45 protein-coding genes and 1 tRNA gene (2 of these 46 cut by a window edge) are annotated in these 57671 nt (G+C 66.9%); 34 read left to right on the plus strand and 12 right to left on the minus strand.

Annotated features, from left to right (window positions below):
* The 3 genes from ASC91_RS28730 to ASC91_RS29250 form a co-directional block, all read left to right on the plus strand.
* Positions 1–394 carry the final stretch of a GspE/PulE family protein gene (locus ASC91_RS28730; RefSeq protein WP_082532443.1) on the plus strand. 1238 nt of this gene lie to the left of the window's left edge, so only the last 394 of its 1632 coding nucleotides appear in the window; its start codon lies off the left edge, out of view; it ends in the stop codon at positions 392–394.
* 67 nt (positions 395–461) lie between these two features.
* The gene (locus tag ASC91_RS05115) at positions 462–1085 is read left to right on the plus strand and encodes a hypothetical protein (protein ID WP_162247740.1); all 624 of its coding nucleotides are present in this window, start codon (positions 462–464) and stop codon (positions 1083–1085) included.
* Complete coding sequence (locus ASC91_RS29250; protein ID WP_157281185.1) at positions 1082–1603, plus strand: hypothetical protein; 522 nt, start codon at positions 1082–1084, stop codon at positions 1601–1603. The genes ASC91_RS05115 and ASC91_RS29250 overlap by 4 nt, the downstream gene beginning before the upstream one ends.
* A gap of 55 nt (positions 1604–1658) precedes the next feature.
* On the opposite strand, the gene ASC91_RS05125 is transcribed toward ASC91_RS29250, so the two are convergent.
* Positions 1659–2963, minus strand: a complete 1305-nt coding sequence (locus ASC91_RS05125; RefSeq protein ID WP_056193280.1) for an MFS transporter — start codon at positions 2961–2963, stop codon at positions 1659–1661.
* Positions 2964–3000: 37 nt separating this feature from the next.
* Entirely contained in the window at positions 3001–4020 is a 1020-nt protein-coding gene (locus tag ASC91_RS05130) for a LacI family DNA-binding transcriptional regulator (RefSeq protein WP_082532445.1), read from the minus strand.
* 212 nt (positions 4021–4232) lie between these two features.
* Here ASC91_RS05130 and ASC91_RS05135 point away from each other — a divergent pair, with 212 nt between their 5' ends.
* The 13 genes from ASC91_RS05135 (at position 4233) to ASC91_RS05195 (ending at position 27331) form a co-directional block, all read left to right on the plus strand.
* Complete coding sequence (locus ASC91_RS05135; protein WP_056193477.1) at positions 4233–5372, plus strand: glycoside hydrolase family 88 protein; 1140 nt, start codon at positions 4233–4235, stop codon at positions 5370–5372.
* Positions 5373–5392: 20 nt separating this feature from the next.
* Positions 5393–6664: a DUF2264 domain-containing protein gene (locus ASC91_RS05140; protein ID WP_056193284.1), complete on the plus strand. Its 1272-nt coding sequence runs from the start codon at positions 5393–5395 to the stop codon at positions 6662–6664.
* Complete coding sequence (locus ASC91_RS05145) at positions 6664–7866, plus strand: DUF4861 family protein (protein ID WP_056193287.1); 1203 nt, start codon at positions 6664–6666, stop codon at positions 7864–7866. Before ASC91_RS05140 ends, ASC91_RS05145 begins: the two co-directional genes overlap by 1 nt.
* 462 nt (positions 7867–8328) lie before the next feature.
* Entirely contained in the window at positions 8329–11205 is a 2877-nt protein-coding gene (locus ASC91_RS05150; protein ID WP_056193291.1) for a TonB-dependent receptor, read from the plus strand.
* 113 nt (positions 11206–11318) lie between these two features.
* A complete protein-coding gene (locus ASC91_RS05155) occupies positions 11319–12680 on the plus strand; it encodes a BNR repeat-containing protein (protein ID WP_235531845.1) in 1362 nt (453 codons plus the stop codon).
* 244 nt (positions 12681–12924) lie between these two features.
* Complete coding sequence (locus ASC91_RS05160) at positions 12925–15675, plus strand: TonB-dependent receptor (protein ID WP_056193296.1); 2751 nt, start codon at positions 12925–12927, stop codon at positions 15673–15675.
* Positions 15676–15783: 108 nt separating this feature from the next.
* Positions 15784–18144 carry a beta-galactosidase gene (locus ASC91_RS05165; protein ID WP_056193299.1) on the plus strand — a complete coding sequence of 787 codons (2361 nt, stop codon included), beginning with the start codon at positions 15784–15786 and terminating at the stop codon, positions 18142–18144.
* 14 nt (positions 18145–18158) lie between these two features.
* Positions 18159–19502, plus strand: coding sequence for an MFS transporter (locus tag ASC91_RS05170; protein WP_056193300.1), 1344 nt, complete (start codon positions 18159–18161; stop codon positions 19500–19502).
* 14 nt (positions 19503–19516) lie between these two features.
* Positions 19517–22744 (plus strand): glycoside hydrolase family 2 TIM barrel-domain containing protein, encoded by a 3228-nt coding sequence (locus tag ASC91_RS05175; protein WP_056193304.1) that lies wholly within the window; start codon positions 19517–19519, stop codon positions 22742–22744.
* Positions 22745–22865: 121 nt separating this feature from the next.
* A complete protein-coding gene (gene rhaS / locus ASC91_RS05180; RefSeq protein WP_056193306.1) occupies positions 22866–23867 on the plus strand; it encodes a rhamnose ABC transporter substrate-binding protein in 1002 nt (333 codons plus the stop codon).
* Between the two features lie 67 nt (positions 23868–23934).
* A complete protein-coding gene (locus ASC91_RS05185; RefSeq protein ID WP_235531846.1) occupies positions 23935–25401 on the plus strand; it encodes a sugar ABC transporter ATP-binding protein in 1467 nt (488 codons plus the stop codon).
* On the plus strand, positions 25398–26372 hold the full coding sequence (locus tag ASC91_RS05190; RefSeq protein ID WP_056193312.1) for an ABC transporter permease: 975 nt from the start codon (positions 25398–25400) through the stop codon (positions 26370–26372). The genes ASC91_RS05185 and ASC91_RS05190 overlap by 4 nt, the downstream gene beginning before the upstream one ends.
* A complete protein-coding gene (locus ASC91_RS05195) occupies positions 26369–27331 on the plus strand; it encodes an ABC transporter permease (RefSeq protein ID WP_056193315.1) in 963 nt (320 codons plus the stop codon). The genes ASC91_RS05190 and ASC91_RS05195 overlap by 4 nt, the downstream gene beginning before the upstream one ends.
* Here the strand turns inward: ASC91_RS05195 and sctR are convergent.
* Together sctR and sctQ are read right to left on the minus strand one after the other, a co-directional pair.
* Positions 27304–27966, minus strand: a complete 663-nt coding sequence (sctR, locus tag ASC91_RS05200) for a type III secretion system export apparatus subunit SctR (RefSeq protein WP_056193318.1) — start codon at positions 27964–27966, stop codon at positions 27304–27306. The genes ASC91_RS05195 and sctR overlap by 28 nt on opposite strands.
* A gap of 2 nt (positions 27967–27968) precedes the next feature.
* Positions 27969–29048 (minus strand): type III secretion system cytoplasmic ring protein SctQ, encoded by a 1080-nt coding sequence (gene sctQ, locus ASC91_RS05205; RefSeq protein ID WP_056193480.1) that lies wholly within the window; start codon positions 29046–29048, stop codon positions 27969–27971.
* A gap of 131 nt (positions 29049–29179) precedes the next feature.
* Here sctQ and sctV point away from each other — a divergent pair, with 131 nt between their 5' ends.
* The 14 genes from sctV to ASC91_RS05275 all read left to right on the plus strand — a co-directional run bounded on the left by sctV (position 29180) and on the right by ASC91_RS05275 (position 46132).
* Entirely contained in the window at positions 29180–31294 is a 2115-nt protein-coding gene (gene sctV / locus ASC91_RS05210; protein ID WP_056193319.1) for a type III secretion system export apparatus subunit SctV, read from the plus strand.
* Positions 31291–31557: a type III secretion system export apparatus subunit SctS gene (gene sctS, locus ASC91_RS05215; protein ID WP_056193323.1), complete on the plus strand. Its 267-nt coding sequence runs from the start codon at positions 31291–31293 to the stop codon at positions 31555–31557. The genes sctV and sctS overlap by 4 nt, the downstream gene beginning before the upstream one ends.
* Positions 31557–33287, plus strand: coding sequence for a type III secretion system outer membrane ring subunit SctC (gene sctC, locus ASC91_RS05220; protein WP_056193326.1), 1731 nt, complete (start codon positions 31557–31559; stop codon positions 33285–33287). Before sctS ends, sctC begins: the two co-directional genes overlap by 1 nt.
* The gene (locus ASC91_RS05225; protein WP_056193329.1) at positions 33284–34414 is read left to right on the plus strand and encodes an FHA domain-containing protein; all 1131 of its coding nucleotides are present in this window, start codon (positions 33284–33286) and stop codon (positions 34412–34414) included. The genes sctC and ASC91_RS05225 overlap by 4 nt, the downstream gene beginning before the upstream one ends.
* 111 nt (positions 34415–34525) lie before the next feature.
* Positions 34526–34720, plus strand: a complete 195-nt coding sequence (locus ASC91_RS05230; RefSeq protein ID WP_056193332.1) for a hypothetical protein — start codon at positions 34526–34528, stop codon at positions 34718–34720.
* A gap of 72 nt (positions 34721–34792) precedes the next feature.
* Positions 34793–35182: a hypothetical protein gene (locus tag ASC91_RS05235; RefSeq protein ID WP_056193334.1), complete on the plus strand. Its 390-nt coding sequence runs from the start codon at positions 34793–34795 to the stop codon at positions 35180–35182.
* On the plus strand, positions 35175–35945 hold the full coding sequence (gene sctJ, locus ASC91_RS05240) for a type III secretion system inner membrane ring lipoprotein SctJ (protein WP_056193337.1): 771 nt from the start codon (positions 35175–35177) through the stop codon (positions 35943–35945). The genes ASC91_RS05235 and sctJ overlap by 8 nt, the downstream gene beginning before the upstream one ends.
* Positions 35945–36646 carry a SctK family type III secretion system sorting platform protein gene (locus tag ASC91_RS05245; RefSeq protein ID WP_056193340.1) on the plus strand — a complete coding sequence of 234 codons (702 nt, stop codon included), beginning with the start codon at positions 35945–35947 and terminating at the stop codon, positions 36644–36646. Before sctJ ends, ASC91_RS05245 begins: the two co-directional genes overlap by 1 nt.
* Entirely contained in the window at positions 36628–37263 is a 636-nt protein-coding gene (gene sctL / locus ASC91_RS05250; protein ID WP_056193343.1) for a type III secretion system stator protein SctL, read from the plus strand. Before ASC91_RS05245 ends, sctL begins: the two co-directional genes overlap by 19 nt.
* Positions 37263–38591 (plus strand): type III secretion system ATPase SctN, encoded by a 1329-nt coding sequence (sctN, locus tag ASC91_RS05255; protein WP_056193347.1) that lies wholly within the window; start codon positions 37263–37265, stop codon positions 38589–38591. The genes sctL and sctN overlap by 1 nt, the downstream gene beginning before the upstream one ends.
* Position 38592: 1 nt before the next feature.
* Positions 38593–39078 carry a hypothetical protein gene (locus ASC91_RS05260; protein ID WP_056193350.1) on the plus strand — a complete coding sequence of 162 codons (486 nt, stop codon included), beginning with the start codon at positions 38593–38595 and terminating at the stop codon, positions 39076–39078.
* Positions 39078–39872, plus strand: a complete 795-nt coding sequence (gene sctT, locus ASC91_RS05265) for a type III secretion system export apparatus subunit SctT (RefSeq protein WP_056193482.1) — start codon at positions 39078–39080, stop codon at positions 39870–39872. Before ASC91_RS05260 ends, sctT begins: the two co-directional genes overlap by 1 nt.
* Complete coding sequence (locus ASC91_RS05270) at positions 39865–40896, plus strand: EscU/YscU/HrcU family type III secretion system export apparatus switch protein (protein ID WP_056193353.1); 1032 nt, start codon at positions 39865–39867, stop codon at positions 40894–40896. Before sctT ends, ASC91_RS05270 begins: the two co-directional genes overlap by 8 nt.
* 271 nt (positions 40897–41167) lie before the next feature.
* On the plus strand, positions 41168–46132 hold the full coding sequence (locus ASC91_RS05275) for a hypothetical protein (protein ID WP_056193356.1): 4965 nt from the start codon (positions 41168–41170) through the stop codon (positions 46130–46132).
* Positions 46133–46217: 85 nt separating this feature from the next.
* On the opposite strand, the gene ASC91_RS05280 is transcribed toward ASC91_RS05275, so the two are convergent.
* From ASC91_RS05280 to ASC91_RS05295, 4 genes are all read right to left on the minus strand, one after another.
* Positions 46218–47093, minus strand: a complete 876-nt coding sequence (locus tag ASC91_RS05280) for a LuxR family transcriptional regulator (protein ID WP_162247741.1) — start codon at positions 47091–47093, stop codon at positions 46218–46220.
* A 103-nt stretch (positions 47094–47196) separates the two neighbouring features.
* A complete protein-coding gene (locus ASC91_RS05285) occupies positions 47197–49716 on the minus strand; it encodes a serine/threonine-protein kinase (RefSeq protein ID WP_157281187.1) in 2520 nt (839 codons plus the stop codon).
* Between the two features lie 31 nt (positions 49717–49747).
* Positions 49748–50383 (minus strand): sigma-70 family RNA polymerase sigma factor, encoded by a 636-nt coding sequence (locus ASC91_RS05290; RefSeq protein ID WP_056193365.1) that lies wholly within the window; start codon positions 50381–50383, stop codon positions 49748–49750.
* 718 nt (positions 50384–51101) lie between these two features.
* A tRNA-Ala gene (locus tag ASC91_RS05295) sits at positions 51102–51177 on the minus strand.
* Positions 51178–51228: 51 nt separating this feature from the next.
* Between ASC91_RS05295 and ASC91_RS05300 the strand changes: the two genes are divergently transcribed.
* The 4 genes from ASC91_RS05300 (at position 51229) to ASC91_RS05315 (ending at position 54601) form a co-directional block, all read left to right on the plus strand.
* Positions 51229–52119 carry an alpha/beta hydrolase gene (locus tag ASC91_RS05300; protein ID WP_056193368.1) on the plus strand — a complete coding sequence of 297 codons (891 nt, stop codon included), beginning with the start codon at positions 51229–51231 and terminating at the stop codon, positions 52117–52119.
* Positions 52120–52200: 81 nt separating this feature from the next.
* Complete coding sequence (locus ASC91_RS05305) at positions 52201–52620, plus strand: rubrerythrin family protein (RefSeq protein WP_056193371.1); 420 nt, start codon at positions 52201–52203, stop codon at positions 52618–52620.
* A gap of 59 nt (positions 52621–52679) precedes the next feature.
* On the plus strand, positions 52680–54029 hold the full coding sequence (locus ASC91_RS05310) for a heterodisulfide reductase-related iron-sulfur binding cluster (protein WP_056193374.1): 1350 nt from the start codon (positions 52680–52682) through the stop codon (positions 54027–54029).
* A complete protein-coding gene (locus tag ASC91_RS05315; protein WP_056193377.1) occupies positions 54026–54601 on the plus strand; it encodes a DUF3501 family protein in 576 nt (191 codons plus the stop codon). Before ASC91_RS05310 ends, ASC91_RS05315 begins: the two co-directional genes overlap by 4 nt.
* Before the next feature lie 3 nt (positions 54602–54604).
* Here ASC91_RS05315 and ASC91_RS05320 read toward each other — a convergent pair whose 3' ends face one another.
* The 4 genes from ASC91_RS05320 to ASC91_RS05335 all read right to left on the minus strand — a co-directional run.
* Positions 54605–55225: a YitT family protein gene (locus ASC91_RS05320; protein WP_056193380.1), complete on the minus strand. Its 621-nt coding sequence runs from the start codon at positions 55223–55225 to the stop codon at positions 54605–54607.
* On the minus strand, positions 55222–55440 hold the full coding sequence (locus tag ASC91_RS05325) for a DUF2788 domain-containing protein (RefSeq protein WP_056193383.1): 219 nt from the start codon (positions 55438–55440) through the stop codon (positions 55222–55224). Before ASC91_RS05325 ends, ASC91_RS05320 begins: the two co-directional genes overlap by 4 nt.
* A gap of 3 nt (positions 55441–55443) precedes the next feature.
* Positions 55444–56235 (minus strand): DUF2189 domain-containing protein, encoded by a 792-nt coding sequence (locus ASC91_RS05330; RefSeq protein ID WP_056193386.1) that lies wholly within the window; start codon positions 56233–56235, stop codon positions 55444–55446.
* Positions 56236–56338: 103 nt separating this feature from the next.
* A protein-coding gene (locus ASC91_RS05335; RefSeq protein WP_056193389.1) for a [protein-PII] uridylyltransferase crosses the window boundary here: on the minus strand, positions 56339–57671 show its 3' portion. 1256 nt of this gene lie beyond the right edge of the window; only the last 1333 of its 2589 coding nucleotides appear in the window; its start codon lies off the right edge, out of view; the stop codon is at positions 56339–56341.

The raw sequence follows: 57671 nt of genomic DNA on the forward strand, positions 1-57671 counted from the left end.
TCTTGATATGTTTGGATTCATGGCGGCCTTGAACGGTGTGATCGTCCAGCGCCTCGTGCGATGCTTGTGTCGGCATTGCTTGACGACCCGACCAACCACGCCGCGAGAGGCGCAGTGGTTTGCCAGTCTCGATCTTCCCGTGCCGGAGGCAATGCCTCATCCAGCAGGCTGCCCGCACTGCGACCGTGTGGGCTATAGCGGCAGACGCGTCATCGCGGAAGTGCATGCGATTGACGATGGCTTTCGCGATCTGGTCACGACTGGTGCGCCGGTGTCGGCGCTGCGCGATCATGTCTATCGACAAGGCGCCACGACGCTGTCCCGCTTGAGCGCCGACCTCGTGAATCGCCATGAAACGAGTGCTGAGGAGATCAAGCGTGTGGTGGGCTGGTAAGCGGTCACGACGAACGGCGCTGGCCTACGTGGGAGCGCACGTCGTGAGGTTGGCGCAAGGTGAGACCTTGGTATACGCGGCGACGGCGACGGATCCGGAGGACGCGATTCGAGGACTTGCCGATGCGATCACTTTGCTGCCGCGTGGCACTCGTCTGCAGGTCTTCGTCAGTGGCGCGATCTGCCGCCCGTTTTTGATTCCGGCGGTAGAGGGCGCGCGCGATGCGATGGACTGGGCTGCGATTGCCGCGACGTTGGTAGAAGGGGCGACAGGCTTGCCGTCGGATAGCTTGGTCTGGATGGACGACGGCCAATCCTCTCCGCGATTCGCGGTGGCGATGCACCCGACATGGCAGGGGCACATGCAGCGCGCATGCGGTTCGATGGTTGAGAACCTGAAGCCTTGGTGGGTGCTTGCGGTTGACCAGGTCCGAAGTAGCGGCGACTCCAGGCATGGGCTGGCCGTTTTCGACAGCGACGCGCTCGTGCTGTTGGTCGCTGAGGGCGGCACTTACTTGGAAGCTCAGGCCTATCCACTCCTTGATGAGGACCCCGACGCATTGCTACGCCGAGCGTTGATCACGCACGACTTGTCGCCCGACGCATTGGACGTGGTGCGCTTCCATCATGACGAGGTGGCCGGCGTTCCGGTGAATGCCGCGTTGCCGTTCAGTACGGGAGAAGCCGCATGAGACGCTTGCAAGTTGAATTCGCGCCTCCACGGCGTCCCGTTGCGGCGCTCGTCGCGCTCGGCGTGGCGTCTGCTGTGATCACCGTGGCGTGTGGTATCGGCGCATTCCAAGCTTGGGAGCGGCGACAGGGCCTCATGGCGCAACTAGATAGGGAGACGCTCGAAGCGAATCGACTGAAAGCTGCTTTGAATGCACAGGCTCAGCATGCCGCAGCAGAGGCGAAGGATGCGCCTTTTGCCCAGGATGCACGGGCTATCGTCCAACTTGCAGCATTCCCCATTCAGCGAGCGCTTCGTGCATTGGAGGCGGTGGCAGTAGATGGCATTCGGCTCAACGCCATCGACGCAAACGCGGTTCGCGGTACCGTCGACGTGCAATTGGAATTCGATGACTACAAGAGTTTGATTGCTTACCTGGAGCGACTCAATGACGGCGAGCCAACCCAACGCTGGAGTCTCGTGACTGCCGAGGCAAGCGGCCAGCGGAAGCAGGCGGCAATCCGCTCCAACTGGCGCTGAGCGCACAACCCCGCCGATGGATTTTTGATGACTACCGCAGCGTTTGCTGCACCAGTCATTGCGAGGAAATCCTGGGGGGCAACGGCACCGAAGATCGCTGAAGGCGCAACAGGCACACAACGCACAGCAGAGAGAAAACCGTTCCTGCAAGCAACGTGTAGCGATAGTCGTGTTCGGACAGGTCGAGCATCGGCCCTTGGACGCTGCTGACCAGGATCGTGCCGAAGATCACCATCAGATCTTTGGTCGAGTTGAACTGCACGAATCTTTCGCGCGGGAAAAGCGCCATCGGCATTGATGCGGCAGCCGTGAACCAGGCGCCGGAAATCACCACGTGGGCGAAGTAGAAGACGCGGAAGCTGGCGGCGTCCGACACCAAGGCGAAGCCGGCCGCCGAGATGGCGCAATACACCGTCATGATGGCTACCGAGACCCGCACCGCACCCAAGCGATCAGCCATCGATCCAATGGCAAAGGCCGACACGATGGACACCGCATAGCCGGCTGCCGTCAATGCGCCCAGCGTGGCCTTCTGGATGCCGGCTGCGTGCGCGTAGTGCAGATAGAAGGTGTTGAAGGGGCTGAAGGTGACGCTCGCCAGCACGAAGGCGGCGACGGCCCACCCGTAGGAGCGATGGCGAAAGCAGGCCAGCACGTGGTCGAGGGGAAATCTCAGCCGGCGCTCCGTCTTGTCAGCGGGCGCGGTGTCGGGTGGCAAGGGTGTCTCCTTCAGCATCAACGCCATCGCCAGGATAGGCAGGCAGAAGAAGAGGCCGACGCCCATCAAAACCTCGCGCAGATGGTGGTCCGTGAGCGCGAAGATCCAGTTGTGATACGCGATGCCGATCGTCAGGCTGACGATTCGGAACACCGCGAAGAAGCGACCGAGCAGGCCCGCGGGCACGAGGTCATTGACGAGGCCGTTGAACAGCGAGAAAGCGCTGATGGCCGCGCAGTCGAATGCGGCCCAGAACAGGCTGAACAACGCGAGTCGGCAGTTGTGCAGGCCAGGTGACCAGCTGCCCATTGCCGCATCGAGCGAGCCCGCCAGCGTGGGTGAAGCGGCCAGGCCCACCATGGCCAGCAGGCCGGTGGGCGCTGCAATCATCAAAAAGGGCTTGCGCCTGCCAAGGCGGCTGCGGCAGCGGTCCGAGTGATAGCCGGCCAGGGGGACCAACAGCAGGCTCAAGGCGGCGGGCACCGTGGACAGCAGCAGCGAGATCGTCGTATCAGATGCCGCGTGCCGGCGCAGCAGCTCCAGTGCGCTGGGCACGGCAGCGCGCTCGCGTATCGAAACGCCGAAGTCGCCGCACAGCAGCCAGAGCAGCAGGGCGCCCAGCCCGACAAGGCTGAGCGGCACAGCCGCTCCAGCTCTCGCAGCCAGTGCGCGATTCATGTCAGCCGCGCAGAGCCACGGGGCCGGTCGACTTGCGGACGACGAGTTCAAGCGGGAGGGCGATCTTCCTCGCCCCGACGCCCTGGCCCTCGATCAGCGCCACGAGCTCTCGTACCGCGCACGCGCTGAGTTCCACCAGCGGCTGGCGCATCGTCGTCAGGGGTGGGTGGATGTGGCTGGAGATGGCGATGTCGTCGAAACCCACGACCGAGATGTCTTCGGGGACGCGCAGGCCTTTGCTGTGGATGGCGTCGATGGCGCCGAACGCCATCTCGTCGTTGGCCGCGAAGATGGCGGTGGGCGGCTCCGGCAGGTCCAGCAGCTGCACGGTGGCCGCGTAGCCGCCGGTCTGGACGAAACGACCCGGAACGATCAGCGCCGGGTCTGCGGCGATGCCGGCTTCGTTCAGGGCTTCGACATAGGCGGCCTGCCGCTCGGTGCTCTGGCCCGTGTAGTGGGAGCCGGCAATGAACGCGATGCGACGGTGCCCCAGCGACAGCAGGTGCTCGACTGCCGTGCGGGCGCCCTTGCGGTTCTCGACGACGACGACGGGCAGCCCCATGGCGCGCGCATCGAAGTTGACGAACACACAGGGCAACTGGCGGTGTTCAAGGTCGCCGAGGTAGGCATCCTCGACGTTCGGCATGGGCAGGATCAGGCCGGCGCACAGGTTGGCGAGCATGTCCCGAGTGTCTGCGCGGCCTGGGGCGTCGAAACGGTCGGCGTTGAACAGCAGGATGTCGTAGCCGCGGGCACGCGCTTCGTTGCTGATCTCCTTCGTGATCTCGTGCAGCACCAGTGAGCCGAAGTTGTTCACGAAGATACCGATGAGCCGGCTTTTCTCGCCGCGCATGCGTCGCGCCACCATGTCGGGCGAGTAGTTCAGCTTGGCCGCAGCCTCCATGACGCGTGCGCGTGCATCTTCCGAGACGTAGCCCGTGCCGCGGATTGCACGCGATGCGGTGATGGGCGCGACACCGGCCAACTTCGCTACTTCACTGAGCCTGCTGGGTTTTGGCATAGATCGACGCTGAGATGGAATACCAGAATGTGGTGACGATACCACATTCGTTGGCGCGGCCGGCAAAGCGTGCCGGTCGCGCAAATTTCTTTGTGATTTCGATTTGATATGCTAACGTAACCATACTCTATGGCCGCAGCAGCCAACCGGCGGGCTGCGCCGACCAAGCCGACGCATTGGAATTGCTCCGTGCGTTCAACGGATCGATGCTGATGAAACTGAAGAATTGCGTGAGCGGCTTGTTATTGACGCTGGGCATTGCTCTGGGTGGATGTGCGGGCGCGCCCGCTCAGAATGGCAGCAATCGCGGCGAAGTGATTGCGGCGATCAACAAGGTCAATTCCTACTGGCAGGCGCGCGCACCCGCTCAGGACAGCCCGTTCTGGAATGTGGCGGCCTATCACACCGGCAATATGGAAGCCTACCGGGTGACCGGCAATGAAAGTTATCGGCGCTATACCGAGACCTGGGCCGAATACAACCAATGGGCGGGCGCGCGGTCCAAGGATAAATCGGCCTGGAAATACACCTACGGCGAAACGCCGGAGCACGTGCTATTCGGTGATTGGCAGATCTGCTTTCAGGTTTACGCGGATCTTTATCAACTGGAGAAGGATCCGCGCAAGATTGCCCGCGCCCGCGAGGTGATGGAATATCAGATGAGCACCCCCGACAAGGACTATTGGTGGTGGGTGGATGGGTTGTATATGGCCATGCCGGTCATGACAAAGATGTACGAGGCCACCGGCAATCGCCAGTATCTCGACAAGATGTACGAGTATTACAGCCACGCCAACAGCATCATGTACGACGCGCAGGAGAAGCTCTATTACCGGGACGCGAGATACGTGTTCCCGCAGCACAAGAGCGTCAACGGCAAGAAGGACTTCTGGTCCCGCGGCGATGGGTGGGCATTTGCGGCGCTTGCCAGGGTCCTGTCGGAATTGCCGCAGGACGATCCGCACCGCGGTGAGTACGTGCAGCGCCTCCAGGACATGGCTGCGGCGCTGCTGCCGCTGCAGCAACCCGAGGGTTACTGGACGCGCAGCCTCATGGACCCGGCCCATGCGCCGGGCCCCGAGACCAGCGGGACGGCCTTCTTCACCTACGGGCTGCTGTGGGGCATCAACAATGGCCTGCTGCCGCGTGACCGGTATCTGCCTGCGGCGCAGCGCGGCTGGCATTACCTGACAACCGTGGCCCTGCAGCCCGACGGCAAGCTGGGCTATGTGCAGCCGATCGGCGACCGCGCGATTCCGGGGCAGGTGGTAGACCAGAATTCCACGTCGCACTTCGGCGTCGGCGCCTTCCTGCTGGCGGGGGCTGAAATGGTCCGTCTGCTCGACAAATAACGGCGCAGCCAGGAGACAAAGTGCAACGTCGAAATTTCATGCGCGCTGCGGCCTTGGGGCCGACCGTGCCGGCCCTGTTGGCCACCAGCGAGGCGGCAGCTGCGGCGACTGCTGCGACTGCCGCTGCGCCTGGACAGGAGCGTGCCTACATGCTCAACCTGCTGCGCCAGATGGCGGAGCCGGTGCTGGGCCTGATGTCCAAAGGCGAGCTGAAAAAGAAGTTCGCGCTCGAACTGAGCCCCACCTGGGATGGCCGCGACCCTTCCGTCGCCTATCTTGAATGTTTCGGCCGCCTGATTTCGGGCATCTCGCCGTGGCTCGCGCTGCCGGCGGATGACACTGCCGAGGGCAAGCTGCGCCAGCGCCTGCAACAACAGGCGCTGCAGAGCTACGCCAACGCGGTCGACCCCAAGAGCCCCGACTACCTGACCTGGAAGGGACATGGCCAGGCGCTGGTGGATTCCGCCTATTTCACCAACGCGCTGATGCGCGCACCCAAGGTGTTGTGGGAGCCGCTGGACGCGGCCACGAAAGGCCGCATCGTCGCCGAGATCAAGGGCCTGCGCCGCATCGAGGTGCCCTACATCAACTGGCTGCTGTTCGCGGCGATGAACGAGGCTTGGCTGCTGTCCATCGGTGAGGAATCCGACCCGATGCGCATGAACGGGGCCATCCGCAAGATCAACGAGTGGTATGTCGGCGACGGCTGGATCAAGGACGGCCAGGACTTCCATTTCGACTACTACTGCTCCTACGTCATGTACCCCATGCTGCTCGAGATCCTCGAGGTGCTGGTGGCCAGGAAGGGGCCGTTCTGGAACGCCAAGCCCGAGGACCTGCTCGCGCAGGCCACCAAGCGTGCGCAGCGCTATTGCGAGCATCTGGAGCGCTTCGTCGGCCCGCAGGGCAGCTACCCGCCGATCGGCCGCTCGCTGACCTACCGCACCGCGGTGTTCCAGCCGCTGGCCTTGCTGGCCTGGCGCAAGCAGCTGCCGGCATCGTTGCCCGAGGGGCAGGTGCGCTCGGCCTTGCACGCCGCGCACGTGGCGATCTGGGACGGCCCCGGAAACTTCACGAAGGACGGTTTCCTGACCATCGGCTTTCGCGGCCATCAGCCCGAACTGGGGGACTGGTACTCCAACAACGGCAGCATGTACATCGCCGCGGCGGGCCTGCTCGCGCTGGGCCTGCCCGCGACCGACTCCTACTGGACGGCGCCGGCGCAGGACTGGACGCAGAAGAAGGCGTTCAGCAGCAACCGCTTTCCCAAAGACTACGCCGTGGGCTACTGATGAAGCGGGCGTTCCTCGCCGTTTGGCTGGCCTTGAACGCGCTCGGCGCCAGCGCGGCGGAGCGCCTGGTCGTCACTGTCCGGCACGAGCTGAAGGCCGCGCGGCCGGCCGAGACGATCGCGGTCCCCTGGTCCGAAGTGGCCCGGCGCCTGCCCGGGGCGTTGCTGCATCAGCTCGCCGTGCGCGATGCCAGCGGCAACTTGGTGCCCTACCAGGTCACCAACGTGGCGCCGTTGGCGAAAGACCCGAAGAACGAAGGCATCGCCTACGGGGAGCTGATCTTCCAGCATGACTTCGCCATGGACGAGCAGAGCGCACGCTTCACCGTCGAGAAGGCAACGACGGTCGCGCCGCCGTTTCCCGTCAAGGCCTTTGCCCGCTATGTCCCCGAGCGCCTCGACGACTTCGCTTGGGAGAACGACAAGATCGGGCACCGCACCTACGGCCAGGCGCTGGCCGCGCCGGCGCCGCCCGGGAGCGACAAGGAAGTCCTCGTCACCAGCGGTGTCGACATCTGGTTCAAGCGGCCGTCCTATCTCATCGTCGACCGTTGGTACAACAAGGGCCACGACCACTATCACAAGGACGAGGGCGAAGGGCTCGACATGTACGCCGTCGGCCGCACCCGCGGCGCGGGCGGCACGGGCATCTGGAATGGCAGCCGGCTGTTCGTCAGCCGCAACTATTCGGCGTGGCGCGTCGTCACGAACGGGCCCGTCCGTGCCGTTTTCGAGTTGACCTACGACAAGTGGGACGCGGGCGGTGTGGCGGTCAGCGAAGTGAAGCGGTTCACGGTCGACGCGGGCCATCTTTTCGACACGGTCGAAAGCACTTTCAGCACTGCCACGCCGCAGACGCTCACGGTCGCGCTGGGTCTCAACAAGAAGCCGGCCTATCCCGAGCAGGCGCCGACGGTCGCTGCTTACCGTGCCCCGGACACGCTGATGCAATGGGTGCGCCAGCGCAGTGCGGGTGACTTTGGTGTCGCCATCCTGCTGCCGGGTGCAGACGGCTACGCGGCCGATCCCGACAACGAACTGATCCTCGTCAAGGCCAAGACCGGCCAGCCGCTGCGCTACTACCTTGGCGCCGCGGTCGACTGGTCTGGTGAGATCCCCACGGCGCAAGCCTGGCAGGGCTATGTGGAGGCCTACCGCAAGCGCGTCGCATCGCCGATCCGGGTCGAATTCGGCGCGGAGTAGCCATGTTTTCCCGGTGGCATCCTGCGATGCGCTTTGACTCTGAAATTTTGTATATCTCGCGGCGCCTTATTCATAGCTCCTTTCGCGCCGTGGAGACTAAGCTGAACGGGGCGAGGCCGTGACACCCCTAGTTTGATAGTCACCAGGATTGCCAAGCATCCCTGACTGTCTTCGAGAACATTGGTGATGATCCTGCAATGTCGCACCAAAGCAACTTTCAAGATCGATGAGGCAACGTTACCATACCGTAACCAAGGGCCGAAGAAGCGTGATCACATGCTGCGCTGTAGGCGCCGTGGAGGGTTTCATGAGCCTATTTTTTTGGGGCTCGCATGGTAACGTTGTCACATATTGCTGTTATCGAAATGAATCTGCGATGAGCAAGCTGATCCAGCCATCGCAGATATAAAAACAACTTGTAGTCACATTGATGACAAAAGCCCTTGAGGCATGGAGAGAGACATGAAACAAACCCTGATTTGCTCGGCCGTGTCGATGGCGCTTGCCGCCGCCTACGGCCACGCCGCGGCTCAGGCTGCGGCGCCCGCCCAAGCGGCCGAAAAAGCGCCCGACGCCGCAGACGCCGCCGCCAAGCCCGACGGCCAGAAACTCGAGACCGTGGTCGTGACCGGTTTCCGCGCCAGTCTCGAGAAGTCGATGGCGTTGAAGCAGCAGGCCATCGGCGTGCGCGATTCCATCGTGGCCGAGGACATCGGCAAGTTCCCCGAGGCCAACGTGGCCGAATCGCTGCAGCGCGTGCCGGGCATCATCCTGAACCGTGACGAGAGTTCGGGTGAGGGGCAGCGCATCTCCATCCGCGGCCTGCCGACCGAGTACACCGTCACCACGCTGAATGGCGCGCTCGTCAATACCGTGTCCACTTCCACCATCGGCTCGGCGGTGCGCGGTTTCAACTACGACGTGTTCGCGTCCGAACTGTTCGGCCGTGTGGACTTCTACAAGTCGCCGCTGGCAGAGCTGAACGAAGGCGGCATGGGCGGCGTGGTGGACCTGCAGACGCCGCGCCCCTTCGACAACCCCAAGCGCACCATCCGCTATGGCGTGACGGCGTCGTACAACACCACGTCCGGCAAGACGGACCCGATGGGCTTCGCGCTGTACTCCAACACCTGGGGCGACTGGGGCGCGCTGATTGGCGTGTCGCACGCCGCCGCCGTGAACAACCGCTCCGGCTTTGAGGCGACCGGTGGCTACAACAGCTCGGCCCGCGCCAGCCAGAGTCCCGTGAAGGGCAACTTCGCCTTCGCGCTGGACTACGACAGCCCGCGCGCCAACCTCGGCAGCTACACCCGCGCCCAGGTCGACAACGCACTGCTGCCCCGCATCTACCGCTTCTACGGTTCGGCCAATGACCGGACCCGCGACGGCCTGGTGGGCTCGCTGCAGTTCAAGACCCCGACGCTGAACTTCAGCCTGGACACGCTCTATTCCAAGCTGAAGAACACCCGCGACGAGATCTACTTCGGCCTGCTGATCCGCAACAGCCGTACCACCGACCGCACCAAGCCGGCGGGCCAGAGCGGCAACAACGGCTTCATTCCGCTGAACGTCAAGATCGACCCCGCGTCCAACCTGCTGACCGGCACCTTCGGCAATACGTCCTACAGCAGCGGAGCGACCTACAGCGAAGACGAAACCAAGTTCGGCTACGTGGCCGCCAATGCCCGCTGGAGCGTCAGCGACAAACTGGTGCTGACTGGCCAGCTGAGCACCAACAACAGCAAGGCGCTGAGCTACCAGGACACCCTGTCCGGCCAGATCTTCGGTGTCGACTCCACCATCGACTACGGCAGCGACCACGTCTACCCGTCGCTGTCCTCGCCGACCAGCTACACCGACCCCGCCAACTTCCAGGGTTTCGGCATCGGTACCGGCTGGACTCGTGAGACAGACAAGAGCAACCAGGGCCGCGTCGTCGCCGACTGGGACTACGCCCTCGCCGGCGACTGGACCGGCCACCTGAAGGCCGGCCTGGCCTATTCCGAGACCTCCAAGGAGATCAACAAGCGCAACGGCACATCCGCCGCGACCGCCAAGCTCAACACGCTGGGCACGGCAGGCCTGCGTTCGGGCATGACCTCCGTGCTGCCGATCGGCAACCTTGACATGGGTGCCGGCTGGCCGCACGCCTGGGGCACTTTCACTCGCGCCTACACCTACTCGACCTTCGACCCGCTGGCCCTCAACTCGGAGGCGACCTTCACGCCGGCGCAGAGCTTCAAGGCGCAGGAGAACGTGTCCACGGCTTTCGTGCAGTCCGACTTCCGGGGCCAGGTGTTCGACCGGGAACTGCGCCTGAATGCCGGCGTGCGCTTCGCGCGCACCGAGACGCTGATCGACAACTTCAAGCAGCAGGGTGCCAGCCTCACGTATGCACCGAACCAGGAGAAGGGCTCCTACACCAGCGTGCTGCCGGCCTTCAGCTCGGCCCTGGACCTGACCGACAACCTGACCTGGCGCGCCTCCTGGGGCAAGACGCTGAGCCGCCAGGCGCTGTCCATCATCGCGGCGCAGACGGTCATCCCCAACCCGTTCGACAACACCGCAACGGCCGGCAATCCCAGCCTGCGTCCGCAAAAGTCCAAGAACTTCGACACCAGCCTGGAGTGGTATTTCCAGAAGGGCAGCATGCTGTCGGCGGCCCTGTTCCGGAAGGAACTGACCGACGCCACCACGAGCAACAGCGTGCAAACCACCTTCGGCGCGCTGGGCCTGCCTGACACGGCGCTGGGCGCCATCTTCCAGGACGCCAACGGCAAGGTGGATCCCAAGCTGCCGATGACGCTGAAGACCTACAGCAACGCCGGCAAGCAGACGCTCAAGGGCTTCGAGCTGGCCTACCAGCAGGCCTTCACCTTCCTGCCCGAACCCTTCAAGGGCCTGGGCGCGCTGGCCAGCTACACGCACATCAACCCGTTCAACAGCGCGGTGTGGACGACCAATGGGGGCAGCGTCATCGACGTGAACTCCGTGCCCAAGTACGCATACAGCACCACGCTGTACTACGAGAACGGCCCGTTCGCATTCCGCACGTCCTACAACTACAAGGGCCGCTCGCTGCACAGCGACAACCCGAAGAACAACGGCGACGACCTGATCCGCTGGCGCGCCGGCCGCGGCTACCTGGACGCCAACGTCAGCTACAAGATCAACGACTCGCTGGAGATCCGCGTGGAGGGGTTGAACCTGTCCAACACGCTGGCCTACGACTACTTCGAAGATGCCACCGGCCAGTACGGCCTGGGCAACAAGACCCGCATGGACTATGCGAAGTACGACGGTCGCACCTTCAAGATCGGCCTGCGCGGCAGGTTCTGATGCCCCTCGTCCGGTCTCGCGCCGCTGAACGCGGGCGTGCCCAACCGGTCCCCCGTGGGGACGGCGATGCTTGCGGCGTTGAGCCGCAAGCACATCGCCCCAGGCGGGCCGACTTGGGAGCGGCCCGGCGCTCGGCCCGCAAGTTCGACGCGCTGTCCGTTCTCATGGCCGCGGCGTGTGCCGTAAGCTGCGCCGCGCCACCACCGCGCGCCGCTGATATCCACGCCGGCGATGTGCGTGTGGTCGACGTCGGTGAGGGTTGGGCGCGCAACTCCGTCAACGCCGTGGTGTTCCGCAAGAACTCCCTCGTTACCCACGGCGACATGCAGTACATCGCCTTCTACGACCCGCAGGCCCGGGTGGTGCTGGGCAAGCGCCGGCTCGGCAGCGGCGCCTGGGAGCTGAAGGCCACGCCCTACCAGGGCAACGCGCTGGATGCCCACAACAGCATCAGCATCATGGTCGATGGCGCGGGCTATCTGCACCTGGCCTGGGACCACCACAACAGTGCACTGCGCTACGCGCGCAGCCTGCGGCCCGGTGCGCTGGAAATGACGGCCGAAATGCCGATGACGGGGCAGGACGAGGCCTCGGTGTCCTATCCCGAGTTCCATCGCCAGCCGGACGGCAATCTGCTGTTCTTCTACCGGGACGGCGGTTCGGGCCGGGGCAACCTGGTTCTCAACCGCTACGAAGTCGCCACGCAAAAGTGGACACGGCTGCACGCCAACCTGATCAGCGGGGAAGGCAAGCGCAACGCCTACTGGCAAGCCTTCCTCGACCACCGCGGCACCCTGCATCTGTCCTGGGTCTGGCGCGAATCGCCGGACGTCGCCAGCAACCACGACCTGGCCTACGCCCGCTCGCGCGACGGTGGCCGCAGCTGGGAGACCTCCGACGGCCGCCCCTGCGCGCTGCCCATCACGCTGTCCAGCGCCGAGGTCGCCGCGCACATCCCGCAGAACAGCGAGTTGATCAACCAGACCTCGATGTCGGCCGACCAGGACGGCAACCCCTACATCGCCAGCTACTGGCGCCGCGCTGGCCGCACGGTGCCGCAATACCAGGTGGTCTACCGCCGCGGCGGTGCCTGGCGGGAACTGGAGCTGGACTTTCGGCGCACGCCGTTCTCGCTCAGCGGCGTGGGGACCAAGGCGATCCCCGTGTCACGCCCGCAAATCATGGTGGGCCTGGGAGGCGGTGAGCCCAAGGCGCTGCTGGTGTTTCGCGACGAGGAGCGGGGCAGCAAGGTATCGGTCGCCCGTATTGAGGATTTCAGCAGCGGGCGCTGGATCGTGCACGACCTGACGGCGGATTCCGCCGGCGCGTGGGAACCCAGCTTCGACACGGAGTTATGGCGCGAGCGAGGCAAATTGAACCTGTTCCTGCAAACCGTGCAGCAGGTGGACGGGGAGGGCACCGCTGACGTTCCGACCAGCAAGGTGCGAGTGCTGCAGTGGCGTCCGAAACCCTGAGCGACGGGAAAGCCTGTGCCCTAAAGCGCCACTCCGTAACTATATGTTTATTGCCAGCTATACGAACTTTGAATGGGGCAAAGGCGAAACAGCATACGAATTGAATATTCAACGGTGCTAGCCTTTCGACATTACCTGTTCAGGTGTAATCCACTGCGAGCGGTGTAATGATTGGTATCAATAAATCGGCAGACGAACGCATTTTGTTTCGCCTGCCAAACATACCCACCTCACGGAGACAACCATGCGGTCAAAGAATTTCGCAAAAACCGTCATTGCCGGTTTGATCAGCCAGTTTTGGCTGGCCTCCCCGCTGTATGCGCAAGAAGCGGCGAAGCAGGACCTCGAACGGGTCGTCGTCACTGGTATTCGGGCCTCGCTGGAATCGTCAGTCGCGACCAAGCGCATGCAGGACGGCGTCGTCGACGCGGTGTCCGCGGAAGACGCCGGTAAATTCCCCGACACGAATATCGCCGAATCGCTGCAGCGCGTCACTGGCGTGCAGATCCAGCGCAACAACGGCGAGGGCCGGTATATTTCCGTTCGCGGGTTGGGGCCGGAGTTCAACAATGTGCTCGTCAACGGCCGAACCATGACCAGCGATACCGGTGGCCGTGAGTTCTCGTTCGACCTGCTGTCGCCCGATCTCATCTCGAAGGCGCTGGTTTACAAGACGGCGCAGCCCTTCCTGCCCGAGGGCGGCATTGGCTCCACGGTCGATATTCAAACGGCGCGGCCGCTGTTGGGCCGCAAAGGCCACAGCGCGGTGGTGAACCTGTCCGGGTCCTACGATTCGAACTCCAAGAAAAAGACGCCCAATGCGAGCGCGATGTACTCGTTCGCGAACGACGACCGCAGCTTCGGCGTCAGCGGTTCCCTGTCGTACACCGACCGTGCCTCGAAGCAGACCAAGGCCGTCAACGACGCGTGGAACTACAAGGACGTGACGCTGATCAACGGCGACCTGAATTCCAAGAACCTGACCATGGCCGACGTGACGGTCAAGAAGCTCTACATCCCGCAGAGCTTCGGGTTCCAGGAGGAGAACGAGCGCCGCAAGCGCCTGGTGGCTGCCGGCACCGTCCAGTTCAACCCGAGCTCGGCGCTCAAGCTCACGGCCGATGCGCTGTACTCGCGGCTGGACCAGAAGAACGACGTCATCGCGGTCAGCGACTGGAACAACCCCACCCAGCTCGGCGTCAAGTTCAACGCTGACAACCAGATCACCAGCTTCCTGCGGCCGGGCTCGACCTTCTTCGCCAACAACCCGGAGATTGCCGGCCCCGGCAAGCTGCTCGGCGAAGCGAACTCCAACGACATGATCGTCAAGGCCGGCGACCGGCTGTCGACGACCAAGGCCTTCGGTGGCAATGCCAAGTGGGCGCTGGCGCCGGAGTGGAACCTGGAAGCTGACCTGTCCACGTCGCGCACGACCTCGGGGACGCCCGACATGTGGATCGTCGCCGGCATGGTGCCCAAGAACGGCGACACGCTGACCTTTGACGGTACGCCCACCATCCACTTCGGCGACAGCCTCTCCGACCCCGCCGCCGTGCGTGCCCACGCCGTCGCCTACGGCCAGATCCGCAACGGCGACGACCTGAAGGAAGGCCGCGTCAACCTGGGCTGGGATCACGAGATCGGCTACTTCAAGGGGCTGCAGTTCGGCCTCGCGGCCTCGCGCCGCAAGGTGGACCGCACCCAATGGAACAGCGATTCGTGGAACGCGTTCAGCGGCTATCACGTGTCGCTGCCGGCCTCGCTGTTCACGGTGAGCAAGCTCGACAACATCCTGGGCGCGGAAGGCGCGATGCCGTCGACCTTCCTGAGGTTCGACCCCTACGCCTACATGGCCTACCTGAACCAGCCGTCGCTGATCGCGCAGTCCAACGATCCGGCGCTCTACGGCGACAAGACCAAGTACCCCAACGGCCCGATGGCCATCGACTACACCAGGCCGTCGATGTGGGCCGTCAAGGAGAAGGTGTCCAGCCTGTTCGTGGACAGCAAGTGGGAGGGCGACGGCTGGTCGGGCAACGTGGGCGCGCGGTATGTGCACGTGAACTCAACGTCGATCGGCATCAGCCGGGTGCTGCTGTCGGCCGTCAAGAGCCCCAACGACACGACCTACATCCTGAACTACGGCCCCGACAGCGTGAACTCGGTCGAGAACAGCTACAACAACCTGCTGCCATCTGCCAACCTCAAACTCGACCTGACTCGCGACCTCGTGCTGCGCCTGGCGGCCTCCAAGACGCTGACTCGCCCGACGCTGAACCAGATGGGCGTGAGCAACTGGTACGGTGGCCGTTTTGGGGACGTGCAGACCGGCGGCGGCAACCCCTATCTCAAGCCGATGCGCTCGACCAACCTGGACGCGTCGCTGGAGTGGTATCTGTCCAAGACCAACTACGTCAGCGCGGCGGTCTTCCAAAAGAAGGTCACCGACTTTCTTGAATCCCGGCTGGTCGACATCCAGTTGCCGCAGTTCCCCGAGATCGCGCACGACACCCGCATCCGCAACGGGCAACAAGGCAAGATCAAAGGGCTGGAGCTGGCCGGGCAATACGCCTTCGACGCCAACAACGGGCTGCTGCAGGGCTTCGGCGTGGCGGCCAACTTCACCTATGTGGACGCGAACGCCACGCGGGAAGGCGGCGTCGCCAGCTGTGGCTATCCGGGCCTGTCCAAGCAGTCGTACAACGGCTCGGTGTTCTACGAGGACAGCCGCTTCCAGGCGCGGCTGAGCTACAACTGGCGCAACCACTTCTCCGTCGACTGTGGCGGCGGCAGCACCTTGCCGCGCACCCGCGCGGCCTATGGGCAGGCCGATGCCAGCGTGCGCTACAACGTCACGCCGACGATTTCGCTGTATGCCGACGCGATCAACCTGAACAACGAACGCATGCACGAATACGCGAACAACGAGTCGCAGTTCCTGACCTTGGAGGACGTCGGCCGCCGCTTCAACGTGGGCGTGCGGGTGGCGTTCTAAAGGCCAGCAGAGTTCTCCAGGCGGCGCCCGTGCGCACGCCTTTCACCCTGTCTCCGTGAGGCAGGGTTTTTTTGTTCAGGCCGGCCGTACAAGAAATCAGGACCCCTCATGACTGTTCTTCTTCCCCGTCGTCGACTGCTCGGCGCTGCCGCCTCTGGTGCGACGCTGCTGCTGAACGCTTCGCCTGCCAGCGCGGCCAAGGCAGAAGCACCGCGCTTTGCCATCGGCGAGAGCGACTTCCTGCTCGACGGCAAGCCGCTGCAGATCCGCTGCGGCGAGATGCACTTCGCCCGCGTGCCGCGCGAGTACTGGAAGCACCGCCTGCAGGCCATCAAGGCCATGGGCATGAACACGGTGTGCGCCTACCTGTTCTGGAACTTCCACGAATGGCGCGAAGGCCAGTACCAATGGGAAGGCCAGCGCGACGCGGCTGAGTTCTGCCGGCAGGCGCAAGCCGAGGGCCTGTGGGTCATCCTGCGGCCAGGCCCCTATGCCTGTGCCGAATGGGAGATGGGCGGCCTGCCGTGGTGGCTGCTGAAGCACCCTGGCGACGCCTTCCTGCGCAGCCGCGACGACGCCTTCGTGCAACCCGTGCGGCGCTGGTTCAGGGAGGTCGGCCGGGTGCTGGCACCGATGCAGGTCAGCCAGGGCGGCCCCATCCTGATGGTGCAGGTGGAGAACGAGTACGGCTTCCTGAACGACGACAAGGACTACATGCGCGTGATGCGCCAGGCCGTGCTGGACGGCGGCTTTGACGTGCCGCTGTTCCAGTGCAACCCGACCAACGCGCTCGGCAAGACGCACATCCCGGAGCTGTTCAACGTGGCCAACTTCGGCAGCGACCCAGCGACCGGCTTCAAGGCGCTGGCGGCGCTGCAGAAAGGGCCGCTGATGTGTGGCGAGTACTACTCCGGCTGGTTCGACACCTGGGGCTCGCCGCACAAGCGCGGCGACAACGCCCGCGCCATCCAGGACATCGACACCATGCTGAAGGCCAACGGCTCGTTCAGCCTCTACATGGCCCATGGCGGCACGACGTTCGGCCTCTGGGGAGGCTGTGACCGGCCCTTCCGCCCCGACACGACGAGCTATGACTACGACGCGCCCATCGGCGAGGCAGGCTGGGTGGGCGACAAGTTCCGCACTTACCGCGACTGCCTTGCCAAGCACCTGAAGCCGGGCGAGGTGCTGCCCGACCCGCCGGCCCGGCTGCCGGTGATGGCGATCCCTTCATTCACCCTCACCGAGACGGCGCCGGTGTTCGCCAATCTGCCGGCGCAAGCGATTGCCGCTGAGTCGCCCAGGAACATCGAGCACTACGACATCAGCCGCGGGCTGGTTGCCTATCGCGTCACGCTGCCGGCCGGCCCCGCCGGCAAGCTGGAGGCCGCGAACGCGCGCGACCTGGCCTGGGTCTTCGTCGGCGGCCGCCTGGCCGGCACGATGGACACGCGCTACCGCCGCTTCAGCGTCGACATCCCCGCGCGCAGCCGCGACACCGTGGTCGAGATCCTGCTGTACACGATTGCCCGCGTGAACTTCGGCATGGAGGTCCACGACCGCAAGGGCCTGCAGGGCCCGGTCATGTTGCGCACGTCGAAGACCGAGACGCAGGAACTCAAGGGCTGGGAGATCCGCGCCATCGACTTTGGCGCCGACAGCGACCTGCCGCCGCTGCGCTGGCAGTCCAAACGATTGGCCGGCCCCGCCTTCTGGCGCGGCAGCTTCGAAGCGACGGCAGCGGCCGATACCTTCCTGGACATGTCGAGCTGGGGCCAGGGCATCGTCTGGATCAACGGCCGCTGCCTGGGGCGCTACTGGAGCATCGGCCCGACGCAGACGATGTATCTGCCGGGGCCTTGGATCAATGCCGGCCGCAACGAGGTCGTGGTGCTGGACCTGACCGGGCCGCGTGTCAACCGCATCGAAGGCAAGACCGCGCCCGTGCTCGACAAATTGCGGCCGGAGCTCGACCTGGCGCGGCCGCCCAGCAAGGCGCGCCCACGTCTGGCGGGGTTGACGCCGGTGCATGCCGGCCAGTTCGCCAGCGGCCCGGCCACGCAGGACGTGCGCTTTGCCGAGCCCGCCCGCGGCCGCCAGCTCTGCATCGAGGTGCTCGACACCTTCGACGGCAAGCCCCATGCGGCAATAGCCGAACTCGCGCTGCTCGACGCACAGGGCAAGCCGCTGAACCAGACGGCCTGGACCATCGCCTACGCCAGCAGCGAGGAGGCGCGCAAGGAAGACGGCGGCGCGCTGAATGCCATCAACGGTCAGGCGACTGACTATTGGCACACGGCCTACAGCGGTACCGTCCGTCCCTCCGGTCCGCCGCGCCTCATCATCGACCTCGGCGCGCCGGCCGACATTGCCGGCTTGCGCTACACGCCGCGCCAGGGGCCGGACGGCGTCACCGGCCGAATCCGCCGCTACCGCGTGTTCGTCGGTGACAAACTGGTTGCTGAGTGAACAGAGGACTGAACATGAACCCGCAAGTCATCGGCAAGTACAGATGGACCATCTGTGCGCTGCTGTTCTTCGCCACCACCGTCAACTACCTGGACCGCCAGGTCCTGAGCCTGCTGGCGCCGGCGCTGTCCAAGGAGTTCGGCTGGTCCAACACGGACTACGCCAACATCACCGCGGTGTTCCAGTTCGGCTACGCGATCTCGATGCTTTTCGCGGGCCGGTTCATCGACGCGATCGGCACCCAGCGCGCCTTCGCCATCGCCGTGGTCGTCTGGTCGCTCGGCGCCATGATGCACGCCTTCTCCGTGCCCATCGGCGGCATGCTGGTGACCCTCGGTGTCGGGCTGCCGGTGTCCGTGGCGGGCTTCATGGTGTCGCGCGCCGTGCTGGCCCTTGGCGAAGCCGGCAACTTCCCCGCCGCCATCAAGGCCACGGCCGAGTACTTCCCGAAAAAGGAGCGCTCCTTCGCCACCGGCATCTTCAACTCGGGAGCCAACGTCGGGGCCATCCTGGCGCCGCTGACTGTGCCGTGGATCGCCGTCACCTGGGGCTGGCAGATGGCCTTCATCGCCATCGGCGCCATCGGTTTCCTGTGGGTCGCGCTGTGGCTCACCTTCTACGATGCCCCGTCCCGGCAGCGCCGGCTGGGTGCGGCGGAGCTGGCCTACATCAACAGCGACCGCGAGGCCACCGCGCCTGCCGTCGAAGGCGCCAAGGTGCCGTGGTTCCGGCTGCTCGCGCACCGCCAGACCTGGGCCTTCGTCGTCGGCAAATTCCTGACCGATGGCGTCTGGTGGTTCTACCTGTTCTGGCTGCCCAAATACCTCACCGGCCAGTACGGCATGAGCACGACGGACATCGCGCTGCCGCTCACCGTCCTCTACAGCATGACCATGATCGGCAGCATCGGCGGCGGCTGGTTCCCGACCTACTTCATGGAGCGTGGCTACAAGCCTTATGACGGCCGCATGCGGGCGATGCTCGTGATCGCCTTCTTCCCGCTGGTGGTGCTGCTGGCTCAGCCGCTGGGCTCCATCAGCTACTGGCTTCCCGTGCTGCTGATCGGCATCGGCGCGTCGGCCCACCAGGCCTGGTCGGCCAACCTCTTCACCACCGTCTCGGACATGTTCCCCAAGCGGGCCATCGGCTCGGTCGTCGGCATCGGCGGCATGGCCGGCGGGCTGGGCGGCGTGGCCGTGTCCAAGCTCGGCGGCTGGATCTTCGACGCCTATGGCGCGCGCGGCGACCTGTCCACCGGCTACATGATCATGTTCTCCATCTGCGCGCTGGCCTACCTGGCCGCCTGGGCCGCCATGAAGGCGCTGGTGCCGCGCCACAAGGAAATCAACGAGCTTTGATGATGGAAATACACATGCAGCTGAGATTGATCGCCGGCGTGAGCGTGGTGTTGCTGGGTGTCACGTTGGGCGGTGCGGCGCGCGCCCAGGCACCGCAGGTGCAGGCGGTGCAGGTCGACGCGTCGCGGCCGGACTGGGAGAATCCGGCGGTCTACGCGCGCGGCAAGCTGCCGGCCGCGGCGACGCACTTCCCGTTCGAGAGCCGCGAAGCCGCGCTGGCCGGCAACCCGGCGCGGTCGACCCGCTACCAGACGCTGGACGGCCTCTGGTCGTTCAGCTTCTCGCCCTCGTCCGACGACGTGCCCAGCGGCTTCGAGAAGCCCGGCTACGACATCTCGGGCTGGAAGACCATCAAGGTGCCGGCCATGTGGCAGGCCGAGGGCTACGACCAGGCCCGCTACAACAACATCACCTATCCCTTCCCGGCCAACCGGCCGCTGATCCCGCATGCCACCAACCCGGTGGGCTCGTATCGGCGCAGCTTCGAGGTGCCGGCGAACTGGTCGGCGCAGGACGTCATCCTGCATATCGGTGCGGCCGGCTCGGCCTACCGGGTCTGGGTGAACGGCGTCGAGGCGGGGTACTCGGAGGATTCCAAGCTGCCCAGCGAGTTCGACATCACGGCGCTGCTGAAGCCGGGGCAGAAGAACGTTGTCGCCATGCAGATCCATCGCTGGTCCGACGGGTCCTACCTGGAAGACCAGGACTTCTGGCGGGTCTCGGGCATCGAGCGCTCGGTCTACCTGAAGGCCGTGCCGAGGACACGGCTGACCGACCTGTTCGTCCATGCCGGCCTGGACAAGGACTACCGCGACGGCGCGCTGTCGGTCGACGTGGCGCTGACCGCGCGCACCCAGCCGCTGACGCTGCGCATGAGCTTGCTGGAGGGCGACAAGGTCGTGCTGACGCGGACCGCTGCCGTCGCGGCCGGTGCGGCCCGCACCGAGACGCTGTCCGCCCCCGTGCCGGGCGTTCGCCCCTGGACGGCCGAGACGCCCAACCTCTACACGCTGCTGGTCGAGGTGCTCGACGCCGACGGCCGGCTGATCCAGGCGACGCCGCAGCGCATCGGCTTTCGCACGGTCGAGATCAGGAAGGGCCTGGTCATGGTCAACGGCCGGCCCATCGTCATCCGCGGCGTCAATCGCCACGAGCACGATCCCGAGACCTTCCACGTGATGTCGGAAGCGTCGATGCGCCGCGACATCGAGCTGATGAAGCGCAACAACATCAACGCGGTGCGGACGTCGCACTACCCGAATGCCGAGCTCTGGTACGCGCTGGCCGACGAATACGGCCTCTACGTCATGGACGAGGCCAACATCGAGAGCCATGCCTACATGGGCTACGGGCACCAGCATCCGGAACTGCGGGCCAAGATCCAGCTCGGCTTCGACCCGGCCTGGGAAGGCGCGCACGTCAGCCGCGTGCTGAACATGGTGGAACGCGACAAGAACCACCCGTCGGTGATCTTCTGGTCCCTCGGCAACGAGGCAGGCCTCGGCCCCAACTTCGAGAAGGCGGCGGCGCAGGCGCGCCAGCGTGACCCCTCGCGGCTGATCTCCTACCTGGGTTGGGGCACGGTGGACTGGCGCCATGAGCCCAACGCCTATGTCGACATCTACGCGCCGATGTACGACGACATCGAGAAGATGGTGGACTGGGCCACCGACCCGACCCGCACCCAGCCCATGATCCAGTGCGAGTACGCCCACATGCAGGGCAACTCGGGCGGCAACTTCAAGGACTACTGGGACACGATCTACAAGTACGAGAAGCTGCAGGGCGGCTTCATCTGGGACTGGGTGGACCAGTCGATGTATCGCACCACGAAGGATGGACGACGCTACTGGGGCGATGGCGGTGAGTACGGCCCCAACCCGGGCGGCGACATCGAGTTCGGCGACGGCCTGATCCAGCCCGACCGCACGCCCAACCCGCATGTCTACGAAGTGCAGAAGGTCTACTCGCCCATCCAGTTCGAGGCCTTCGATCCAGCGTCAGCCACGGTGACCGTGCGCAACCGCCACGACTTCCGCGACCTGTCGGGCTTTGCCTTCGAATGGGCGCTGCTGGAGAACGGCGTGGCCATCGCCTCGGGGCCGCTGCCCGGGCTGTCGACCGCGGCGCGGGCCACGCAGAAGTTGCAGTTGCCGCTGTCCAACGTCCGGCGCAAGCCGGGCGCGGAATACCTCGTCACGGTGCGCGCGAGGGCCAGGGCGGGTGCCGTGCCGCTGACGCCGGAAGGTTACGTCGTCGGCTGGGAGCAGTTCGCGCTGACGCCTCCCGTGATCGCATCGGCCCCGCCGGCCAAGGGCACGGTCGAGCTGAAGGAGAGTGCCGACGCCGTGGTCCTGTCGGCCGCGGGCGCGACCCTGACGCTCGACCGCAAGACCGGCCTGCTGACCGGCTACGGCAAGGCAGGAGCGCCGCTGCTGAGCGGCGGCCAGCCCAACTTCGTTCGTGCCGAGACCGACAACGACACGCTGACGGGCACGGTCGCGCAGCAGGCGCCGTGGAAGGTGATGACCCGTGAACGCCAGGTCCGGGGCATCGCCAGCCGCCACCTGCCCGGCGGCGGGGCGGAGGTCGTCGTCGACCATCGCCTGGGCGCCGGCGCGGCGCGCTTCGTCACCACCTACACCATGCGCGGCGACGGCTCCGTCGATGTGGCCGGCGTGCTGACGCCGCTCAAGAGCGACCTGCCGCCGCCCGTGCGGGTCGGCCTGTGGTTCGACATGTCGCTGGACCTGACCACGGTCACCTGGTACGGCCGCGGTCCCCACGAAAGCTACGTCGACCGCAAGACGGGCGCTGCGGTCGGCCTGTGGCGCGGCGCCGTCGCCGAGCAGAACCACGACTACATGCGGCCGCAGGACACCGGCAACAAGGTCGACGTGCGCTGGCTCGAAATCTCCGGCGGTGGCCGCGGCCTGCGGGTGGAGGGCCAGCAGTTGCTGATGGCCAACGCGCTCGCGTTTCCCTACACCGACCTCTACCGCCGTGCCCCCGGCACCTGGAAGAGCAGCGACATCGTTCCCCACGACCACGGCACGCTGCTGATCGACGGCGCGCAGTGGGGCGTGGGCGGCGACAACTCCTGGAGCTTCGTCGGCCAGCCTCATGCGCAGTACCGCACCCGGCTGGAACCGGTCCGCGTGGCGTTTCGCCTTCGGCCATTCGAAGGGGAGGGCGGCACGCCTGGGAAGGCCATGCCTGCGCAGGCGACGATGCCGCAATAGGGCGGCTCGCGCGCAAGGGACTTCGCTCAACAGCTTGCTCGTTGTGCGCCAGGGCCGACATTCTCTGGGCAAGAACGGATAGCCTGCGGCAGCCTTCGAGCCCTCTTTCCAGGAATGCGCCATGACCCTAAGCCGCCGCACGCTGACGCTTGCCGTTTCCGCAGCCGCCTTCTGCCTTGCCGCACAGGGCGCGCTGGCCGCCGACAAGATTGCCCTCGTCGCGAAAAGCTCGGGCAACGGCTTCTTCGTTGCCGCCCATCAGGGTGCGCAGGAAGCCGCCAAGGCGCTCGGCGGCGTGGAGATCGTGCTGGCCAGCCCCGCCAAGGCCACGGCCGAGGGGCAGATCGAGGTCATCAACACGCTGATCGCGCAGAACGTCAAGGCCATCGTGGTGTCTGCCAACGACCCCGACGCGCTGGTGCCGGTGCTCAAGAAGGCCATGGCGCGCGGCATCAAGGTGGTGTCCTTCGATTCGGCGGTGCGCAAGGATGGGCGGCTCGTGCATCTCGCGCCCTCGTCCAATGCGCTGATCGGCCAGAAGCTCGTGAGCCTCACGACCGACGCCATCGGCAGCAGCGGCGAGATCGCGGTGCTGTCGGCTACCGCGCAGGCCACCAACCAGAACCTCTGGATCGCCGAGATGAAGAAGGCGCTGGCCCAGCCGGCGGCCAAGGGCCTGAAGCTGGTCAGCGTGGTCTATGGCGACGACCAGACCGACAAGAGCTATCGCGAGGCGCAGGGCCTGCTGAAGAGCTACCCCAACTTGAAGGCCATCGTCGCGCCGACGACCGTCGGCGTCGCGGCCGCCGCCAAGGCCGTGCAGGACGAGAAGAAGGTGGGCCAGGTCTTCGTCACCGGCCTGGGCCTGCCGTCGGAAATGGCCGGCCACGTGCACAGCGGCGTGGTGAAAAGCTTTGCCATCTGGAACCCCATCGACCTGGGCTACTGCGCCGTCTACATCGCTCATGGCCTGGTCAGCGGCAAGGCAACGGTGAGCGTGGGCGCGAAGATCGGCGTCGGCCGTGTCGGCACGGTCACGCTCGATACGAACAACGAGGCGGTGATGGCCGAGCCCTTCACCTACGACGCCGGCAATGTCGACAAGTTCGCCAAGTTCTTCTGACCCGGCCGGGGTGCTCTGCCTGCGGGGCATCCACAAGCGCTTCGGGCCGACGCATGCATTGCGCGGCGTGGACCTCGAACTGAGGCCGGGCCAGGCGTTGGCCGTGATCGGCGAGAACGGCGCGGGCAAGTCGACGCTGGTCAAGATCCTCACCGGCGTCCACCAGCCCGACGAAGGCGAGCTGTGGCTGGACGGTCAGCCACTGCGCCTGCACGACACGCACGCCGCCCAGGCCGCCGGCATCGTCGCCGTGCACCAGGAAACGGTGATGTTCGACGAGCTGACGGCGGCGGAGAACATCTTCATCGGCCGCCAGCCCATGCGCGGGCCAGCGGCCTTGCGCGTCGTGGACTGGGCGACGATGAACCGCCTGGCCCAGCAGGTGCTGGACGAGGTGGGCGCGGGCTTTGACGCCACGACACCGGTCCGGCAACTGAGCCTGGCGCAGCGGCACCTGATCGAGGTCGCGCGGGCCTTGTCGCACCAGGCCCGCGTCGTCATCCTGGACGAACCCACCGCCGCGCTGTCGCAGGCCGAGATCCGCGATTTCTACGGCATCGTGCGCGGGCTGCTGGCTCGCGGCGTGGCGGTGCTGTTCATCTCGCACAAGTTCGATGAGCTGTTCGCGGTCTGCGACAACTACGTGGTGCTGCGGGATGGCGCCTCGGTCGGCAGTGGCCGCATGAAAGAGGCCAGCGAGCCCGACCTGCTGCGCCTGATGGCCGGCCGCAGCATCGAGCAGGTGTATCCGCGCGTGGACACGCAACCCGGCGCGATCGTGCTGGAGGCGCGCGACCTCAGTCACCCGACTGAGTTCGACGGCATCAGCTTTGCGCTGCGGCGTGGCGAGATCCTGGGCTTCTACGGCCTGGTCGGCGCCGGACGCAGCGAGGTCATGCTGGCGTTGATGGGGCTGAAGCCGCTGGCCCGCGGCAGCATCGCCATCGATGGGCAGGAGCGGCTCATCCGTGATCCGGCCGATGCCATCGCACTGGGGTTGGCCTATGTGCCCGAGGAGCGGCAGCGCCAGGGCGGCATTCTCGATTTCTCGGTGCGGCACAACCTCAGCCTGGCCGCGCTGGCGGGGTCCAGCCATGCCGTGAAGGGCCAGGTCTCGCGCGGGCCCTGGCTGTCCGCCTTGCGCGAAAGCGCCTGGGCGCAGCGGCTGATCGAACGGCTGAACATCAAGACCGCCAGCCAGGACACGCCGCTGTCCGGCCTCTCCGGTGGCAACCAGCAGAAGGTCGTCATCGGCAAGTGGTTGGGGCTGGCCCCGCGCATCGTCATCCTGGACGAACCCACCAAGGGCATCGACGTCGGCGCCAAGCAGGCCGTTTATCAACTGGTCGCGGAGATGGTGGCGCAGGGGCTGGCAGTCATCCTGGTGTCGTCCGAACTGCCCGAGGTGATGCACCTGGCCCACCGCGTGGTCGTCATGAAGCGTGGCCGGCAGGTGGCCGAGTTCCGGCGCGGCGAGGTGGATGCAGAAACCATCGTGGCTGCGGCTTCGGGCCTGAGCAGGAACGCCGCATGACGCGTCGCATGAATTGGCGCGATTTGGCGCTGGCCGCCGTCATCGGGGCCATCACCTTGGCGGTGGGCCTGCGATCTCCGGTGTTTCTCACGCCGCGCAATGCACTGGATATCGCAAACGATTCGGCCCTGCTCGCCATCCTCGTCATCGGCCAGATGCCCGTTCTGCTCACGCGCGGCATCGACCTCTCCGTGGCGTCCAACCTGGCCTTGACGGGCATGCTGGTGGCACTGTTCGGCAAGCTCTTTCCGGGTGCCGGCGCGCCGGTGTTGACCCTGCTTGCGCTGGCCCTCGGCGCGGCTCAGGGCGCCCTCAACGGCTGGCTGATCACGCGCTTCGAGCTGCCGCCCATCGTCGTCACCTTGGGCACCATGTCGGTCTATCGCGGCGCCATCTTCCTGGTCAGCGGCGGCGCCTGGGTCAACGACCAGGACATCCATGCGTCCATCAAGGCCMTGCCTCGTTCGGAGCTGCTGGGCCTGCCGCTGCTGGTGTGGATTGCTGCCGCTGTCGCAGCGCTGGGATGGTGGCTGCTGCGCTGGCGCCGGGAAGGGCGTGACCTCTACGCCTGCGGCGGCAACCCGGCTGCTGCGCGGGTCGTGGGCATCCCGGTGCCGCAGCGCATTCGCATGGCCTACACCTTGTCGGGCGCTTGTGCCGGGCTTGCCGGCCTGCTCTGGGTCGGCCGCTATGCCATTGCTTTCACCGAACTGGCCGCCGGATTCGAGCTGACCGTGATTGCGGCCTGCGTCATCGGCGGTGTCAGCATCGCGGGTGGCGTCGGCACGGTTGGCGGCGCGTTGCTGGGCGTGCTGTTCATCGGCGTCATCAATGCGGCCCTGCCGGTCATCCACGTCTCGCCGTTCTGGCAGCAGGCGATTGCCGGCGCTGTCATCCTGGTTTCGGTGATGCTGAACTCGCGAGCACAGCGCCGGTCGGGGCAGCAGATCCTGGAAAGGCGAGCGGCATGAAGGCCTGGGGTTCCTGGGAATGGGTGCTGACGGCGCTGATCGTCGCCGTCTACGTCGGCTTCGGCCTGTGCATCGACGGTTTTGCCTCGCCCTATGCGATCGCCGACAGCACGACCAATATGTCGGAAAAGGCCTTGATCGCGATGGCCATGGCTCTGCTGATCATTGCGGGCGAGATCGATCTCTCCATCGCCGCGACGATGGCGCTGTGCTCCCTGGCCATGGGCTACGCGATGCAGGCCGGCGCAGGCCCGGCCGGCATGATCGCCGCCGCTCTGGGTTGCGGCATCGTGTGTGGCGCATTCAACGGCTGGCTGGTCACGCGCTGGCAGCTGCCCTCCATCGTCGTCACCATCGGCACGCTGTCGCTCTACCGCGGCCTGGCTCTGGTGTTGCTGGGCGACCAGGCCATCACGGGCTACCCGGAATGGTTGAGCCAGTGGGGCAACGGTACGCTGGGGGATCTTGCGGGTTGGCCGTGGCTGATCGTGCCGATCGAGTTCGGCGTCATGTTGGCCGTGGCGGTGGTGTTCATGCTGCTGCAACACCGCACGGTCCATGGCCGCCGCATCTACGCCATTGGCGCCAACCCCGTGGCTGCGCGCTTCTCGGGCATTGCGGTGCAGCGCTACCGGCTGCTGCTGTTCACGGCTGCCGGCCTGATGGCGGCGCTGGCAGCCGTGCAGCTGACCGGCCGCATTGGCAGCACGCGGCCCAACCTCGCGCTGGGCTGGGAGCTGGACGCCATCACCATCGTGATCCTTGGCGGCGTGGCCATCGAAGGCGGCCGCGGCAGCATCGTGGGCGTGCTGTTGGCGGCGGTGCTGCTGGGCGGCTTCACCTTCGCACTTGGCATGTTGAACGTCTCCGGCATGGTGATGACGACCGTCGTTGGCGGATTGCTCATCTGCGTCATGGTGCTACCGCACGGCTATCGATACGAAAGCACCAGCCCGTGAATCAAGCGGGCCCACCCGTCGAGCATGACGAACAACAGCAATTTGAACGGCAGCGAAATGGTGGTCGGCGAGATCATTGACATGCCCAGCGCCAGCAGCACCGTCGCCACGATCAGGTCGACCACGACAAACACCAGGTAGAGGACAAAACCGATCTGGAAGGCCCGCGTCAACTCGCTGAGCGTGAAGCTCGGCACCATCACCAGAAAGTCGTCGGCCTGCAGTCTGTCAGCCTGTTCCTTGGGCCAGATGGCGGCGGCCGACTTCAGGAAGAACTGGCGCTCGCGCTCATGCGTGTGCTTTTGCAGGAAGGCCTTGAGCGGCGCCTTGCCGGCGTCCAGCACCGTCACCACGTCGCTCCAGCCCTCGCTCTTGGCGCCAGCCTGGCGCTGACGCAGCGCGTCGGCCACTTCCATGCCCACCGGCGCCATGATGTAGACCGACAGGATGATGGCGATGCCGTTGAGCACCATGTTCGGCGGCGTCTGCTGCAGGCCGAGCGCGGTGCGCAGCAGGCCAAAGACGATGACCAGCTTGGTGTAGCTGGTCACCATCATCGCGACGAAGGGCGCCACCCCGAAGGCGAGGATCAGCGCCACGAGCGTCATGGGCTCGGGCATGCCGGTGGTGTTCATCGTCAGGTCTTCAGCTCGGTCGGCGCGAACTCGGAGACGCGCACGCCCAGGCGTTCACCGACCGCCACCAGGAAGCCTTTGCCCAGCACGTTGCCATGGGCCAGGATGCGCACCGGGCTGCGGTTCAGCGGCTGTGTCAGATCGAACACGTGGCCGGGGCCGATATTCCGCAACTCGCCGAGTGACAGGCTCAGATGACCCACCTCGAAGCGCAGCGCCACTTCCAGCGCATCGAGTCGGTCCAGCGGCAGGCCCGTCGCGTCGTCGCCCTCAGTGGCGGGGGCAAGCTCATCTCGTTTCATCGAAAGGTCTCTCCATTGCGTGACGGTGATGCGCGAGCCCTCGGCACGCGCGATAAGTTGCCGGCCCGCAGGGCCACCCAGCTCGGCCTGCACGACCAAGCCCGCGCCGGCGGCGGTCCAGTGTTCGACGCTGACGATGTCGCCCGGCCGGATGCCGCGCACTTCGGCCAGGCTCAGCACGCTGGCGCCGATGCGGAAAGCCAGCGGCACGCGCAGGCTGTCGAAGCCGCTGCCCAAGGGGCCGGCCGAGGCCGCCGGCAAAGGCGGCACCAGCTTGTCGAGCGCCGAGGGGTCCTGGAACAGCAGCAAGCCCTGCCAGCGCCTAGGCTGGTCGTCGGCGGCTACCGTGAAGCAGACAGCGGACTCCGGCGGCAACAGTGACTCGGCGTCCTCATCGGGCTCGCCGGGCGACCATTCGAAATGCAGGCGCAGCGTGGCCTCCAGTGCGGTGGCCACCGGCTGCAGTGCATCGGCCAGCAGCACATAGCGCAACTCGGCTGGCAGCAGGGCATGGCTGCGCTCCTGCAGCAGTGCGGCCTGCGCGGGGGAATCCAGCATCAGCCAGCCCGTGTGAGGGCCGAGGCGGAATCGATAACGGCCAAATCCAGTGAAATCCTGGATGCTGCCGAAATGCCACTGCAGGCGATGCCTCGCGCCCCGCAGCGTCAGCTCGATGGGCGGCGCGCGGCGGTCGTAGAGACGGTTGATAGCCAGGCAGGCGGGCGCCGGCAAGCGCATCAACGCGCTCACTTCGCTCAGATCGATCACGGCGGTAGGCATCAGCACGCGGCGAGCGTAGCCATCCGCGGAGCTGGGAGGAACTACGTGAATTCGTAGCACCGCGCATAACGGCGGGGCGCTACGGGGACTCGTAGTGGTGCGTAAAAAAGTCACGCCATAGAGTGCTTCGCATGGCCGACCCCGCACCGAACGCACTGCAAAGACACCTGCCGCGACGCAGCGGCATGAAGGACCTGATCGCCAGCGCGGGCCGCCACAACGACCTGCTGCTGGCCGGCATGCTGGTGGCCATCGTCGCGCTGTTCGTGCTGCCGCTGCCCACGCCGTTGCTGGACTTCCTGATCGCCGCCAACCTGTCGATGAGCCTGACCCTGCTCATCGTGGCGATGTATGTGCCGTCGGCGCTGTCGCTGTCCACCTTCCCGTCGCTGCTGCTGTTCACGACGCTGTTCCGGCTGGCGCTGAACATCGCATCGACCAAGCTCATCCTGCTGCACGCCAATGCGGGTCACATCATCGACACCTTCGGCAAGCTGATCGTCGGCAACAACGTCGTGGTCGGCGGCGTGGTGTTCCTGATCATCGCCATCGTGCAGTTCATCGTCGTCGCCAAAGGCTCCGAACGCGTGGCCGAGGTGGCGGCGCGCTTCGCGCTGGACGCCATGCCCGGCAAGCAGATGAGCATCGACGCCGACGTGCGCGCCGGCGTGCTGTCGTCGGTGCAGGCGCAAAAGCGCCGCCAGCAGCTGGAGCAGGAGTGCTCGCTGCACGGCGCGATGGACGGCGCGATGAAGTTCGTCAAGGGCGACGCCATCGCCGGCATCGTCATCGCCCTGGTCAACATCCTCGCCGGCCTGGCCATCGGCACGCTGATGCACGACATGAGCATCGGCGGCGCGCTGCAGCGCTACGCCATCCTCACCGTGGGCGACGGCATGGTGTCGCAGATCCCGTCGCTGCTGGTGTCCATCGCCTCGGGCGTGGTCATCACCCGCGTGTCGGCCGACGGCGAGCCGCACGGGGGCCAGCTGGCCAACCAGATCAGCCGCCAGTTGATGGCCCATCCCCGTGCGTTGGTGATTGCTGGCCTGGCCACCGCCAGCTTCCTGCTTGTGCCCGGCTTTCCCAAGTGGGTCTTCGGCACGCTGGCGCTGGTGGTGCTGGGCGCCGGGCTGCTGACGCGCCGGCTGCTTGACAGCCGCCGCACGCCGGCCTGGATGTCCTATCGCGACGCGGACGACGACGGTGGCGAGGTGGTGCAGGGCGCCATCGCCGCACCGCTGGAGCTGCGCCTGTCCACCGGCCTGCGCGGGCGCCTGGACCGCCCCGCGCTGGACCTGCGCATGGCCGCGGCCAAGGCCCGCGTCGAGAGCGACCTGGGGCCGGTGTTCCCGCGCGTGCAGGTCGGCTGGGGCAGCGGCCTGGGCGACAACCAGTACCAGGTGCTGGTGCAGGACGTGGTGGTCTCGCAAGGCACGCTGCGGCCGGGCAGCTGGCTGCTCGACGCGGCCGAGGCCGCCACGCCGCCGGCGGGCGCCGAGGTGGCGGAGCCCTTTGGGCCTTTCTCGCGGGTCGTATGGGTCGATGCCGCACCGACAGCGGTCCGTGCCTGGACCTGCGAAGACGTGCTGGGCCTGCATGTGGACCATGCGGTGCGTCGCCACATCGCCCAGCTGATCGGCCTGCAGGAGGTGCAGCGCCTGCTGCACGCGGCGCAGCGCGAGGTGCCCGAGCTGGCGGCGGAAGTGGCACGCGCCGTTCCGTTGCAACGCCTGGCCGAGGTGCTGCGCCGGCTGCTGCAGGAGAACGTCCCCATCCGCAACCTGCACGCCATCTTCGAGAGCCTGGCAATCTGGGCACCTACGGAGCCCGACGTCGTCGCGCTGACGGAGCTGGTGCGCATCGATCTCGGCCGCTTCATCACCAGCCGCCACGTCGGCGCGCGGCGCGAGTTGCACGCCATCCTGTTCGAGTCCAGCCTGATCGACCGCGTGCAGGCCGCCATCGAGCGCTCGCCGCGCGGCAACCTGCTGCTGCTCGATCCCGCGGTGGCGCAGGACGTGCGCGAACAGGTGCGCCGCATCCTCGGTGGCGCCCAGCAGCGCGTGGTGGCCATCGTGTCATCCGATACGCGGCGCTACATCAAGACGCTGATCGAGCCGGTGGCGCCCCAGCTGGCGGTGCTGTCCTACCAGGAGGTCGACGAGGACGTCGCACTGCAGCCGGTGGGCTGGGTCAGCAACCCGCAGCCCCAGACCCTCACCCCGATCGCGGAGGCGGCATGACGCCGCAAACCATCCTCGACATCACGCGCGAAGGACTGTTGATCGTGCTGATGGTCTCGCTGCCCATGGTGCTGGTGTCCACGCTGACCTCTCTGGTCGTGGCGGTGCTTCAGGCGGTCACGCAGATCCAGGACCAGAGCATCGGCCAGTCCGTGCGGCTGATCGTGGTGCTGATCGCCCTGGTGGTGACCGCCGGCTGGCTCGGCCGCGATGTGTTGCGCTTCGCCGAGCGTGCTTTCCAAATCCTGACTTCGCTGACCTGATGCTGCTGCGTTCACTCCACGTCCTGGGCTGCCTGGCTGGCCTGTTGGCGGCACTATGGGCTGGTTCCGCCACGGCGGCCGACCTGCCGCGCAACGGCAGGCCCTTCCGCATGGAAGCCAACGAGAAGCCGGTAGGCGACTTCCTGCGCGAGCTGGCGGCGTCGCAGGGCGTCACGGCGGTCATCGACGGCAAGGTCGGCGGCACCATCAGCGGCCGCTTCGCCATCACCGGCAGCCAGCCCGGTGCGGTGCAGATGGTGCTGAGCAATATCTGCGCGGCCAACGGGTTGACCTGGTATTACGACGGTGCCTTCCTGTTTGTCGATCCGGCCGCCGACACGCGCAGCGAGGTGTTCACCATCGCCGGCAAGAACGCGCAGCGCATCGCCGACACGCTGGCCCGGCTCAAGATTGCCGACGCCCGCTATCCGCTGCAGATCAGCGAGGCGGATGGCAACGTCTACGTCTCGGGTCCCAAGCGCTATGTGGAGCTGGTGCGCCAGACGGTGCGGCTGATCGACCAGCGTGCGGCCCGCGACGACCGTGCCGAGGTGCAGGTGTTCCCGCTGCGCTATGCCTGGGCCGCCGACTTCAAGATCAACCGCGCCGGCAAGCAGGTGTCCATCCCCGGCGTGGCGACCGTGCTGCGCAATCTGTATGGCCGCACCGGCGCGGTGCGAGCGTCAGCGCCTTCGGCCGTGACAGGGCCGGTGCGCCGCACCAAGCTCGGCGTCAGCGCCGACGCCGGCGTGGCCAAGCTGTCCAGCGAGGGCAGCAGTGCCGCTGAGGACGATGGCGACGGCGGCAGCCCCGAGTTCTCCAGCGGTGAATTGCCGCAGTTCCAGCCCGACACGCGGCTCAACGCGGTGCTGGTGCGCGACACGCCCGAGCGCATGGCGCGCTACGAGAAGCTGATCCAGACCATGGACGTGCGGCCGCGCCTGATCGAGATCGAGGTCACGATCATGGACATCAGCACCAACACGCTGGACAGCCTGGGCGTGGACTGGCGGCTGCATTCCCGCCACGGCGACCTGCAGATCGGCCGCGGCAACCTGCCGCCACTGACCTTCGGCAACGCCAACTCCGAGGCCGGCCAGGTTGTCACCGTCAACCCGCAGGGCAACCCCAGCACGCCACTGGGCGCACTGTTCACCGCCTCCATCGGCAACGACCTGCGCAACTACCTGCTGACCCGCGTCAGCGCGCTGGCACAGAAGGGCAATGCCAACTTCATTGCGCGGCCCAAGGTGCTGACGCTGGACAACAACGAGGCAGTGCTGGAGAACCTCAGCGAGTTCTATGTGCGGGTCGACGGTTTCCAGGATTCGAGCCTGTACAGCGTCACGGCCGGCACCGCGGTGCGCGTGACTCCCTTGATCGTCGACGACAAGGAGGGCCGCGGCGTGTTGATGTCCATCGACATCGAGGACGGCGACGTCAGCAGCACCACCGTCGACCGCATCCCCGTCGTGCGGCGGCGCACCGTCAACACCCAGGCGCTGGTGGACGAAGGCACGAGCCTGCTGATCGCCGGCTACACCTCGGAGGAGAAGGCCAACGCGACCTCGGGCGTGCCGCTGCTGTCCAGCATCCCGGTGCTGGGCAAGCTGTTCCAGTACAGCGAGAAGAAGCAGAACAACATGGAGCGCTTCTACCTGCTGACGCCGCGCCTCGTCACGCCCGGCAGCAAACCTTCGCTGCCGGTGCAACAGGAGCCTACGCAATGAACGCGCGGGCCCACACCACCACGGCCGCCGTGCCGGGCTGGTGCCTGCGCTTCCTCAGTGGCGCGGTCAAGGGCCGCACCATCGCGCTCAAGCCGGGCGTCAACACGCTGGGCGCTTCGGGTGAGTGCGAGGTCATGCTGCCCGGCAGCGACGTGCTGCCGCGCCACCTGGTGTTCACGGTGGGCGAACTGGCGATGTCGCTGCAGAAGGTCGGCGCGGCCGCCGTGAAGCTCAACGGCCAGGACTTGCAGGCCCAGCGCAAGGGCGTGGTGGCGGGCGACGTGGTGTCGGTCGGCAGCATCGACTTCCAGGTCGACCGCAGCTATCCAGCGCCCGAGCACGACGACCCGGCGTCCGAGTGGGCCGAAAGCATCATGCCCGGCGACGCGCCTCCGGCCGCTCTGCTCCAAGCGCCCGCGCGCCGTGGCTCGCCCTGGCTGAGCGTGGCGCTGGTGGTGCTGGCGCTCGGCGGTGCGGCCGGCGTGCTGGCCTGGGCCGGCAGCGCGGGCAGCTCGACGCGAGTCGCCACGGTTGACCTGGCCGAGGTGGAGAAGGCCCTGAAGCCCTTCCCCGAGGTGGAAGTGGTGGCGGTCGCCGGCGGACGTTTCAACGTGCGCGGCTATGTCGAATCGCGCCAGCGCAAGCAGGCGCTGGCGGAGGCCATGGCGCCTTTTGGCCGGCAGGTCAGCACCAGCGTGCACGCGGCCGAGGACATCGTCGAGCAGGCGCGCCGCTACGTGAGCGACCCCGGCATCTCGATGAGCTACACGGGCCAGGGCCGGCTGGTGGTGGCCGGCGCTACCGAGGACGAATCGGTGCGCCAGAAGATCCGTCGCCTGGCCGACGACCTGCACCCGGCGGTGCTGGTGTCCGACCAGGTGAAGCTGCGGCCGCGGCCCCAGGTCGACCGCGCGGGCGAGCTGCAACGCGCGCAGTGGGACGCGTGGCAGAGCGTGCTGCCGTCGCGCATGGTCAGCATCACGCAGGACGCCAGTGGCATGAGCTACATCCAGCTCGCCAATGGCAACCGCTACTACGAGGGGGCGGTGCTCAAGTCGGGCGCCGAACTCAAGCGCATCGAGGCCGACGGCCTGGTGGTGTCACCAGGCAGGGAGGGCGCGCGATGAGCACCAAGGGATTTCGCACCGGAGGCCTGGCCTTCGTGCGGAATGCCTCCGTCCATGAGGGCGGGGGCGATTTTTGTCATGTCATCAACCTTTGACGTTAGGAGTCAAACCATGGCCGTAGCCGCACCCGAGTCCGGACTGGACAGCAAGGCAATCCTGGAACAGAACAAGCAGCTGACCATCTTCAGCACCGTGACGTCGCAGAGCGCCCAGCGCACCGCGGCCATCACGTCGGCCAACGCCCAGCAGACCAACACGGTCCTGCAGGCGGCCAGCGACGTTCGCCAGCAGTCGCAGAAGGTCTGACCTTCCGCTTGTTGCCGCCCCGGCGCCGGGGCGGCACTTCTTCTTCATCCCTTTCACCCCAGCGAGGTCATCATGGTCCAACCCGTTGATGCCATGGCCGTTGCGGTCCAGTCCAGCGCCACGGCGCCGGCCGCGATCGATCCGGCCGAAGCCCAGCATTTCGCCGGCTACATGGTCCGCCCCCAGGCCGGCGGCACCGGCTCACTGCAATCGCTGTCCAGCGCTGCCGACCAGTTCTTCGGCCAGCGCCCCGGGGCCAGCGAGCTGATGGCCCACCGCATGGTGCCGGCGGCCGACCTGGGCGATCCGCAGACCGCCGCCGTCGAATTCGGTCGCGCGCAGATGGAGATCGTCAGGTTCAGCAACGACTCCATGACCTACTTCAGCAAGATGCATATGTGCACGGCCCTGGCCAGCGCCTGCAGCAACCAGTTCAACTCGTTGCTGAAGAACAATGGCTAGGCAACTCTGCACCGCCGCGGCCCTGGTCGTGTGCCTCGCCCTTGCCGCCTGCAAGGTCGACCTCTATTCCAACCTCAACGAGCGTGAGGCCAACGAGATGCTGGCCGCGCTGACCTCGGAGAGCATCCCCGCCGAGAAGGAGGCTGCCGAGGGCGGTCTCTGGCAGCTCAAGGTCGAGGAAAGCCGCCTGCCCGCGGCGCTGGACGTGCTGCGCTCGCAGGGCCTGCCGCACGACCGCTACGCCAGCATCGGCGACGTCTTCCAGAAGCAGGGCCTGGTGTCCACGCCGTCGGAAGAGCGCATGCGCTACATCTATGCGGTGTCGCAGGAGCTGTCGCAGACGCTGCGCACCATCGACGGCGTGGTGGCTGCCCGCGTGCATGTGGTGATCCCGGCCAACGACCCGCTGAGCGACAAGCTCAAGCCTTCGTCGGCCGCGGTCTTCATCAAATACCGTGCCGACGTGGACCTGCGGCTGCTGGCGCCCACCGTCAAGGACATGGTGGCGCACAGCATCGAGGGCCTGTCCCACGACCAGGTCTCGCTGTCGCTGGTGGAGGCACGGCGTGCCAGCGGCGCGGCGGCGGCCGCCGATCTGCCAGTGCGCTACGAAGTGGCAGGCCTGTCGCTCGACCGCACGGCAGTCACGCTCGGCGTGCTGCTGCTGGCCGCGGTGGCCTGCCTGATCGCACTGCCCAGCCTGCTGCGCCGCCAGGGCCTGGACTGGCGCACCTGGGCGCGGCGCCAGCTGTTGAAGCGCTGATGCGAACCGTCCAAGCTCCCAGCGAACCGGCGCCAGCGGCGCCTGAGCATGGCCCGTTGGACATGCTGCGCCTGGCGCTGCGCCAGGGCCTGCATCCAGAGGACGGACTGCACCCCAGCTGGCTGCCTCCTGACTGGCCGGTGCGCCACCGCAGCATCTCGCGCCTCGGCCCCGCGGGCCGCGCCGTGCTTGGCCAACTGCTGCGCGCCCGCGACCTGGCCGACGAGACCGTGGACCTGCAGTTCGATTCCCAGCTCAAGCGCGTGGACCTGATGGACGCCACCTCGCTGCGGCTGCTGGCCATCTACTGTGGCTTCGCGGCGCACAAGCCGCTGTTCGGTCTGCGGGGTGGCCTGGGGAGCCAGGTGCGGCGGCAGGCGCTGCGCGTGGCCGATGACGCGGTCGATTTCGTGCTCGACCGCGTGCCCCAGCTCACCCACATCCGCGTCGACATGCAGCGGCTGCAAGAGCACCCTCATGCGGCCGGCCATGTGATGGTGCAGCGCGGCTACCGGCTGCTGACGGGCGCGCTGCTGCCCGAGGGGGCTGCGGTGCTGCAGCGCATCCGGCTCAAGTTGCCGCAGCGCGTGAGCCTTTTGCGCGTGCCGCCGCTGCAGCCGCGCCAGCTCGAACAACTCAGGGAGCTGATGCTGCTGTGCATCGTCCCGGAAAGACTGCCGCAATGGGACTGGCTTTTCTGATCACGACCGACAACCTGCAGCTGCTCAGCGAGCGCAAGGTGCTGAAGGAGGCCGAGTACGCCGCGCTGCTGGACGCCTCGGCCGTCGTGGAGGCCGCGCGGCAGGAGGCGCGCCGCATCGAGCAGCAGGCCCGGCAGCAGGCCGAGGACAGCCGCCGCCAGGGTCACGAGCAGGGGCTGGAGGCGGCGCGCGCCGAGTACGCCCAGCAGCTGGTGGGTGAGGCCCTGGCCGCGCAGCGTCAGCTGCAGGCACTGCGCGCGGCGATGGCGCAGATCGTCGCCCAGGCCGTGCGGCAGTTCCTGGGCGAGGCTGACCCGGCGGCGCTGCTGGAGACCGCGCTGCGCCGCGTCGACACCCTGGTACGCCACGAGCCCTTCGTCATGCTGCGCGTAGCGCCTGCGCAGGAGGAGCACGTGCGCACGGCGCTGCGGCAGATCGGCGGCGAGCTGGCCTGGGCCCAGGCGCTGGCCGTGGTGGCCGACCCGGCCCTGCCGGCCCAGGCCTGCGTGCTGCAGACGCCCTCGGGCACGCTGCAGATCGGTGTTGATGCGCAGCTCGACGCGTTTCGCGCCGCGGTGGAGCGCAGCGGGTTGCTGCAGCCAACGGAGCAGGGCTGATGGACGAGCTGGCCACGCAAAGCATCGTCGACGACCTGTCGCGCGCCTTCGGCCACCTGCCCACCGTGGGCGTGCGCGGCCGCGTCAGCAAGGCGGTGGGCATGCTGATCGACGCGACCGGCATCCAGGCTCATGTGGGCGAACTCTGCGAGCTGCGCACGCCGGGCGAGCCGCCGCTGCTGGCGGAAGTGGTGGGCTTCCAGAAGCAGGTGGCCATCCTGACGCCGCTGGGGCCGACCACCGGCATCTCCACGTTGACGGAGGTGGTGCCTTCAGGCCGTGGCCATGTCTGCCCCGTCGGGCCGGGCTTGCTCGGCCGGGTGCTCGACGCGATGGGCGAGCCCATGGACGGCAAGGGCCCGCTGAAGGCAATGGCGCGCATGCCGGTCCAGCGCGCACCGGTGAACCCGCTGGCGCGCCGCATGGTGGCCGAGCCGCTGGTCACCGGCATCCGTGCCATCGACGGCCTGCTGACGCTCGGCGAGGGCCAGCGCGTGGGCGTGTTCTCGCCGCCCGGCGTGGGCAAGAGCACGCTGCTGGGCATGCTGGCGCGGGGCTCCACGGCCGACGTCAACGTGGTGGCGCTGATCGGCGAGCGTGGCCGCGAGGTGAAGGAGTTCATCGAGCGCAGCCTTGGCGCCGAAGGCATGGCCCGCACGGTGATGGTGGTCTCCACCTCCGACCGGCCGCCGATGGAGCGCATCAAGTCGGCCTATGTGGCCACCACCATCGCCGAGCATTTCCGCGACCAGGGGCAGAAGGTGCTGCTGCTGGTGGACTCGCTGACGCGCTTTGCGCGCGCCCAGCGCGAGATCGGCCTGGCCAGTGGCGAGCCGCCCACGCGGCGCAGCTACCCGCCGTCGATCTTCTCCATGCTGCCGCAACTGCTGGAGCGCGCGGGGCAGGGCGAGCGAGGCTCCATCACCGCCGTGTATTCGGTACTGACCGAGGGCGAGGACGACAGTGACCCCATCGCCGAGGAGGTGCGCTCCATCCTTGACGGCCACATCGTGCTGTCGCGCAAGCTCGCCGCGGCCAACCACTACCCCGCCATCGATGTGCTCGCCAGCGTCAGCCGCGTGATGTCGGCCGTGGCGTCGCCCGAGCATGCGCAGGCGGCCGGGCGCCTGCGCTCCCTGATGGCCAAATACCAGGAGCTGGAGCTGCTGATCCAGATCGGCGAGTACCGCCAGGGCGCCGAAGCGCTGGCCGACCTGGCGGTGCAGCGCCGGGCAGCGACGCAGCAGTTCCTGGCGCAGAAGCCTGGCGACCGCCAGGCCTTCGAGCAGACGCTGGCGGCGCTGCGGCGGCTCGCCGAGGGCGTGTGACATGGCCATCGCCTGGAAGCTGCTGGCCGATGTGCGCGAGCGCCATCAGCGCAGCGCGTTGCAGGCCGTCGGGCGTGACCAGCGGGCGCTGCAGGCCTGCGAGGCGAGGGCGCAAGAGGCCGAGCAGCAATGGCTGCAGCAGCACCAGGCCAAGGCGCAGCACTGGCAGTCCACCGTGGCGGCCGTGGGCGAGGGCGGCTGCAGCGTGGCGCAGATGCGCCTGGCGGGAGCCTGGAGCCGCGCCCTCGACGGGCGCATCGTGACGGCCGGTGCGGCCGCCGTACAGGCTCAGGTCGTGGTGGCGCAGGCTGCAGGGCTGCTCGACGCGAGCCGCGCGCAGCTGCGCCGCGCCAGTGCGGAGCTGGAGAAGGCCAGGCAGATGCAGCAGCGCGCCTTGGCAGAGCAACGTGCGCAGCAGGAGCGCCGGCAGGACGAGGCGACCGAGGAAGCCTCGGTGCAGCTGTGGTCGGCGGCGCGGCGGGCCTGATGGACGAGTCCGCCTTCCTCCATCCCGAGCAGCTGCTCGCTTCCATCGCGCTGACCATGCCGCGGCTGTTCGCCGTGTTCGCGGTCACGCCCTTCCTGTCGCCCAACGTCATCACCGGCATGTCGCGCAACTCGCTGATGCTGATGCTGGCGCTGTTCATGTCGCCGCTGGCCGGTGACATGCCGGCGCTGTCGGTGACGATGTGGGTCGCCATCGCCGCCAAGGAGGCGCTGATCGGCGTGATGCTGGGCCTGGGCTTCGGCATCTTCTTCTGGGCCATCCAGAGCGTGGGTGACCTGATCGACTTCCAGACCGGCAGCGGCAACGCCGCCTTCTTCGACCCCGTGGCCGGGCATGACAACGGCCCCACAGGCGAATTCCTCGGCTGGGTCGTCATCAACCTGTTCGTGTCGGCGGGCGGCATGCTGGCGCTGGTGGGCGCGGTGGTGGACTCCTACCGGCTGTGGCCGGTGGCCGACTTCTTTCCGGACCTGAGCCACGTCATCGAGGCCTTCGCCATCCGCCAGGGCGACACCCTCTTCACCTGGATCGTCAAGCTGGCCGCGCCGGTCATCCTGGTGCTGATGCTGGTGGAGCTGGGTGCCGGCCTGCTGCAGCGCGTGGCACCGCAGCTCAATGTGTTCCAGAGCACGCAGTCGCTCAAGGGCCTGCTGGCCGCGCTGATGATGATGCTGTTCATGTACGTGCTGTGGGATTCGCTGCAGCAGTTCCTGCGACCCGACAACGGCGTGCTCGAGTTCCTGCGCTCTTCCATGAGGCCCCGCAGTGGCTGAGAAGGATCAGGCTCCGACGTCCAAGAAGCTGCGCGACGCACGCAAGCGGGGCGAGGTGGTGTTCAGCCACGACGTGGCGTCCAGCGCCGTCTTCCTGTTCGCCGTGCTGGCCTTGTGGCTGGCCGGCGCCACGATCTTCGGCCTGTGGCGCGAGCTGTGGCTGCACGCCACCAGCGAGCGCCTGTTCATCGCACCGGACGACGGTGTGCCGGCGCTGCTGCTGCATGCCGGGCGCGTGCTGGTGGCCACCATGCTGGGCCTGGGCGCGATGGCGGCGGCGGGCGGCTTCGTCGGTTCGTTTGCGCAGGTGGGCGGGCTGCTGGCCTGGGAGCGCATCAAGCCCGACGTCAACCGGCTCAACCCGGCACAGGGCTTCCAGAAGATCTTCTCGACGCGCAACCTCATCAACCTGCTGAAGATGATGGTCAAGACGGCGCTGCTCGCATCGGTGATGTGGCTGGTGATCCGCGGTTGCCTCGATACCGCGCTGAAGCTCGGCTATGCGACGCCGTCGGCCGCGATGAGCGTCGGCGCCAGCCTCGTGCTGCAGAGCTTCGCCTGGGCGGGGCTCGTTTACGCGCTGATGGCGGGCGTGGACTACGCGCACACGCGCTACGAGTTCATCAAGGGCCTGCGCATGTCCATCGACGAGGTGAGGCGCGAGCACAAGGACGCCGAGGGCGATCCGCTGAACCGCTCGCGCCGCCGCAGCGCCCACTTCGAGGCCGTGTACGCGAGTCTGGCGGACCGCGTGCGCATGGCCTCGGCCGTCATCCATTCGCAGCGCGTGGCGGTGGCCCTGCAGTACCTCGGCGAGCACGACCTGCCGCGCGTGCTGGTGCGCGGCGAGGCCGAGCTGGCCGCACAGATCCGCCGCGTGGCGAGCGAGGCGCTGATACCGATGGCTTTCGACCCATCGCTCGCCGAGCTGCTGTACGACGAGGTGCCGCAGGACCGCCCCATCCCGCGCTCGCTGTATGCGTCGGTGGCCCGGCTGCTGCAGTGGGCCCAGGGGGATAACTAGGGCCTGTTAACGCTATGGCAATGGGTCGCGTTGTCGCCAAAAAGGCTGCGAGCAAGGCGCAAAGCGGAGCCGGGTTGGGCACCCGGCGGGCATTGGCAACGCCGCACGCGGCCTTTTTGGTGACAACCCTTCGGGAAGGCCCATTGCCATAGCGTTAACAGGCCCGCGCTACGTGGACTCGTAGTTGCGAGGGCGACACACCTGCAACTACTGTTGATCGCCGGGCAGGAATGCACATCAGGCCCATCCGCCATAGACAAGGAGAGAGTGAATGCTTGACGCCGTAGGGTCCAGTTCTTTCGTCGGCCGGGACGACGCCGCCGCACAGGCCGAAGAAGCGCGCCGTCGCGCCGAGGAGGCTGCACGCCGCGCTGCCGAAGAAGCGCGCCGCCGCGCCGAGGAAGCCCGTCGCCGCGCCGAAGAAGCCAAGCGCCAGGCCGAAGTCGCACGCAAGGCTGCCGAGGAAGCGCAAGCCAAGGCGGAGCAGACCCAGGCCCAACAGGACCAGGAGAAGGCCGCGAAGCTGAAGGACGAACACAAGGCCAAGCAAGCAGATGCGCTCAAGGCCGAAGCCCAGGCCGTGTTCAAGGAGAAGGAACACGGTCTCGCCAAGGCCAGGCTGAAGGACGCGCAGGACAACCGCGCGCCGGCCGCGCCGTCGGCCGCCACCCAGGAAGCGCAGAAGCAGGTCGACAAGGCGCGGGCGACCTACGCCTTCTACGATCCATTGGCAGCCGCGCCCCTCTTCAACAGCGGTTCGCCCCTCGTCAACGGCCTGGGGCCGCTGCGCGCCACGCCTCCGCTCGGTGGCAACAACCCGCTGTCGCCCGGGCTGGGGCCCTTGCAGTCAAAGCCACCCCTGGGCAGCAACCCGCCACCGTTCCTGCAGCCCATGCAGGGCGTGCCGGTCGCCAAGCATGACGTCGACGGCTATGCCCAGCAGATCCAGGACGTCTACGCCCAGTCGGGCGCCGCCACCGCTGCCCAACAGCTCGCGCAGGCGATGGGAGACACGAGCCTGAGCCCCGAGCAGCGCAAGCAGCTGATGGCCAAGGCCCAGCCGGTGGTCAGCAAGCTTGCCGAGACGGCGGGCCAGGAGGCGCGCCACACCGACCTGCCGGCCGACGGCCAGGCCGGCAAGACCACGGGCATCGACGACAAGGCGGAGTACCACGCGTTGGTCGACGACCTGGCCACGGCGGCCGATGCCGCCGGCGACCCGGCGCAGGCGCGGCAACTCGCGCGCACGTTGCTGGATCACCTCGCCGCACCAGCCAAGCCAGGCGGTGGTGCCGACGGGCTCGACCTGTTCGGCGATGCCCTGCGCGCGCACAACGTCGGCAAGGGGGCGCTGCACGACGCGGTGCTGTTTGCCTTGCAATCGCCGCAGAACGCGCCGGCGGGCTCGGTGCTGGCGGCATCGCCCGACACGCTCGCGTCCACGGTGCGGCTGATCGCTGGCGTGCCGGAGCCGGCGGGCGTGGCAGGTGCGTCGCCCACCGACCTGGCGGCGATGAAGACCTACACGGACGACGAGATCGACCTGTCCCACGAGCTGCTGCTGGACGCGCGCAAGAAGGAAGCAGAGCTCGCCAAGTACAAGCCCGGCAGCGAGGACTACGAGAAGGCGGCCCAGGCCTACCGCAGCGCTGCCAACCTGACGATCCGGGAACGCGCCAAGAGCGAGCAGGCCATCGCGGCGGAGCTGCGCCAGACCTACAAGGCCGACGCGAAGAACGCGGTGGCCACCGAGGATGCGGCGCACGAGATCGCCAAGCGCTTCCGCGACGACCCCGAGGCGCAGATGGTGGTCGACGCTGCATTGAAGACGGTCAAGACCGAGAACGCCCAGCAGCGCGACACCGGCAACAAGCTCTATGAGTTCCACCGCGCGACCGACCAGGTCACGACGCTGCAGGCGCAGCTCAACGCGACCGGTCACACCGACGAGGGCGCCTACAAGACGGCCCTGGCTGACTACGAGACCAAGCGCAATGCCGTGATGGAGGCCTTGGGCCACGAGATCTCGTTGGCCACGGCCGGGGAGCCGGACGGCGCCGCGCGCGACAAGGCGATCGACGACGCCGCGATGAGCCTGGTCGACCGCTACCTGGGTGACGAAGACCTGACCCGCATGGCCGCAGCGGCGCGCATCATCAGCCACACCGAGAGCGCCAGCGGCACGACCAACCAGATGCTCGCCCTCGGCAAGGCGATGCCGGCCGACACCAGCCTGCAGATCCGCGAGCTGGTGATGTCGGACCCGGGCGTGAAGAAGCTCGTCGACAGCTATGTGAACGAATCGGCCCAGGCCGTCACCGACGCCTACGACAAGGGCGTCAAGGACTACAAGGACGAGTACGGGGACACCTACCGGCGGGACAAGAACTATGCGGCGCCCGCCACGGCGGCCACGCGCAAGTTGATGGAGCTGACCGACCCGGCCAAGCATCCTGAACTCACGCCCGAGATCACGGCGCGCATCGTCAACAAGCTCTTCGGTCCGGACGGGAACGGCACCCTGGACAAGGTGATCGACGACGTCTCGCTGCATGGCGACCACTCCGCGGAGCTGATGACGATCGACGGCACGCCTGAGGATTTCAAGTCCTTCCGCGGCATGGACAACGACATGCTGATGGGCTACGGCCTGAAGGACTTCGACGAGATCATCGGCGGTGTCAGCACGGTCATCGACCGCGCCGCGGCCGGCTCGCATCCGACTGGCAACAGCGCGGACGGCAAGCCGGTGATGGCCTGGGAATCGAGCGAGGTTCAGAAGGCTGTCGAGTCTGCCGGGCAGTCCTTCACGATGAACATCGTCGAGAACTGGGGGCCGCAGCAGGGGCGTCTCAATGGCGGCTTCCAGCGCGCCATCGCCAACGGTTCAGGGGCGACGCTGGCTCTGGAAACGGCCAGACAGGAAAAGGACTTCCAGTTCAAGATGGATTGGGGCCCGGCCGGCGGGCATGAGGTTGACCTCGCGAAGGAAACCCTGCAAAGCACCGCCAAGGGGTTGGACGACCTGAAGAAGAACTCGCGCCAGCTGTTCGAAGACAAGCACAAGGACATGGCCGCGCTTGAAGTTCCGCAGCTGCGCTTCGGCAAACTGATGACCGAGGAGCAGCAGCAGAAAGCGCTGCAGGCCGTGATCAAGCAGCACCCCGACTTCGCCAAGGCCTTCGAGGACGGCAAGCGCACCTTGGACGCGCGCGGCTACCAGCTGCTGCGCGACACCGAGATGGTCACCTTCTATGGCCAGGACGACAGGCTGGGCAAGCAGGACGGCTACAGCCAGGTGGACGACAAGCGCAAGGCGCTGTTGGACGACGACTACACCAAGACCATGCTGATGGGCAGCGATGCCGCCTCGACCCGCATCAAGGAGCAGGCGGTGCATTCGTCGCTGAACTGGATGCGCGACGCCGGCATCACACCGCCTGCGGCTGCAGGGGTGGTGCCGGTGAACCTGTACCTGCAGTGGACCGGCGACTTCGCCGAGAACGCCATCGAGAACAACAAGCTCAAGGGTGTCTACGGCGCTGGCTATGGGCGGCTGGGCAACCATGGCCCGGCGGCGGCGGCGAGCTGGGGCGCGGTGGGCGTCACGCAGCTGTGGTTCACGGACTACCTCTATCACAACCTCAAGTTCGACTCGAGCGAGTCCTGGCGCAAGCCGGTGCTGCTGGGGCTGGTGGGGGGCTTCGCGGGCATCAAGGTGCTCGAGGCCGGCGCCGCGCTGGCGCACAAGGGCGCGCAGGCATTGCCGCCGAGCATGCAGAGGGTTCTCAACGACACCAGGGGCCTGCCGAGCCTCAGCACGATCGAGCGCGGCAGCGAGTTCACCCGCACCGCCGAATGGAAGTCCATCGGCTTCTTCGGCCTGCTGCATGCCGACGCTGCGGTGTGGGACGCGAGCCGGGTGAACAGCGAGATCAACAACTTCGTCGACGGCAAGCCGGTGGACCAGCGCAACTTCTGGACCGCCACCGTCAACCTGTCCAACGACGTCGCGATCTCGACGCTCGAGTTCAAGGGGGCCTGGAACCTGCTGAAGGACCCGCTGGTCACCACCGAGGAGGCCAAGCGGATCGCCGCACAGGGTGGCGCGGCTGTGACGCGCGATGGGCCGATCAAGGCGGCGCAGCTGGCTATCGAGGGCGCCGTCAACAAGTACGCGCTCGGCCGTTTCGGCTTGAAGGCGGTGATGACGCCGGCGAACATCTACGAGGCTGTCGGCAAGTTCATGGCCAAGAAGCTGCCCTTCATGGAGGCCGGCCCTGCAGGCTGGCTGGCCACCATGGCCTGGACGGCGACCGACCTGGTCAACTGGTACGGCAATGAGCAGAAGATCCACAAGCAGCTGGAATCGGTGGATCGAGACTTCCTCTCCGCCGCCGGCATGTCGCCCGGCGCTGCTGACAATCTTGCCGACCGCGACCTGCTGAAGGCCAACTTCAACCGTTGGCTCAGCGGCGAGTCGCTGGCCGAGGGGCTGCTGGATGCCTACAGCGATGCCAAGGGCGACCCCGACAAGTTCGTGGACTGGGTCAACGAGCTGCAGCGCACGGGTCGGCTGGAGCAGGTACGCCAGGCGTCCGAATACGACACCGACAAGCAGGCGCCGGAGCACTACGAGGCCTTCCTGGCCCTGCCCGAGGACCCGACCAAGGTGGACCTGTCCTATTCGAGTGTGGCCTACAACGGCGGCAAGAAGCGCTTCGAGGACCCGATGACGCAGACCTACTACCGCGGTGGCAGCTGGGTCTACGACAAGGACATCGCGGCCGCACCCGGCGCCGCCAAGGTCAACGACCCCAACAAGGCGCACTACTTCATCGACTACAACCCGAAGTCGCGCGAGATCCATTGCATGGCCGACGTCAACATCCGGCTGTCTGCCCGTGGGGGTGAGGGCTTGAAGAACTGGCTGCAGGCGCATGGCATGGCGCCGCCGCCCCTGCCCAAGCCCGATGACACGCCGCCCGCACCGGTGGACACGTCGAAGACCGCGCGCAGCAACACCTACACCGTGAAGGCGGACGAGAGCGTCTGGAGCATCGCCGGCAATGATCCCAAGGTCGTGGAGTGGATCTATGGCCACAACCTGTGGCTCAACGACCGCATGGAAAGCGACAAGCGCCCCATCAACGCGCGCGGCGGCCAGAACCCCAACTACATCGAAGTGGGCGATGTGCTGGTGCTTCCCGATGGGTATCACGCACCGAAGGCGTGATGTGCACCCGTGCCGCTTCGGCACGGCGTTGCGCCACCGCGTTCAGCCGTCGGCGCAGCGGCCCCGTGCGGGCCGCCGTCAGGGCTCAGGCGGCGTGAGGCGCCGGCCCCAGCGCGGCCTGCATCAGCTGCAGGCGGTTGCGCACGCCGAAGCGCTTGCGCAGCTGGCGCATGTGGTAATCGACGTTGTGCAACGAGAGGTCGAGTTGCGCGGCGATGAGCTTGTCGGGCAGGCCGCGCGCCAGCCGCGCCAGGATCTCGTTCTGCAGCGGCGTCAGCGCGCCGGCGGCGCTGCGCAGGCCGTCCGCTTGCGGTGCCAGCGTATAGCGGCTGTAGAACTCGTGCAGGCACAGGGCCAGGGTCAGGACCTGGCCCAGCACCGCATCGGTCATCCAGTCGCGGCCCGGTCGTTTCGAGATCAGGCTGATGATGTGCCGATCACGGCCCGGCAAGCTCGGCAGGCCCATCATCACGCCGCTGCCGGCACCGGTGGCGCGCAGGTCGTCGAAGAAGCGCTGGCGCAGGCCCTGCAGGTAGGAAGGCGTCTCGGCCTCGGCTTGCAGCTCGTCCAGCGTCCACATGACCGGCAGGCCGGATTCGGGCACGCGCTGCAACCGCGGGTCGACCAGGTGATAGGTCTCGGCGAAGTAGCGTTCCGTCCAGGCGGGATCCGCGTAGGTCGTGCAGAACGACCGCGGCACGGGGCGGTCTCCCGCCTGGCTGAAACAGCCGTAGCCCAGCCATTCAAAGCCGAGCGACTGCAGCAGCGCCTTCACCGAGCGTTGGCGCAGCTCGGGTGTCTCTGCCGCCATCAGCGCGACGAGCAGCGCCGGCTGCAGCCGCGGCTGGGTCAGGTCTCGTTGCAACCCTGGCGGCTCGTCGTGCAGCAATACCGGCGTGGTGCCGTTCGCTCCGGGCGGAAGCGGATGGTCGCCACGGCCGAACGCCGCTCCCAAAGACATCAACATTCCCATGCCAAACACCTCGGCTGCGCATCAGTTCCAGATACCGCATAAGGCGAGAAACGCGGAGCGACCGGCTCATGGCGTTTCAGCTGGATACGCTTTAGTCGCAGCGCTGCAGTGACTGCGACACGACGGCCGGCGTGGTGTCGGTCCGGCCAATGCCGTTGCGGCTCTGCACGTCGCGCAGGATGACCAGGCTGCGTCGCCACGCGGCGCATGCTCGGGCGTTCTGGTGGCCGGCGGCAAGCGCCTGGCCCAGCAGGTAGTGGGCCACGCCCTGCTTGTAGCGTGTGTTCAGGTCGCGCAATGAGCCTTCTGGCAGGCTGTTGTAGCCCTCCACCGCCCGCTGCGCCGCTGCTACGGCGGCCGCCGCATCGCCGTTGGCCAGCAGCGCCTTGCTCATCGAACCGGTGACGATGGCCACCTCGGCGCGCAGTTGTGCGTTGCTGGGGTCCCGGCCGCTCAGTTCGGACAGGATCTGGACCGCCTGCCGGTAGGCGTTGGCCGCGTCACGTGGCTGCTTGGCGCGCATCAGGGCCGCGGCCAGATTGGCGTGGTGGGCCGCGAAATTGCGCTGCAGGCGCGCATCATCGCCATGCCTTTGCACGACCGGCCCTTGCAGCTCGAGGGCGCGCCGGAACGCCGCGATGGCCAGCTGCACCGTCGCAGCCTCCTCATCGCGTTCGAAGTAGTAGGTGCCTTCTTCCAGGTAGGTGGTGGCCAGGCCGGATGTGGCCGTCTCATCGCCAGGCCGGCTAGCGAGGATGGCCAGATACAGGCGCCGGGCGGTTGCCAGGCTCTTGAAGAAGGGCTCCACCTTGTCAACGAAACGCTGGACCTGCGCGAGCTGGGAATGCATCGCGGCATGGGTGGTCTGCAGATCGGGATCCAGCTGGCCATGTGCGGCCAACGTGTCCATCAGCTCGACCCCCTGGGCCACCAGTGACTCCGCCGCGGCGTCGTCATCCTGGGAGGCCAGCAGCGTGCCCTTGCGCTGATACAGCTGGGCGAGCGTGGCCGCGGCATGGGCCTGGCTCGGCTCGGCGACCCGCGGGTTGCCGACGAGGTTCTTCACCAGCGCGATGCCGCGGTCGTAGCTGTCGCGCGCGCTCTTCGGGTCACCGAGGTTGGCCGAGTACGGGCGGCCCTGGATGTCGCCGATGTTGCGGTAGCCGCCGGCCAGCTCGATCTGCAGCTCAGCGTCCCCGGCGGCTTCGGCGCTCAAATGCCGCAGCGAGTCGAGCGCGTTCTGCACGACCATCCGCCGCGCCGCCGTGCCCCCTGGCAGCGGCGCGATGGCCTTCTGAAGGTCGCGCAGCATGAGGGTGGCCAGCTTGCGGACGTCGGCGAAGTGCTGCTCCGCACGGGCCTTCTGCCGGCGCGCTTCGTAGGCCTCATAGGCCGCCACGGTGGAGGCGGCCACGAGAACCAGCAGGGACGCAGAGAGCGCCACACGGTGGCGCCGCAGGAAGAGGCCGATGCGGTAGCGCCGCGCATGGGGCCGAGCCTGCACCGCGAGGCCTTGCAGGTGCCGGGAGAGATCGTCAGCCAGTTCCGCCGCGTTGGCATAGCGCTGCGCCGGCGACTTGTGCAGGGCTTTCATCACCACCGCATCCAGGCCACCGCGCAGCTGCCGCCTGAGTGTGCCGGCACCGGTCAGGCTGGCATCGACGGCCCGGCTTGGCCAAGGCGGGCCGTCTTCGAGGATGGCCTGGCCCGGCGAGACGTCGCCGACGCCGCGAGCATAGGGACTCGTCCGGGCGAGCAACCGATACAGCACCACGCCCAGCGAGAAGACGTCGCTCGCCGGCGTGACCGGCTCGCCGCGGATCTGCTCGGGGCTGGCGTATTCGGGCGTCAGGATGCGGTGGATTCCATCCGTGTGCTGGTTGTCGGCCTGCACCGGATGCAGCTGCTCGGCGATGCCGAAGTCCAGCAACTTGACCGTGCCATCGCCGCGCACATGGATGTTGCTCGGCTTCAGATCGCGGTGCACCACGCCGCGTCCGTGCAGATAACCCACCACCTGGCAGACGGTGACAAAGAGCCGCAGCCGATCTTCCACGCCAAGCCCGCGACCGTCGCAGTAGGTGTCGATGGCGTCGCCTTGAACGAGTTCCATGACAAACCACGGCGCGCCGTCGCCCGTGACGCCGGCGTCGATCAGTTTGGCGAGGTTGGGATGGTCGAGCGAGGCCAGGATGCGCCGCTCGGCCCAGAACGGTTCCAGGGCAACGGCCTGGTCGGCATCCGCCCTCATCACCTTGACCGCCACCTGCTGCTCGTACTGGCCGTCAGCGCGCTCACCGAGGTACACCTCGCCCATGCCGCCGCGGGCAATCAGCGACACGAGCCGATAGGCACCCAGTGTTCGCCCAACCCATGTCCCGGTCGCGCGCTGCCCCAGCGCCTCGAGCATGAATTCAGCGGGCGGCGCATCCAGGGGACTTGCCACAGCGCCGGCGGCTTCAAGCAGGTCTTCGACTTCGCGCATCAACGTCGAGTCGCCGGCGCTGGCATGCCGCACGAAAGCCTTGCGCTCGCTCGCCGGACGCTCCATGGCGTCGGCCACGACTGCCTTGGCCCGTTGCCACAGCTCGGCTTCCATCGATGCGCTCAATGCCGTTGCCTCCCGGGACGGCAGTGCAAGCTCATGCCGGCGCGACAGCGGAAAGAACTTCCCGGCGCGAGGCGACAGCAGCAGGCCGCGCCATTTCGCGCAGCAGCCAGGCCCGCGCCGTCACCCATTCCCGCTTCACCGTGGCCGGAGAAATGCCCAGCGCCTCGGCGGTCTCGTCGATGCTGAGCCCGCCGAAGTAGCGCAGCTCAACGACCTGGTTCTGCTGCGGGTCGAGGCGTTCCAGCCGTTGCAGGCACTGGTCGAGCGTGAGGATGTTGAGTGCCAGCTCGCCCGCCTGGATCGATTGGTCCCAATCCGTGGGCAACTCATGAAGTTCCTCCAGGCTCACGGCGATCTGGCCGCCGCCTCGCTTGCCTGTCTGGCGCGCGCGGGCATGGTCGACCAGGATGTGGCGCATCAGCTTGGAGATCAGCGCAAAGAGTTGGGAGCGCGACTTCCACTGCACTGCGCGTTCCTGCGACAACCGCAGGAAGGCTTCGTGGACCAGGCCGGTGCCCTGGAGCGTGTGACCTGAGCGCTCGCCGCGCAGATGGCGGCGCGCGAGATGACGCAGATCGTCATAGACAAGCGGAATCAAGCGCTCGAACGCCTGGCCATCGCCCTCGGCCCATTTCCGAAGCAATTGCGTCACCGGGCCATAGGCCATCTCATCAACGGGTCCGCTCGTCATGATGCAACTAGCTCCTCGCTCAAACTGCTCGGGGTGCGCAGCCTACGTCTGCAAACGGCGATCGACGCGCCGTTTTTTGGCAGCAGCCTCGTTTCAGGGACATTGAAATCGCTTACATGCAAGCGGCGTGTCGTCGATGAGCGCGCCGTCTCTTGCTCGTCCTTGGGCATTTCTCGCTGCTGGACTGAAGGCTAAGCTTTGGCGTATCCGCCATCGGCGACGAAGGTCTTTGCTAACTCGTCCATCGCTTGTGCGGCTGGTGTCCAACCGAAGCTGTCGGCGTCATGCCCGCAGCGGGCTCCCAAGCGTGCGGATGAAAGAGGGCTTGGACGGGGCGAGGCCGATCGGCTTCGTTGCGGTACGTGCCGCAGCTGGGTAGCGGTTCATGGGTTGTCTCCGTTGGTCGTTGTGGGTTTTCGAGCCGGCGCGACCCTCGCCGGCTGCTGATGTCCCGCACTGTGCGGCTTAATGTTATCGATGTCATTTGGGTTTACATCTGATGACATTGATGGCGACAGGAAGCACCGCCAGGACGGCATGCCCCGATCAAAAGTCATGTGCTGCGTGGAAGGACGCGGGCATCTCCGGCGCCGCAGGATGACTTGATCGCGAGAAAAAGAAAAAGCCCTGGAGCATTGATGCTCAAGGGCCTTTTGGTTCCTGCGGCGATGCGGGATCGCTCAGGATGATCGGTTGGTGGAGAGGAGGAGGATCGAACTCCCGACCTCCGCATTGCGAACGCGGCGCTCTCCCAGCTGAGCTACCCCCCCACGCGACCGGGAAAGTATAGCCACGGGAAGTGGCTGCTATCGTCTTGGCCCATGACGCCCCGCAAGCCGACGACCTGGTTCGAGGCCCAGTACAACAATCGCCAACGCGTGACCGACAGCGCCGACATCCTGGGGCGCTGGGCCCAGGCCTCCGCGCTGACGCGGGAACGCTCCAGCTGCCACCTCGACCTGCGCTACGGGGCCGATCCCATGCAGACGCTGGACGTCTTCACGCCCGACCCGGCCTTTGGCGGCGGCTTCGCGCCCATCCTCATCGTCATCCACGGCGGCTACTGGCGGTCGCTGGACAAGTCGGACTATTCCTTCCTGGCCGCGAGCTTCACGGACGAGGGCGCCCTGGTCGTCGTGCCGAACTACGACCTCTGCCCCGACGTCGGCATCGAGCGCATCGCCATGCAGCTCACCGAGGCCGTCGCCTGGGCCTGGCGGCACGGGGCCCGGCTGGGCGGGGACCCCAGTCGCATCGTCCTGGTCGGGCATTCGGCGGGTGGCCATCTGGCGGCGATGCTGAGCTGCTGCGACTGGAAGCGCGTGGGCACCGACCTGCCGCGACGCCTGGTGCAGGGCGCCATGTCCGTCTCGGGCCTGCATGACCTCGCGCCGCTGTTGCGCGTGCCCTTCCTGCAGGCCGATCTCCAGCTGGATGCGGCCAGCGTGCGGCGGCTGAGCCCCGTGCACTTCCCGCCACCGCGCGCCCCGCAGACGCTGATCGCCCTCGTGGGCGAGCAGGAGAGCGAGGAATACCAGCGCCAGAACCAATTGATCCGGTCCGCCTGGGGGACGCGCGCCGTGCCCGTCTGCGAGGCGCTGCCGGGCTGCAACCATTTCACCGTGCTGCACGACCTGGCGGACCCCCAGGGCCGCTCCCACCAACTGGCGCGCCAACTGCTGGGCCTGCGTTGGTATAGCGGCCTGCTATGAGGTGCATTGAAGCTATCGATTGGCTGAGCCTGGCCGCACAGGAGTAGCGTCCTCGTCTCCCCACCCCCAACGGAGACTGCGATGAGCTTGAAAGGTTCCAAGACCGAGCAGCACCTGAAAGACGCCTTCGCGGGCGAATCCCAGGCCAACCGCCGCTACCTCTACTTCGCGAACAAGGCCGACATCGAGGGCCAGAACGACGTGGCCGCGTTGTTCCGTTCCACCGCCGAGGGTGAGACGGGCCACGCCCACGGGCATCTCGAATTCCTGGAGGCCGTGGGCGACCCCGCCACCGGGCTGCCGATTGGCAGCAGCCGCCAGAACCTGGCGGCCGCCGTCGCCGGTGAAACACACGAGTACACCGACATGTACCCAGGCATGGCCCGAACAGCGCGCGACGAGGGCTTCGACGAGATCGCCGACTGGTTCGAGACGCTCGCCAAGGCCGAGCGGTCCCATGCCAACCGGTATCAGAAGGCGTTGGACGCACTGGTGGACTGAGCGGTCCATCGAGCGGCCGCTGAATCCAGCGGCCGCCTTCCTTTTGGCCAGGAGCCGCGATGAGCATCAGGGAAGGCAATCTCGAGGCGCCGACTCGCCACGCCCTCGACTGGAAGAGCGCCGAGTTCAACGACGAGGCGGCATGCCTCCACGAGATGGAGCGCATCTTTGACATCTGCCACGGCTGCCGGCGCTGCGTGTCGCTGTGCCAGAGCTTCCCGACGCTGTTCGATCTCATCGACGAGGGCAAGACCGGCGAGTTGGATGGCGTGAACAAGCGGGATTTCTGGAAGGTCGTCGACCAGTGTTATCTGTGCGACCTCTGCTACATGACCAAGTGCCCCTATGTGCCGCCGCACCCGTGGAATGTCGACTTCCCACACACCATGCTGCGTGCCAAGGCGATCAAATTCGGCAAGGGCGAGGTCGGCGGCGGCGAGAAGTTCCTGGCCTCCACCGACGTGCACGGCCAGTTCGCCGGCATTCCCATCGTTGTGCAGGTTGCCAACGCCGTGAACCGCACGAAGTTCGCGCGCAAGCTGATGGACAAGCAGTTGGGCGTGCACCCTGATGCCTGGCTGCCGGCGCTGGCGACACAGCGCTTTCGCTGGAGCGCGCCCAAGGCGCAGACGCAAGTCGTCACCAACGGCGAGCGCACGCCGGGCAAGGTGGCCATCTTCTCGACCTGCTACGTCAACTACAACGAGCCCGGCATCGGCTTTGACCTGCTCAAGGTGCTGGAGCACAACGCCATTCCCTATGTCCTCGTCGAAAAGGAAGCCTGCTGCGGCATGCCCAAGCTGGAGCTCGGCGACCTGGCCACGGTGGAGAAGCACAAGACGGCCAATATCGCCACGCTGGCGCCCTATGCCAAGGACGGCTTCGCCATCCTGTCGGCCATCCCGAGTTGCACGCTGATGTTCAAGCAGGAGCTGCCGCTGATGTTTCCTGAGGAGGATGCGGTGAGGCTCGTGCAGGACGCGATGTGGGACCCGTTCGAATACCTCGTCGCCCGCCACAAGGACGGTTTGCTGCGGACCGATTTCAAGCAAGCCCTGGGCAGGGTGTCATACCACGTACCCTGCCACGGCCGGGTGCAGAAGATCGGCCGCAAGACCGAGGAAATGTTCAGGCTGATCGGCCGGAGCGTGGAGGTCAAGCTCAACACCGTCGAGCGCTGTTCGGGCCATGCGGGCACCTATGGCGTGAAGACGCCCACTCACCCGGTCGCGATGAAGATCGGCAAGCCGGTGTTCAAGGCCATGGCCAAGGACGAGCCCGACTTCATCGCCAGCGACTGTGCGCTGGCCGGCCACCACATCGCCCAGGGCATGGCGCAGGCCGGCACGCCGGCCAAGGCCCTGGCTCACCCACTGACCTTGATGCGTACTGCTTACGGCTTGCCATGATCACCAAAGACAGCCTGATGACGCTGGAGGCCTATGCGAAGTTCCGCAAGACCGAGAAGGGTTCAATCGTCGCCCACCGCCGGCTGCGCAGCGTGCAGCTGGGCGAGCACCTGAACCTGCAGTTCGAGGACGAGCGCACCATTCGCTACCAGATCCAGGAGATGCTGCGCATCGAGAAGATCTTCGAGGAAGAGGGCATCCAGGGCGAGATCGATGCCTATGCGCCGCTGGTGCCCGACGGCACGAACTGGAAGGGGACGCTCCTCATCGAATATCCCGACCCCAACGAACGCAAGCGGGAGCTGGCGCGGCTGATCGGCGTGGAGGACCGGATGTTCATCGAGGTGGAGGGCCAGCCGCGCGTCTATGCCATCGCCGACGAGGACCTGGACCGCGAGAACGACGAGAAGACCTCGGCCGTGCACTTCGTGCGCTTCGAGCTCACACCGGCCATGCGGCAGGCGCTCAAGGCGGGCGCGAGCGTGAAGCTCGGCTGCGATCACACCCACTACCCCGCACACGTGCAGATCACGCCCGAGACACTGGCCAGCCTTGCCGGTGATCTGGCGTGACGCTCAGGTCGCCACGTAGCGGCCGGGTCGGTGGTTGATGGCCAGGGCCGCGTTGATGGCCGCCATGCCCAGCAGCGACAGGCCGATGCGATCCAGCGGCACCAGGGGCAGGGCGGCGAGCAGGATGGCCGTGTCCAGGCCGGCCTGCAGATAGCCGGCACGCCAGCCGCGCGTTTCCTGCAGCCACAGCACCAGCACGTTGAGCCCACCGAGGGACGCCCGGTGGCGGAACAGGATGATCAGCCCCGCGCCCACGAGCAGCCCGCCGCCGATGGCGCCGAACCAGGGGTTGAGCTGGCTGATGCTCAGCCAGCCGGGCAAGGCCTCGGCGAGCGCCGCCAGCAGCGCGACGGCCAGCAGGCTCTTCACCGTGAACGCAACTCCCATGCGACGCCAGGCCAGCGCATAGAACGGCAGGTTGATGGCAAAGAACAGCAGGCCGAACGACCAGCCGAAGGCGTAGTGCAGCAGGAAGGCGATGCCGACCGTGCCGCCACTGAGCAGGCCGGCCTGCTTGAACAGGGCCACGCCCAGCGCGGCGAACAGCGTGCCGGTGAGCAGGGCCTGGGCGTCCTCGAAATGGCTGTGCTTCAAGGTGCGGCTTGCCGCAGAGGGCGGCTTCATCCGATGGCTCCGGACAGGAAGTACTTGATGACGCCCTTGGCCGCGAAGCCGACAAGGCCGAAGCCCAGGCCCAGCAGCAGCACGAAGGTGCCGAAGCGACCCGCCTTGGACTCGCGCGCCAGCTGCAGGATGATGAACACCATGTAGAGCATGAAGGCGCCAACCCCGAAGGTCAGGCCGAACTGCGCGATCTCGGCTTCGGTGTAGCCCCACATGGTTCAGTCCCGGCGGGTGACAAGGTCGCGGTAGGCGTGCCAGCTCGCGTGGCCCAGCCAAGGCACGACGAGGATCAGGCCCAGCAGCGCGGTGGCCATGCCCAGCAGCGTCAATGCGAGGAGGAGGGCGGCCCAGAGCGCCATGGGGGCGGGGTGCGCCAGCACGACCTTCCAGCTCGTGAACACCGCGCCGAGCACGCCCAGCTTGTGCGGAGGCAGGTCTACCAGCGCCGGGATGGCCACGACGGTGGAGGCGAAAACCGGCGCGGCGAGCACCGCACCCAGCATGAGCCAGGTCTCGAAGAGCCGGGATTCGTCGTTCATCACGACCTTGAGCAGGAAGTCGCGCGGGCTGTGGATGGGGTCGGCGGCAAAGCCGGTCACGAAGGCCGCGGAGCACAGCACCCAGCCCGTGCCGGCGAAGGCCAGCAGCACGCCGAAGACGATGAGCCGGCCGTCGCGCGGGCGCCAGGCGTCGCGCACCGTGCGCCAGCCGGGTTGCCCGCCCCGGTCCAGCTCGCGGCTGAGCGCGTACAGGCCGGTGGCCAGGATGGGCGCGATGATGAGGAAGCCGGTGAAGGCGCCCGCCAGCAACCAGAAGCGGTCTCGCGCCAGCGCGAAGAGCAGGGCGCCGAACGCGGCCATGACCAGGCCGTGGGCGAGCGAGGCCAGCGGCGCCTGCCACAGGTCCTGCCAGCCGCGCGCGAGCCAGCCCAGCGGGCGCAGCACGGGAATGGGACGGGCGCCGAAGGCCTGGGACTCCCTCAGGGCCTTTTCGCTGTAGCGGTTGGGCATGGCGGTGCCAAGTGTGGCGTGCTCGGCCGCCGGCTGCCTTGATGCGGCTCAAGCTGTGCTGCGTTGGGCGGCCACGGCAGCGAAGCCGGTAGGGGTGGGCTTGTCAGGCCGGCAGCGACACCGCGTCCAGCAGCTCGCTCTCGATCTGCAGCTGGGCCTTGTTCTGCTGGAGTGCCGGGCCGTCGAGCAAGAACGTGTCTTCCACGCGCTCGCCCAGCGTCGAGATCTTGGCCAGCTGCAGGTTGATGCCGTGTCGCGCCAGCACACGGGCGATGGCGTAGAGCAGGCCGGCGCGGTCGCTGGTGGAGATGGTCAGCAACCAGGCCGTCGCGCGCTCGTCCGGGCGCAGTGAGATGCGCGGCGTGTAGGGGAAGCTCTTGACGCGGCGCGAGAGGCGCCCGCGCCGCGGCTCGGGCAGTGGGCCGCCGGTCTGCAGCGCCGCGCTGAGCTTCTGCTCCACCAGCGGCACGAGGTCGCGGTGGTGCACGTCGGCCTCGGGGCGGATGACCTGGAAGGTGTCCAGCGCATAGCCCTTGCGTGTCGTGTGCACCTTGGCATCGAGGATGCTGAAGCCGGCACCGTCGAAATAGCCGCAGATGCGGGCGAACAGGTCCTGCTGGTCGGGTGCGTAGACCAGGACCTGCAAGCCCTCGCCGATGGGCGAGGGACGCGCGCGCACGACGGGGACCTGGGTCTCGACATGGCGCCACAGCGAACGCGCGTGCCAGGCCAGCTCGGCGCCTTCATGGCGCGCGAAGTAGCTGATGGCCAGCGTCTTCCACAGCGGCTCCTCGGTACCGGGAAGCTGGGAGTGCAGGGCCAGGTCCTGGCGGGCCTCGGCCTTGCGTGCCTCGATCTCGGCGTCGAGATTGATCTTGGCTCCACCCAAGGCACGCAGCGTGATGCGGTAGAGGTCCTCCAGCAGCTTGCCCTTCCAGGCATTCCAGACCTTGGGGCTGGTGCCGCGGATGTCGGCGACAGTCAGCAGGTACAGCGCCGTCAGGCGACGCACGTCACCGACCTTGGCGGCGAAGGCGGCGATGACGTCGGGGTCGGACAGGTCTTCCTTCTGCGCCACGCGCGACATCGTCAGGTGGTGCTCGACGAGGAAGACGCACATGGCCGTGTCCTCCGCGTTCAACCCATGCTGGCGGCAGAAGCGCTTCACCTCGGTGGCGCCGAGCTCCGAGTGGTCGCCGCCGCGGCCCTTGGCCACATCGTGGAAGAGGGCGGCGATATAGAGCAGCTCGGGCGTGTCGAACTGCGCGGCAAGTTGCGAGCAGAACGGGTACTCGTGGGCATGCTCCGGCACGAAGAAGCGCCGCACATTGCGCAGCACCATCAGGATGTGCTGGTCCACGGTGTAGACGTGGAAGAGATCGTGCTGCATCTGCCCGACGATGGCGCGGAACACCCACAGGTAGCGCCCCAGCACC

The organism is Pelomonas sp. Root1237, from assembly GCF_001425055.1.
GTDB lineage: Bacteria > Pseudomonadota > Gammaproteobacteria > Burkholderiales > Burkholderiaceae_C > Pelomonas.

Bases quoted from the DNA above. Each gene is read 5' to 3' on its own strand.
- ASC91_RS29250 (WP_157281185.1), top strand. From the start codon at position 1,082: ATGAGACGCTTGCAAGTTGAATTCGCGCCTCCACGGCGTCCCGTTGCG.
- ASC91_RS05130 (WP_082532445.1), bottom strand. From the start codon at position 4,020: ATGCCAAAACCCAGCAGGCTCAGTGAAGTAGCGAAGTTGGCCGGTGTC.
- ASC91_RS05135 (WP_056193477.1), top strand. From the start codon at position 4,233: ATGAAACTGAAGAATTGCGTGAGCGGCTTGTTATTGACGCTGGGCATT.
- ASC91_RS05145 (WP_056193287.1), top strand. From the start codon at position 6,664: ATGAAGCGGGCGTTCCTCGCCGTTTGGCTGGCCTTGAACGCGCTCGGC.
- ASC91_RS05150 (WP_056193291.1), top strand. From the start codon at position 8,329: ATGAAACAAACCCTGATTTGCTCGGCCGTGTCGATGGCGCTTGCCGCC.
- ASC91_RS05160 (WP_056193296.1), top strand. From the start codon at position 12,925: ATGCGGTCAAAGAATTTCGCAAAAACCGTCATTGCCGGTTTGATCAGC.
- ASC91_RS05165 (WP_056193299.1), top strand. From the start codon at position 15,784: ATGACTGTTCTTCTTCCCCGTCGTCGACTGCTCGGCGCTGCCGCCTCT.
- ASC91_RS05170 (WP_056193300.1), top strand. From the start codon at position 18,159: ATGAACCCGCAAGTCATCGGCAAGTACAGATGGACCATCTGTGCGCTG.
- ASC91_RS05175 (WP_056193304.1), top strand. From the start codon at position 19,517: ATGCAGCTGAGATTGATCGCCGGCGTGAGCGTGGTGTTGCTGGGTGTC.
- rhaS (WP_056193306.1), top strand. From the start codon at position 22,866: ATGACCCTAAGCCGCCGCACGCTGACGCTTGCCGTTTCCGCAGCCGCC.
- ASC91_RS05195 (WP_056193315.1), top strand. From the start codon at position 26,369: ATGAAGGCCTGGGGTTCCTGGGAATGGGTGCTGACGGCGCTGATCGTC.
- sctR (WP_056193318.1), bottom strand. From the start codon at position 27,966: ATGAACACCACCGGCATGCCCGAGCCCATGACGCTCGTGGCGCTGATC.
- sctQ (WP_056193480.1), bottom strand. From the start codon at position 29,048: ATGCCTACCGCCGTGATCGATCTGAGCGAAGTGAGCGCGTTGATGCGC.
- sctV (WP_056193319.1), top strand. From the start codon at position 29,180: ATGGCCGACCCCGCACCGAACGCACTGCAAAGACACCTGCCGCGACGC.
- sctS (WP_056193323.1), top strand. From the start codon at position 31,291: ATGACGCCGCAAACCATCCTCGACATCACGCGCGAAGGACTGTTGATC.
- sctC (WP_056193326.1), top strand. From the start codon at position 31,557: ATGCTGCTGCGTTCACTCCACGTCCTGGGCTGCCTGGCTGGCCTGTTG.
- ASC91_RS05225 (WP_056193329.1), top strand. From the start codon at position 33,284: ATGAACGCGCGGGCCCACACCACCACGGCCGCCGTGCCGGGCTGGTGC.
- ASC91_RS05230 (WP_056193332.1), top strand. From the start codon at position 34,526: ATGGCCGTAGCCGCACCCGAGTCCGGACTGGACAGCAAGGCAATCCTG.
- ASC91_RS05235 (WP_056193334.1), top strand. From the start codon at position 34,793: ATGGTCCAACCCGTTGATGCCATGGCCGTTGCGGTCCAGTCCAGCGCC.
- sctJ (WP_056193337.1), top strand. From the start codon at position 35,175: ATGGCTAGGCAACTCTGCACCGCCGCGGCCCTGGTCGTGTGCCTCGCC.
- ASC91_RS05245 (WP_056193340.1), top strand. From the start codon at position 35,945: ATGCGAACCGTCCAAGCTCCCAGCGAACCGGCGCCAGCGGCGCCTGAG.
- sctL (WP_056193343.1), top strand. From the start codon at position 36,628: ATGGGACTGGCTTTTCTGATCACGACCGACAACCTGCAGCTGCTCAGC.
- sctN (WP_056193347.1), top strand. From the start codon at position 37,263: ATGGACGAGCTGGCCACGCAAAGCATCGTCGACGACCTGTCGCGCGCC.
- ASC91_RS05260 (WP_056193350.1), top strand. From the start codon at position 38,593: ATGGCCATCGCCTGGAAGCTGCTGGCCGATGTGCGCGAGCGCCATCAG.
- sctT (WP_056193482.1), top strand. From the start codon at position 39,078: ATGGACGAGTCCGCCTTCCTCCATCCCGAGCAGCTGCTCGCTTCCATC.
- ASC91_RS05275 (WP_056193356.1), top strand. From the start codon at position 41,168: ATGCTTGACGCCGTAGGGTCCAGTTCTTTCGTCGGCCGGGACGACGCC.
- ASC91_RS05280 (WP_162247741.1), bottom strand. From the start codon at position 47,093: ATGTCTTTGGGAGCGGCGTTCGGCCGTGGCGACCATCCGCTTCCGCCC.
- ASC91_RS05290 (WP_056193365.1), bottom strand. From the start codon at position 50,383: ATGGCCTATGGCCCGGTGACGCAATTGCTTCGGAAATGGGCCGAGGGC.
- ASC91_RS05300 (WP_056193368.1), top strand. From the start codon at position 51,229: ATGACGCCCCGCAAGCCGACGACCTGGTTCGAGGCCCAGTACAACAAT.
- ASC91_RS05305 (WP_056193371.1), top strand. From the start codon at position 52,201: ATGAGCTTGAAAGGTTCCAAGACCGAGCAGCACCTGAAAGACGCCTTC.
- ASC91_RS05310 (WP_056193374.1), top strand. From the start codon at position 52,680: ATGAGCATCAGGGAAGGCAATCTCGAGGCGCCGACTCGCCACGCCCTC.
- ASC91_RS05315 (WP_056193377.1), top strand. From the start codon at position 54,026: ATGATCACCAAAGACAGCCTGATGACGCTGGAGGCCTATGCGAAGTTC.
- ASC91_RS05320 (WP_056193380.1), bottom strand. From the start codon at position 55,225: ATGAAGCCGCCCTCTGCGGCAAGCCGCACCTTGAAGCACAGCCATTTC.
- ASC91_RS05325 (WP_056193383.1), bottom strand. From the start codon at position 55,440: ATGTGGGGCTACACCGAAGCCGAGATCGCGCAGTTCGGCCTGACCTTC.
- ASC91_RS05330 (WP_056193386.1), bottom strand. From the start codon at position 56,235: ATGCCCAACCGCTACAGCGAAAAGGCCCTGAGGGAGTCCCAGGCCTTC.